The 43,588-nt window shown below is 69.1% G+C and carries 38 protein-coding genes and 1 pseudogene (1 of these 39 only partly in view); 16 read left to right on the top strand and 23 right to left on the bottom strand.

Features of this window, described 5'->3' with window-relative positions; translation table 11 throughout:
- From I9P22_RS01000 to I9P22_RS00990, 3 genes are all read right to left on the bottom strand, one after another.
- A partial coding sequence (locus I9P22_RS01000) for a glycerate kinase type-2 family protein (RefSeq protein WP_199257557.1) occupies nucleotides 1-988 on the bottom strand: 988 nt, incomplete at its 3' end.
- Nucleotides 985-1,959: an HpcH/HpaI aldolase/citrate lyase family protein gene (locus I9P22_RS00995; RefSeq protein WP_199257556.1), complete on the bottom strand. Its 975-nt coding sequence runs from the start codon at nucleotides 1,957-1,959 to the stop codon at nucleotides 985-987. The genes I9P22_RS00995 and I9P22_RS01000, both read right to left, overlap by 4 nt.
- 106 nt (nucleotides 1,960-2,065) lie before the next feature.
- Nucleotides 2,066-2,707 (bottom strand): response regulator transcription factor, encoded by a 642-nt coding sequence (locus tag I9P22_RS00990; protein WP_233253112.1) that lies wholly within the window; start codon nucleotides 2,705-2,707, stop codon nucleotides 2,066-2,068.
- A gap of 196 nt (nucleotides 2,708-2,903) precedes the next feature.
- Here I9P22_RS00990 and I9P22_RS00985 point away from each other — a divergent pair, with 196 nt between their 5' ends.
- Genes I9P22_RS00985 through glyA form a run of 6 tightly spaced genes read left to right on the top strand, consistent with a single transcriptional unit; the run spans nucleotide 2,904 to nucleotide 11,209 of the window.
- Nucleotides 2,904-4,142 (top strand): aminotransferase class V-fold PLP-dependent enzyme, encoded by a 1,239-nt coding sequence (locus I9P22_RS00985; protein ID WP_408635139.1) that lies wholly within the window; start codon nucleotides 2,904-2,906, stop codon nucleotides 4,140-4,142.
- A gap of 24 nt (nucleotides 4,143-4,166) precedes the next feature.
- Complete coding sequence (locus I9P22_RS00980; RefSeq protein WP_199257554.1) at nucleotides 4,167-5,363, top strand: malate--CoA ligase subunit beta; 1,197 nt, start codon at nucleotides 4,167-4,169, stop codon at nucleotides 5,361-5,363.
- The gene (gene sucD, locus I9P22_RS00975) at nucleotides 5,363-6,244 is read left to right on the top strand and encodes a succinate--CoA ligase subunit alpha (RefSeq protein ID WP_199257553.1); all 882 of its coding nucleotides are present in this window, start codon (nucleotides 5,363-5,365) and stop codon (nucleotides 6,242-6,244) included. Before I9P22_RS00980 ends, sucD begins: the two co-directional genes overlap by 1 nt.
- A gap of 9 nt (nucleotides 6,245-6,253) precedes the next feature.
- On the top strand, nucleotides 6,254-7,225 hold the full coding sequence (locus I9P22_RS00970) for a 2-hydroxyacid dehydrogenase (RefSeq protein ID WP_199257552.1): 972 nt from the start codon (nucleotides 6,254-6,256) through the stop codon (nucleotides 7,223-7,225).
- Between the two features lies 1 nt (nucleotide 7,226).
- Nucleotides 7,227-9,890: a phosphoenolpyruvate carboxylase gene (locus I9P22_RS00965; RefSeq protein ID WP_199257551.1), complete on the top strand. Its 2,664-nt coding sequence runs from the start codon at nucleotides 7,227-7,229 to the stop codon at nucleotides 9,888-9,890.
- Nucleotides 9,891-9,913: 23 nt separating this feature from the next.
- A complete protein-coding gene (gene glyA / locus I9P22_RS00960; RefSeq protein ID WP_199257550.1) occupies nucleotides 9,914-11,209 on the top strand; it encodes a serine hydroxymethyltransferase in 1,296 nt (431 codons plus the stop codon).
- Between the two features lie 803 nt (nucleotides 11,210-12,012).
- Here glyA and I9P22_RS00955 read toward each other — a convergent pair.
- Nucleotides 12,013-12,372 carry a hypothetical protein gene (locus I9P22_RS00955; protein WP_233253111.1) on the bottom strand — a complete coding sequence of 120 codons (360 nt, stop codon included), beginning with the start codon at nucleotides 12,370-12,372 and terminating at the stop codon, nucleotides 12,013-12,015.
- Nucleotides 12,373-12,481: 109 nt separating this feature from the next.
- Here I9P22_RS00955 and I9P22_RS00950 point away from each other — a divergent pair, with 109 nt between their 5' ends.
- Complete coding sequence (locus I9P22_RS00950; protein ID WP_199257573.1) at nucleotides 12,482-13,246, top strand: alpha/beta fold hydrolase; 765 nt, start codon at nucleotides 12,482-12,484, stop codon at nucleotides 13,244-13,246.
- 13 nt (nucleotides 13,247-13,259) lie between these two features.
- On the opposite strand, the gene I9P22_RS00945 is transcribed toward I9P22_RS00950, so the two are convergent.
- Nucleotides 13,260-13,568 carry a hypothetical protein gene (locus tag I9P22_RS00945; RefSeq protein ID WP_199257548.1) on the bottom strand — a complete coding sequence of 103 codons (309 nt, stop codon included), beginning with the start codon at nucleotides 13,566-13,568 and terminating at the stop codon, nucleotides 13,260-13,262.
- 104 nt (nucleotides 13,569-13,672) lie between these two features.
- Here I9P22_RS00945 and I9P22_RS00940 point away from each other — a divergent pair, with 104 nt between their 5' ends.
- A complete protein-coding gene (locus tag I9P22_RS00940; protein ID WP_199257547.1) occupies nucleotides 13,673-13,816 on the top strand; it encodes an entericidin A/B family lipoprotein in 144 nt (47 codons plus the stop codon).
- Nucleotides 13,817-13,820: 4 nt separating this feature from the next.
- On the opposite strand, the gene I9P22_RS00935 is transcribed toward I9P22_RS00940, so the two are convergent.
- Complete coding sequence (locus I9P22_RS00935) at nucleotides 13,821-14,141, bottom strand: TraR/DksA family transcriptional regulator (protein WP_199257546.1); 321 nt, start codon at nucleotides 14,139-14,141, stop codon at nucleotides 13,821-13,823.
- A 292-nt stretch (nucleotides 14,142-14,433) separates the two neighbouring features.
- Between I9P22_RS00935 and I9P22_RS00930 the strand changes: the two genes are divergently transcribed.
- The gene (locus I9P22_RS00930) at nucleotides 14,434-14,628 is read left to right on the top strand and encodes a hypothetical protein (protein ID WP_199257545.1); all 195 of its coding nucleotides are present in this window, start codon (nucleotides 14,434-14,436) and stop codon (nucleotides 14,626-14,628) included.
- A 231-nt stretch (nucleotides 14,629-14,859) separates the two neighbouring features.
- Here the strand turns inward: I9P22_RS00930 and lepA are convergent, their stop codons facing one another.
- Both lepA and I9P22_RS00920 read right to left on the bottom strand, forming a co-directional pair.
- On the bottom strand, nucleotides 14,860-16,659 hold the full coding sequence (gene lepA / locus I9P22_RS00925; RefSeq protein WP_199257544.1) for a translation elongation factor 4: 1,800 nt from the start codon (nucleotides 16,657-16,659) through the stop codon (nucleotides 14,860-14,862).
- Nucleotides 16,660-16,712: 53 nt separating this feature from the next.
- Nucleotides 16,713-17,618, bottom strand: a complete 906-nt coding sequence (locus I9P22_RS00920; protein WP_199257543.1) for a DMT family transporter — start codon at nucleotides 17,616-17,618, stop codon at nucleotides 16,713-16,715.
- A 116-nt stretch (nucleotides 17,619-17,734) separates the two neighbouring features.
- Between I9P22_RS00920 and I9P22_RS00915 the strand changes: the two genes are divergently transcribed.
- From I9P22_RS00915 to I9P22_RS00890, 6 genes are all read left to right on the top strand, one after another.
- Nucleotides 17,735-17,920: a heavy-metal-associated domain-containing protein gene (locus tag I9P22_RS00915; RefSeq protein WP_199257542.1), complete on the top strand. Its 186-nt coding sequence runs from the start codon at nucleotides 17,735-17,737 to the stop codon at nucleotides 17,918-17,920.
- Between the two features lie 181 nt (nucleotides 17,921-18,101).
- The gene (locus I9P22_RS00910) at nucleotides 18,102-18,407 is read left to right on the top strand and encodes a hypothetical protein (protein ID WP_408635137.1); all 306 of its coding nucleotides are present in this window, start codon (nucleotides 18,102-18,104) and stop codon (nucleotides 18,405-18,407) included.
- Between the two features lie 8 nt (nucleotides 18,408-18,415).
- Nucleotides 18,416-19,096: an NAD-dependent deacylase gene (locus tag I9P22_RS00905; protein WP_199257541.1), complete on the top strand. Its 681-nt coding sequence runs from the start codon at nucleotides 18,416-18,418 to the stop codon at nucleotides 19,094-19,096.
- A 198-nt stretch (nucleotides 19,097-19,294) separates the two neighbouring features.
- Nucleotides 19,295-19,531: a hypothetical protein gene (locus I9P22_RS00900; protein ID WP_199257540.1), complete on the top strand. Its 237-nt coding sequence runs from the start codon at nucleotides 19,295-19,297 to the stop codon at nucleotides 19,529-19,531.
- A 52-nt stretch (nucleotides 19,532-19,583) separates the two neighbouring features.
- On the top strand, nucleotides 19,584-20,726 hold the full coding sequence (locus tag I9P22_RS00895; protein WP_199257539.1) for an alpha-D-ribose 1-methylphosphonate 5-triphosphate diphosphatase: 1,143 nt from the start codon (nucleotides 19,584-19,586) through the stop codon (nucleotides 20,724-20,726).
- A 102-nt stretch (nucleotides 20,727-20,828) separates the two neighbouring features.
- On the top strand, nucleotides 20,829-21,167 hold the full coding sequence (locus tag I9P22_RS00890; RefSeq protein ID WP_199257538.1) for a carboxymuconolactone decarboxylase family protein: 339 nt from the start codon (nucleotides 20,829-20,831) through the stop codon (nucleotides 21,165-21,167).
- A 30-nt stretch (nucleotides 21,168-21,197) separates the two neighbouring features.
- On the opposite strand, the gene I9P22_RS00885 is transcribed toward I9P22_RS00890, so the two are convergent.
- From I9P22_RS00885 to nadA, 10 genes are all read right to left on the bottom strand, one after another.
- The gene (locus I9P22_RS00885; RefSeq protein WP_199257537.1) at nucleotides 21,198-22,829 is read right to left on the bottom strand and encodes an alpha-D-glucose phosphate-specific phosphoglucomutase; all 1,632 of its coding nucleotides are present in this window, start codon (nucleotides 22,827-22,829) and stop codon (nucleotides 21,198-21,200) included.
- A 10-nt stretch (nucleotides 22,830-22,839) separates the two neighbouring features.
- On the bottom strand, nucleotides 22,840-24,675 hold the full coding sequence (locus I9P22_RS00880) for a 4-alpha-glucanotransferase (RefSeq protein WP_199257536.1): 1,836 nt from the start codon (nucleotides 24,673-24,675) through the stop codon (nucleotides 22,840-22,842).
- Nucleotides 24,668-26,761, bottom strand: a complete 2,094-nt coding sequence (gene glgX, locus I9P22_RS00875; protein ID WP_199257535.1) for a glycogen debranching protein GlgX — start codon at nucleotides 26,759-26,761, stop codon at nucleotides 24,668-24,670. The genes I9P22_RS00880 and glgX overlap by 8 nt, the downstream gene beginning before the upstream one ends.
- Nucleotides 26,761-28,161, bottom strand: coding sequence for a glycogen synthase GlgA (gene glgA / locus I9P22_RS00870; RefSeq protein WP_199257534.1), 1,401 nt, complete (start codon nucleotides 28,159-28,161; stop codon nucleotides 26,761-26,763). The genes glgX and glgA overlap by 1 nt, the downstream gene beginning before the upstream one ends.
- On the bottom strand, nucleotides 28,158-29,420 hold the full coding sequence (gene glgC / locus I9P22_RS00865) for a glucose-1-phosphate adenylyltransferase (RefSeq protein ID WP_199257533.1): 1,263 nt from the start codon (nucleotides 29,418-29,420) through the stop codon (nucleotides 28,158-28,160). Before glgC ends, glgA begins: the two co-directional genes overlap by 4 nt.
- A gap of 43 nt (nucleotides 29,421-29,463) precedes the next feature.
- Nucleotides 29,464-31,659, bottom strand: coding sequence for a 1,4-alpha-glucan branching protein GlgB (glgB, locus tag I9P22_RS00860; RefSeq protein ID WP_199257532.1), 2,196 nt, complete (start codon nucleotides 31,657-31,659; stop codon nucleotides 29,464-29,466).
- A gap of 18 nt (nucleotides 31,660-31,677) precedes the next feature.
- Nucleotides 31,678-34,074, bottom strand: a complete 2,397-nt coding sequence (locus I9P22_RS00855; protein ID WP_199257531.1) for a glycogen/starch/alpha-glucan phosphorylase — start codon at nucleotides 34,072-34,074, stop codon at nucleotides 31,678-31,680.
- A 245-nt stretch (nucleotides 34,075-34,319) separates the two neighbouring features.
- Nucleotides 34,320-35,171 carry a carboxylating nicotinate-nucleotide diphosphorylase gene (gene nadC, locus I9P22_RS00850; RefSeq protein ID WP_199257530.1) on the bottom strand — a complete coding sequence of 284 codons (852 nt, stop codon included), beginning with the start codon at nucleotides 35,169-35,171 and terminating at the stop codon, nucleotides 34,320-34,322.
- A complete protein-coding gene (locus I9P22_RS00845; RefSeq protein WP_199257529.1) occupies nucleotides 35,168-36,733 on the bottom strand; it encodes an L-aspartate oxidase in 1,566 nt (521 codons plus the stop codon). The genes nadC and I9P22_RS00845 overlap by 4 nt, the downstream gene beginning before the upstream one ends.
- A 1-nt stretch (nucleotide 36,734) precedes the next feature.
- Entirely contained in the window at nucleotides 36,735-37,787 is a 1,053-nt protein-coding gene (nadA, locus tag I9P22_RS00840) for a quinolinate synthase NadA (protein WP_199257528.1), read from the bottom strand.
- A 276-nt stretch (nucleotides 37,788-38,063) separates the two neighbouring features.
- Between nadA and I9P22_RS00835 the strand changes: the two are divergent.
- A pseudogene (locus I9P22_RS00835) lies at nucleotides 38,064-38,827 on the top strand (IclR family transcriptional regulator).
- Between the two features lie 5 nt (nucleotides 38,828-38,832).
- Here I9P22_RS00835 and I9P22_RS00830 read toward each other — a convergent pair.
- The 5 genes from I9P22_RS00830 to I9P22_RS00810 form a co-directional block, all read right to left on the bottom strand.
- On the bottom strand, nucleotides 38,833-39,468 hold the full coding sequence (locus I9P22_RS00830; RefSeq protein WP_199257527.1) for an aminotransferase class IV family protein: 636 nt from the start codon (nucleotides 39,466-39,468) through the stop codon (nucleotides 38,833-38,835).
- Nucleotides 39,420-40,553, bottom strand: coding sequence for an aminodeoxychorismate synthase component I (locus I9P22_RS00825; RefSeq protein ID WP_332908982.1), 1,134 nt, complete (start codon nucleotides 40,551-40,553; stop codon nucleotides 39,420-39,422). Before I9P22_RS00825 ends, I9P22_RS00830 begins: the two co-directional genes overlap by 49 nt.
- Before the next feature lie 157 nt (nucleotides 40,554-40,710).
- Nucleotides 40,711-41,760, bottom strand: coding sequence for a Gfo/Idh/MocA family protein (locus I9P22_RS00820; protein WP_199257525.1), 1,050 nt, complete (start codon nucleotides 41,758-41,760; stop codon nucleotides 40,711-40,713).
- A complete protein-coding gene (locus I9P22_RS00815) occupies nucleotides 41,760-42,545 on the bottom strand; it encodes a ThuA domain-containing protein (protein ID WP_199257524.1) in 786 nt (261 codons plus the stop codon). Before I9P22_RS00815 ends, I9P22_RS00820 begins: the two co-directional genes overlap by 1 nt.
- A 42-nt stretch (nucleotides 42,546-42,587) precedes the next feature.
- Nucleotides 42,588-43,588, bottom strand: the 3' portion of a protein-coding gene (locus I9P22_RS00810) for an ABC transporter ATP-binding protein (protein ID WP_199257523.1). The gene runs 1 nt beyond the window's last position; 1,001 of the gene's 1,002 nt are visible here — the last part of the coding sequence; only part of the start codon is in view: it crosses the right edge, with 2 bases visible at nucleotides 43,587-43,588; it ends in the stop codon at nucleotides 42,588-42,590.

Raw genomic sequence — 43,588 nt, 5'->3', positions numbered from 1 at the left:
CCTGGTTGCGCCCGCCCTTGCCGGTGCCGCGCAGCGCCACCGTGGTCTCGCCGCCGAAGATCAGCGCCTCGGGCCGGTCGCGCCGGCTGCCGGCCGCCGCAGCCGCAATGCGGGCGGCGGCCTCGGCCACGTCGCCGGTCAGCCGGTCGCTGACGATGCGGGCCGACCAGCCCTCGGGCACCGCGGCGTGCATCGCGTCAAGCGAGATCTCGTTGCTGCCGATGAGGTGGTTTTCGGCCTCGGGCAAGGCGGTGGGGGCCGCATCGCTTTCCAGCAGTTCGCGCACCTTGGCGGGCAATTTCTCGAGCAGGCCCCGCCCGGCCAGCAGATCCAGCGCCTCGCGGCGGGTGCCGAGCGGCGCCACCGTCGGGCCGCTGGCGATGGCGCCCAGGTCGTTCCCGATGACGTCCGAGAGGATCAGCGCCGTCACTGGGGCAGGGGCGGCATGGCGCAGGAAGCCGCCGCCCTTCAGGTCGGAAAGCTGCTGGCGGATCAGGTTGACCTGGCCGATCTCCAGCCCGCTGGCCAGCAGCAGCCGGTTCACCTGCTGCTTGTCGGCCAGGGTCAGCGGCGGCCGCGGCGCCGGAACCAGCGCCGAGCCGCCGCCCGAGATCAGGGCGATCACCCGGTCCTGCGGCCCGGCCCGGTCCAGGAGCGCGACGATCTCCCGGCCGGCCTGCAGCCCGGCTTCGTCGGGCTCGGGGTGACTGGCGGTCAGCACGCGCGCGCCGGGGATCTCGCGGCCATTGCCGTAATGCGTCACCGCCAGCGCCGTCACCGGGCCCCGGACATGGGCCATGGCCTCGGCCAGCATGGCGGGCGCGGCCTTGCCGATGGCGATCAATATGGTCTGTCCCCCCGCCGCAGGCGCGGCTGGGGGATGGCTCTGGAAATGCCGGCGCACGGCCAGGGCAGGGTCGGCCGCGCGCACGGCCGCGTCATAGAGCTTCCGCGCCAGGGCCCGCATCTCGGCAATCCTTTCCGTCATGCCGCGATCTGGCGGGCTTTCTGGACCAGCACCTCGGCCTGGCGGATCGAGGCATAGTCGATCAGCCGCCCGTCCAGCGAGACGGCGCCCTTGCCTTCGGCCTCGGCCCTGGCCATGGCGTCGAGGATCTTCTGCGCGCGCTCGACCTCGGCGGCCGAGGGGCTCATCACCTCGTTGGCCAGCGCGATCTGGCTGGGATGGATGGCCCATTTCCCCTCGCAGCCCAGCACCGCGGCGCGATAGGCGGCAGCCTTGTAGCCCTCGGGGTCCGAGAAATCGCCGAAGGGGCCGTCGATCGGGCGCAAGCCATTGGCCCGCGCCGCGACCACCATGCGCGACAGCGCGTAATGCCACATGTCGCCCCAATGGACCTGGCGCGAGCCGTCGTCCAGCTTGTCGGTCAGCACCGAATAATGCTCGTTCACGCCGCCGATCACCGTGGTGCGCGCGCGCGTCGAGGCGGCATAGTCGGCCACGCCGAAATGCAGGCTTTCATTGCGCTTCGAGGCGGCGGCGATCTCGCTGATGTTCTGCATTCCCAGCGCGGTCTCGATGATGTGCTCGAAGCCGATGCGCTTCTTCAGGCCCTCGGCGTCCTCGATCTGCGTCACCAGCATGTCCACGGCATAGACGTCGGCGGCGGTGCCGACCTTGGGAATCATGATCAGGTCCAGCCGCTCGCCTGCCTGTTCGACCACGTCCACCACGTCGCGATACATGTAATGCGTGTCGAGTCCGTTGATTCGGATCGACATGGTCTTCTTGCCCCAGTCGATCTCGTTCAGGGCCTTGATGATGTTCTTGCGGGCCTGCGGCTTCTCGTCAGGCGCGACCGCGTCCTCGAGGTCGAGGAAGATCACGTCGACCTCGGAATCCGCCGCCTTTTGAAACATTTGCGGCTGGCTGCCGGGCACGGCAAGTTCGCTGCGGTTCAGCCGTGCGGGGGCTTGTTCGATGGGATGAAAGCTCATTGCGGGATGCTCCTGCGACATGTGGGGGGAATGCGACAAGAGAAGGCAGAGTGCCGTTTCCAGTCAAGAAATAAAATTTCACTTTGCCTAAGACGGAGGTCGCAGATCATGCTTTTCCGCCGCCTTGGCGGTTGGAATAGTAAAAGGCGATGGCCTGGGCGCGGCTGCGAACCGACAGCTTGTCGTAAAGGTTCGACAGGTGGAACTTGACCGTGTTCCCCGAGATGCCCAGCTCGCGCGACAGTTCGCGGTTGGTCAGCCCCCGCGACAGCGCCTCGAGCATGTCCATCTCGCGCGGGGACAGCGTCTGCAGGGGGTTTCCCTGCAGCGCGCGCACGTCCAGATAGGGAAACACCATCTTGCCGGCCGCCACGGCCAGGCAGGTCTCCAGCAGGGTCTCGGCCGGGTCGCTGCGGGCGACGAAACCGGCGGCACCGGCCGCCAGCGCGCCCAGATGCGACTCGCTGGCCTGGTCGCCATAGACGACGATGCGCGGTGCCCCCTCCTGCTCGCGCAGCTGTTCCAGCAGCTTGGCGCCGCCCATCGCCGGCAGCGCCCAGTCGATGATCCCGACCCGGGCGGGGATGCGCATGACCGTGGCCAGGAAGCCCTCGGCCGTGGCCGAGGTCGCCAGAAGCGAAAAGCGCGTGTCGCGCTGGAACACCTCGGACATGGCCGACAGAACCAGCGGATTGCTGTCGCCCAGCATGATCGTCACCGCTTTTTCGACGCTGCTGACGGTGCGCATCAGCGGTCCGGCCGACGCTGGGGGGCTGAAAAGCCCCGAGACATTCTTGGCATCCCGATCCTCCCATCCCTTCGGGTGGGGAACGGCCCGCCCAAAGGGATACCTGAAGGCAGCTTAATCTTACGTTGTGGCAATTGTCGAGAGCGGCTTTCTTTCAGTTAAAGAAACTTGACCTGAAGGAAACACCATGTCCGAAATGGCGATCTTCCCGCAGCTTGAAATTCCCGACACGCTGGCGGCCGGTCCGGGGCCGGGCAATACCGATCCGCGGGTGCTGCAGCGCTTTGCCAGCGCCGGGGTGGCGGACCACATGCAGACCGACGTGCTGCGCGGCATGATCGAGTGCAAGCAGATGCTGCGCCAGGTGATGGGGACCGCGAACATCCATACCTTCGGCGTCGCCGGCACCGGCTGGAGCGGGCTCGACTGCCTGTTCAGCGCCGTGCTGCCCGGCGACAAGGTGGTGGTCTTCGTCAACGGCACCTTCTCGGGCATCGACGGGCTGACCCTGCGCATGAAGGCCGCCACGGCCGAGGAACTGGCCGCCAGCCCGATGGATCCGCAGCCGGCCTCGGTCACGGTCGTGACGGTGCCGCACGGCCAGTCCGTGACCGCCGAGATCGTCGAGGCGGCGCTGGCACGGCACAAGCCGAAATGGGCCGCCATGGCGCATTGGGAAACCGGCTCGGGCCGCATCAATGACATGCGCGGCTTTTCCGATGCCTGCGAGCGGCACGGCGCGATGGGGCTGGTCGACGCGGTCTCCTCGCTGGGTGTCGCGGATTTCCGCATCGACGACTATCCCGGCGTGCATGGCTGGGCCTCCTGCCCGCAGAAGGGCATCTGCTGCCTGCCGCTGACCTATGCGCCGGTCAGCTTCAGCGACCGCTATATCGCGGAACTGCGCCGGACCGGCTGCCGGACCTTCGTGCATCACCCGATCCTCGAGGCGCGGCATTGGGGCATCATCGACGGCAAGGATGCCGAGAAGGGCACCTATCACCGCACCCACAGCGCCTATGCCGTCGCCGCCTTCCACGAGGCGCTGCGCATCCTGCTGCAGCAGACGGTGGCCGGCCGGGCCAAGGACTATGCCTTCCACGAGGCGGCGCTGCGCGATGCGGTGACGGCGATGGGCTGCAAGGTGACCTCGGACATGACCTCGCTGGTGGTGCTGAACCTGCCCGAGACCCTGAAGGGCCGCGAGATGGAGCTGGTGCAGGCCTGCCGCGCCCAGGGCTTCGGCATCTGGCCGACGCTGTCCGAGCCGGTGCAGATCCGCATCGGCATCCTGAACCTGCTGAACCGCAAGGCGATCACGGATATCGTCACCCGCTTCGCCGCGGCGATGACCGGGATGGGCGCGAATATCGACCTGGGCCGGATCACCGAGCGGCTCGAGGATCATTACCAGACGACGGTCGCGGCCGAATAACGGCGCCCGAGGGAGGAGGCGAACATGGACATCCACGAATATCAGGCCAAGGAGATACTCAACCGCTTCGGGGTCGGCATCCCGCAGGGCGCGCTGGCCTACAGTCCCGAGCAGGCGGCCTATCGCGCCCGCGAGATGGGCGGCGACCGCTGGGTCGTCAAGGCCCAGGTCCATGCCGGCGGCCGCGGCAAGGCTGGCGGCGTCAAGCTCTGCGACAGCGACCTCGAGATCCAGGCGGCGACCGAGGCGATGTTCGGCCAGAAGCTGGTCACGCACCAGACCGGGCCCGAGGGCAAGGGCATCTACCGCGTCTATGTCGAGGCGGCCGTGCCCATCGCCCGCGAGATCTATCTGGGCTTCGTGCTGGACCGCGCCAGCCAGCGGGTGATGATCGTCGCCAGCGGCGAGGGCGGCATGGAGATCGAGGAGATCTCGGCCGAGAAGCCCGACAGCATCGTGCGCGCCACGGTCGAGCCGGCCGTGGGCCTGCAGGAATTCCAGTGCCGCGAGATCGCCTTCGCGCTTGGCATCAAGCCGGGCATGGTCCAGCAGATGGTGCGCACCCTGCGCGGCTGCTATCGTGCCTTCCGCGAGCTTGATGCCACCATGGTCGAGGTCAACCCGCTGGTCGTGACCAGCGACGACCGCATCCTGGCCCTGGACGCCAAGATGACCTTCGACAACAACGCGCTGTTCCGCCACTCGCAGATCCTCGAGCTGCGCGACAAGTCGCAGGAGGACCCGCGCGAATCGCGCGCCGCCGACCATGGCCTGTCCTATGTCGGGCTGGACGGCAATATCGGCTGCATCGTCAACGGCGCGGGCCTCGCCATGGCGACCATGGACACGATCAAGCTGGCCGGGGGCGAGCCTGCGAACTTCCTCGACATCGGCGGCGGCGCCACGCCGGAACGGGTGGCGCGGGCCTTCAACCTGGTCATGTCGGACAAGAACGTGCAGGCCATCCTGGTCAACATCTTCGCCGGCATCAACCGCTGCGACTGGGTGGCCGAGGGCGTGGTCCGGGCGCTGCGCGAGAACCCGGTGCCGGTGCCCGTGGTGGTCCGGCTGGCCGGCACCAATGTCGAGGAAGGCCAGAAGATCCTGGCGCAAAGCGGCCTGCCGCTGATCCGCGCCACCACCCTGATGGAAGCCGCCGAGCGCGCCGTCGCCGCATGGCGCGCCGATACCCAGCGCAATCCCAACCTGAGGGCCGTCTGATGAGCATTTTTCTGGATCGCGAAACCCGCGTCATCGTTCAGGGCATCACCGGCAAGATGGCCCGCTTCCATGCCCGCGAGATGATCGACTACGGCACCAATGTCGTCGGCGGCGTCGTGCCCGGCAAGGGCGGCGAGACCTGCGAGGGCGTGCCGGTCTTCAACACCGTCAAGCAGGCGGTGTCCGAGACCGGGGCCGAGGCCACGCTGGTCTTCGTGCCGCCGCCCGCCGCGGCCGACAGCATCATGGAGGCCGCCGATGCCGGCATCCGCTATTGCGTCTGCATCACCGACGGCATCCCCGCCCAAGACATGATCCGCGTCAAGCGCTACATGTATCGCTATCCCAAGGAACGCCGGATGATCCTGACCGGCCCGAACTGCGCCGGCACCATCAGCCCCGGCAAGGCCATGCTGGGCATCATGCCGGGCCATATCTACCTGCCGGGCAACGTGGGCATCATCGGCCGCTCGGGCACGCTGGGCTATGAGGCGGCGGCGCAGCTGAAAGAGCGCGGGCTGGGCGTCTCGACCAGCGTCGGCATCGGCGGCGACCCGATCAACGGCTCGTCCTTCCGCGACGTGCTCGAGCATTTCGAGCAGGACGACGAAACCCATGTGATCTGCATGATCGGCGAGATCGGCGGCCCGCAGGAGGCAGAGGCGGCGGAATACATCCGCAGCCATGTCAGCAAGCCGGTGGTGGCCTATGTCGCCGGCCTGACCGCGCCCAAGGGCCGGACCATGGGCCATGCCGGCGCCATCATCTCGGCCTTCGGTGAAAGCGCCAGCGAGAAGGTCGAGATCCTGGCCGCGGCGGGTGTCACCATGGCCGAGAACCCGGCCGTCATCGGCGAGACCATCGCCCGCGTCATGCAATAGGGGGCGGCGATGGCGAAACCCCGAGTTCTTGTCACGCGGCGCTGGCCCGCAGCGGTCGAGGCGCGGCTGTCCGAAATCTTCGACGTGCAGCTGAACCTTGCGGACAAACCCCTGGCGCCCGAGGATTTTCGGGCGGCCATGCGGGAATATGACGCGATCCTGCCGACGGTGACCGACAGGATCGGCGCCCCGGCGCTGGAGCTGGACCGGCCCCAGACCCGCATCCTGGCCAATTACGGCGTCGGCTACAGCCATATCGACCTGAACCGCGTAAACGCGCATGGCATCGTGGTGACCAACACCCCGGACGTGCTGAGCGAATGCACCGCCGACCTGGCGATGACCCTGCTTCTGATGGTCGCGCGCCGCGCCGGCGAGGGAGAGCGCGAACTGCGCGCCGGGCAATGGACCGGCTGGCGGCCGACGCATCTGGTCGGCACCAAGGTGTCCGGCAAGACGCTGGGCATCGTCGGCTATGGTCGCATCGGCCAGGAAATGGCCCGGCGCGCCCATCACGGCTTCGGCATGACCATCCTGGTCTACAACCGCAGCCCGGTCGCGCTCGAGGTGCTGGCGCAATGCAATGCCGTGCAGGTGGACAGCCTGGACGCGCTGATGCCCATGTGCGACTTCATCTCGCTGCATTGCCCGGGCGGCGGGGCGAACCGCCATCTGATCGACGCGCGCCGGCTGGACCTGATGCGGCCCGACGCCTTCCTGATCAACACCGCCCGCGGCGAGGTGATCGACGAGACGGCGCTGTCCCATGCGCTGTGGTTCGACACCATCGGCGGCGCGGCGCTGGACGTGTTCGACGGAGAGCCGAACATCAACCCGCAGCTCAGGGATTGCGACCGGCTGGTGATGCTGCCGCATCTGGGCAGCGCCACCCGCGAGGCGCGCGAGGCCATGGGCTTCCGCGTCATCCAGAATCTCGAGGACTTCTTTGCGGGCCGCGAGCCCCGCGACCGGGTGAACTGACATGCGGGCGGGGGCGGCGGATATCGGCGCCGAGCCGTCGGCCGGGACCGGGCGCTGCCCGGCCGAGCGGCTGCGCGGCGAACTGCGCGGCCTCTGGCAGCGGGTCATCCGCCGCCACGCGCCGCAGGTGCTGCCGCTGCTGAGCGGCGCGGCGACGGAACCGCAGGAAGCCGAGATGAGCGCCTATCTGCAGGGGCTCGACATCTGGTTCCAGCTCCTGCGGATCATCGACGAACATGCCGCCATGCGGCTGCGCCGCACGGTCGAGTCCCGCTCGGGCCGCGCGGCGATCGAGGGCAGCCTGGCCCGAACCCTGCAATCCGCCCCCGACATGCCGCGCGAAAGCGTCGCGCGCAGCCTGCGCCAGCTGCGCGTCGGCCCCACCATCACCGCCCATCCCACCGAGGCCAAGCGCGTCACCGTGCTGGAAATCCACCGCCGCATCTATCGCGCGCTGGTTCGGCTGGAAAGTCAGTGCTGGACGCGGCAGGAGCGGGCGGCGCTGATGGCTGAGATCGAAAGCGAGATCGACCTGCTCTGGCTGACCGGAGAGCTGCGCCGGCAAAGGCCCTCGCCGCTGAACGAGATCGAATGGGGGCTGCAATTCTTTCGCGACAGCCTGTTTGACGCGGTGCCGAACCTGGTGCGGCAGTTCCACGACGCGATTGACGGCCGCTACGGCCCCGGCGAGGAAACCGGCGCGCCGTTGCGCTTCCATTCCTGGATCGGTGGCGACCGCGACGGCAATCCGCATGTCACGGCCGAGACCACCCGCGCCGCGCTGGAACTGGGGCGCGACGCGATCCTCGACCGCTATCTTCAGGGCCTGACCCTGGCCGCCCGGCATCTGAGCATCAGCAGCGAGATCGCCGGCCTGCGGCCCGAGACCCGCGCGCGGCTGGCGGCGGTGATCGACGCCGCGGACCTGCCCGCGGCCGACCGGCAGCGCAATCCGGGCGAGCTGTTCCGCCAGGCGGCAAGCGCCATGCAGCGCCGCATCAATGCGCTGGCCGGCGGGCCGGGGCCGGCCTATCCGCATCTGCGCGATTTCATCGCCGACCTGCGCCGGGTCGAGACGGCGCTGGCCGAGATCGGCGCCGAGACGCTGGCGCACCGGCTGGTGCGGCCGCTGCGCTGGCAGGCCGAGGTCTTCGGCTTCCGCACCGTGACGCTGGACGTGCGGCAGAATTCCTCGGTGACCACGCGGGTGCTGACCGGGATCTGGGCGCAGGCCGGGGCGGTGCCGGAATTCGGCAGCGCCGCCTGGTCGCAGCGGCTGCGCAGCGAGCTGGGGCAAGAGGAACTGCCCCGGCTCGACCACGACGGGCTGGGCGACGAGGCGCGGGAATTGCTGGCGCTGCTGGCGCTGCTGCATGGCGCCCGGTTCGGGGCCGATCCGCAGGCCATCGGCACCTTCATCCTGTCGATGACCCGGTCCTGCGACGACCTGCTGGCCGTGTTCCTGCTGGCCCGCCATGCCGGCTTCGGGGCCGAGCGGCTGGACCTGCGCGTCGTGCCGCTGTTCGAGACCATCGACGACCTGCGCGCCGCGCCGCGGATCCTGGACGAGCTGCTGCGCGTGCCGCTGGCCCGCCGCAGCCTGGTGACCGAGGCCAACCGGGTCGAGGTCATGCTGGGCTATTCCGACAGCAACAAGGACGGCGGCTTCCTGTGTTCCACCTGGGAGCTGGAAAAGGCGCAGCGCAGCATCATGGCGGTGCTGGCGCGGCACGGGCTGGTGCCGGTCTTCTTCCACGGCCGCGGCGGCTCGGTCAGCCGCGGCGGCGCGCCGACCGAACGCGCCATCGCCGCCCTGCCGCGCGGCACCATCAACGGCCAGCTGCGCACCACCGAACAGGGCGAGGTCGTGTCGTCGAAATTCGCCAATCGCAGCACCGCGGAATACGAGCTGGAGCTGCTGGTCTCCTCGGTCCTGGCGCAGTCGCTGCAGGCGACGCCCGAGCCGGTGCGGCCCGAATTCAACGACACGCTGGAAGCCCTGGCGGACATGTCCTGCACTGCCTATCGCGCGCTGCTGCACCGGCCCGGCTTCATCGACTATTTCCGCCAGGCCAGCCCGGTCGAGGAACTGGCGCTGCTGAAGATGGGCTCGCGCCCCACCCGGCGCTTCGGGGGCGGCGGGCTCGAGGATCTGCGGGCGATCCCCTGGGTCTTTGCCTGGTCGCAGAACCGCCACCTCATCACCGGCTGGTATGGCTTCGGCACCGCCGTCGAGACCTTCCGGCGCTTCCACCGCGAGGACGGCGATGCGCTTCTGCGGCGGATGTTCCGCGACTCGCGCATCTTCCGCCTGATCGTGGACGAGGTCGAGAAATCGCTGTTCCACGCGGATATGCGGATCGCCGAGACCTATGCGGCGCTGGTCCGGGATCCGGCGGTGCGCGGCGACATCTTCGGCCGCATCGGCCAGGAACATGAACGCAGCCGCGCGGCCGTGGTGTTCCTGACCGGCCAGGCCGGCATCGGCGAGCGCTTTCCCAACATGGCCGGCCGCTTCGGCCGCGTCCGCGCCGATCTGGAACGGGTGCACGGGTTGCAGGTCAGGCTGCTTGGCGACAATCGTCATCGGCCGGGGCCGGGGATTTCCATATCGCTGATGCAGACCATGAACAGCATCTCGACCGCGCTGGGTTGGACCGGATAGCGGCAATCAAGGAGAGAGAGGACATGAACGAACACCCATTCCGGGCGGGATTCTTCACCGATGAGCTTGCCACCCGCGACCCTGCGATTTTCGGGGCGATCCGCCAGGAGCTTGGGCGTCAGCGCGCCGAGATCGAGCTGATCGCCTCCGAGAACATCGTCTCGAAGGCGGTGCTTGAGGCGCAGGGCTCGGTCCTGACCAACAAATATGCCGAGGGCTACCCCGGCAAGCGCTATTACGGCGGCTGCCAATATGTCGACGTGGTCGAGACCCTGGCCATCGAGCGCGCCAAGGAGCTGTTCGATTGCGGCTTCGCCAATGTGCAGCCGAACTCGGGGTCGCAGATGAACCAGGCGGTGTTCCTGGCGCTGCTCAGCCCCGGCGACACCTTCATGGGGCTCGACCTGAACTCGGGCGGCCACCTGACGCATGGCTCGCCGGTCAACATGTCGGGCAAATGGTTCAACGTCGTCAGCTACGGCGTGCGCCAGCAGGACCAGCTGCTCGACATGGAGGAGATCCGCAAAAGGGCCCATGAGACGAAGCCCAAGCTGATCCTGGCCGGCGGCACCGCCTATTCCCGCATCTGGGACTGGGCCGAGTTCCGCAAGATCGCCGACGAGGTGGGCGCCTACCTGATGGTCGACATGGCCCATATCGCCGGGCTGGTGGCGGGCGGCCAGCATCCCTCGCCGCTGCCGCATGCCCATGTGGTGACCACGACGACGCACAAGTCGCTGCGCGGCCCGCGCGGCGGCATGGTGCTGACCAACGATGCCGAGATCGCCAAGAAGATCAACTCGGCGGTGTTCCCCGGCCTGCAGGGCGGGCCGCTGATGCATGTGATCGCCGCCAAGGCGGTGGCCTTCGGCGAGGCGCTGCGCCCCGAGTTCAGGGACTATGCCGCGCAGGTGGTCCGCAACGCCCGCGCCATGGCCGACGAGCTGATGCGCGGCGGCATCGACATCGTCTCGGGCGGCACCGACAACCACCTGTGCCTGGCCGACCTGCGTCCCAAGGGCGTGACCGGCAAGGCGACCGAGGCGGCGTTGGGGCGCGCGCATATCACCTGCAACAAGAACGGCGTACCCTTCGACCCGGAGAAGCCCTTCGTGACCTCGGGGATCCGGCTGGGCGCCCCGGCCGGCACCACGCGCGGCTTCGGCGAGGCGGAGTTCCGCCAGATCGCCCGCTGGATCGTCGAGGTGGTGGACGGGCTGGCCGCGAACGGCGAGGCCGGCAATGCCGAGGTCGAGGCCCGCGTCAAGGCCGAGGTCGAGGCGCTCTGCGCCAAGTTCCCGCTCTACAACGGCATGTGAGCCGGGGGCGGCGCGCAGGGCAAGGGCCGCAGGGCCGCAATCGCGGGCAATGATCGGCGGGCCGGGCCGGCTCTCGGCGGCGGGCAGAACCCCGTGGCCGGGGAAGGATCGCTGATCGGGCATCCCGGCCGCATCTGCATTGGCCAATGTCGCGATGCTTCGCCGGAAAGGCCCGGCTGCAACTGTCCGGCGCCGTCCTCTCACGGGCGGCGCCGGTCGTTCCGGAACCCTGGCGACCTGCCACCAAGAGGGGGCGCAGCGGCACCCGGCCGGTTGGGTGAGGCGGGAGGTTGGACCAATCGCGGCGTGGCACAAGAATGCGGGCGCAAGAACTGCCCCCCGCAACCCCCTGCCCGTTGCAGCACCAGGCATGGACGCCACGCATCGCGGGCGGCGCAGGTGCCACCCGCAGATCCCACCCAAGGCGACCGCAAGCGCGGTCTCGTCGAGCGGCTTCCGGTCAACGTGGTGCCGGAAGGCCGCAGCCTGACACGGAAACCTGTCCCGCCCACCTCCTGCTCGCCTCATTTCGACCGGTGCTTCCCGAGTCGGCCTCGCCGTCAGGACGCATCCTTGCGCCATCCAACTTGCCCTGCGCTGGCGATTCGCCATTCGCATGCACCCTCTTGCCGATGACAGGTTCGCCGTCCTGACTGCGCCGTCCTGCCCTTCGCCGTTCTGGCGCCGATTCAGGCTATCGGCATGGCGCTGGCCCGTCGCTCATGCATCCATGCCACGAACGGGGTCGACGTTCCGCCCTCCTTCCTGCTTCAGGCCGGCCCGAGATCCCCGGGGCAATCGCCTCAGATCAGCCCGCGGCGCAGCATGATCCAGACTGCCACCGCCCCCAGCACCAGCAGGCCCAGCGTGACGCTGGCGGCGACGCCGAGCGCGCCGCCCTGCAGCCGGCGGCCCTGGCCCAGCGGCCGCAGATAGGCGGTCAGCAGCTTGTGCGCATGTTCGAGCCGCGCCAGATCCACCTGCCGCGCCAGTTTCGGCTGACCCGCCTTGCGGTCGGCCTCGGCCAGGAAGCGCGCCTCGCGCCGCAGCCGCCGCGGCAAGGCGCCGCCGCGCTTGCGCAGCATGCTCTCCAACTCTGCCGGCTGGCCGCGCCTGACGCCACCGAATCGCGCTGCCATCAGACTGGCCACCTCGTCGGCCATCGGTCGGATCCTCTCGATGCCCATCGCCCCGTTCCGTCCCTCATGCGGTTTTCGCCGAGGCTAGCGCCTCTGGCGCCGCTTCGCCAGTGCCGCTAGGCTGCGCAGCATGATGCTGAACATGACCGTGACAGGAATGGATTCGGATCGGCCGCCGGTGCTGCTGGCGCATGGGCTGTTCGGGTCGGGACGCAATCTCGGCGGGCTTGCCCGCCGGCTGGCCGAGACGCGGCGGGTGATCTCGGTCGACATGCGCAACCATGGCGACAGTTTTCACGATGCCGATCACAGCTATCCGGCGCTGGCCGGCGACCTGGCCGAGGTGATCGAGAACCAGGGGGGCCAAGCGGATGTGCTGGGCCATTCCATGGGCGGCAAGGCGGCGATGATGCTGGCCCTGACCCGGCCCGAGCTGGTGCGGCGGCTGGTGGTCATGGACATCGCCCCCTTCGCCTATGGCCACAGCCAGGCAGGCCATATCGACGCCATGGAGGCGACCGACCTGACCGGGCTGCGCCTGCGCTCCGAGGCCGATGCCCGGCTGGCCGAGCATGTCGCCGATCCCGGCGTCCGGGCCTTCCTGCTGCAATCTCTGGACCTGAAGGCCGACCCACCGCGCTGGAGGTTCAACCTGGCGGCGCTGCGCGCGCAAATGCCGCTGCTGGTCGGCTGGCCCGAAGCGCCCCGGGGCACCTTCGCCGGCCCGGCGCTGTTCCTGGCCGGCGAGACCTCGGATTACTGCCAGGCCCCGCAGCGCGAGGCGATCCGGGCGCATTTCCCGCAGGCCGAGATCCGGGTGATTCCCGGTGCCGGCCACTGGCTGCATGCCGACCGGCCCGCCGAGGTGGCCGAGGCCGTCGCGGGCTTCCTGGGCTAGGACCGCAGCCGCCTCATCCCGGCGGACAGCGCAACGACAGCCGCGCCTCGCCGGTATCGCCGGGGATGCGGCTGCGCAGGCTGTTGGGGATCACCCGGCAGCCGGTGGTGCGTTCGGCCGCGATCACCATCAGTTCGGGCACCGCCGCGCGTTCGCGCCGGGTCAGATAGCCGAGGCGGATCACCTCGGCCTCGTCGGGTTTCTGGAACACGGCAAAGCGGATGCCGTCCAGGGTGATGTCATGGCGCGTCGCGCCGAGGAATTGCGGCGCCGGCGAGGCGCAGGCCGAAAGCAGGAAAACGAGAAGCAGAATCACACGCATGCCCAAGCCTAGCCCGCGACTGGTTAAGGAAGTGCTAAGATGCGGTGGAACCCCCCGCCCGCGCCGGCGTTGAACCGCAGGCCCTTCCGTGCAGGAGATTGAATATGCGTCACATTCTTCGAGCCGCCCCGCTGATCGCGCTGCTGGCGCTGGCAGCTTGCCAGACGGTGCAGGGCGCAGGGCGCGACATCCAGAGCGCCGGGCAGGTGATCGCGCGGGAAAGCCAGGAGGCGCAGGCGGGCCTGTAGTCCTTCAGCCGCGAGGTGCGCATTGCGCGCAGAAGGGCGTGTCGGGAATCAGGTCGAGGCGCGGCGCGGCGATCTCCTCGCCGCAGAGGGCGCAATGACCGTAATCGCCGGTCTCGATGCGGTGCAGCGCCGCCTCGATGCGTTTCAGTTCGGCCTGTTCGGCATTGCCAAGTGCCTGAAGAACCTCGTCATCCTCCTGCTCGATGGCGGCATCGGCCCAGTCCTGCGGCAGGGGATCGTCCAGCTCGTCGCGGATGCGCGCCAGATCGGCCAGAATGGCCTCGCGGCGGGTGGCAAGGCTGGCCTTGCGGGCGTGAAGATCCATGGAGTCCTCCGTCAAACCGGCTTGATCCTAACCGCGCCCGAAGCGCCCGCCCTTGACCTGCATCAAGGTGGCGGCAGTTTTTCCGGGCCGCGCCGGGCGTGCAGAGCCGGTGCACCGGGCGTACACCGTTCGTGCACCGTTCCCCCGAATCGGCCAGGATCCGCCGGAAGCGTCGCCCGGCCCGAGAGATTCCTTGCCGACGCCGCCACCCGGGCATCTTGCGCCGGTTTGAGCGGTTTTGCGGCTGGTCTAGGCTCGGCGGATAAAACGAGCAGAAAAGAAAGGAACGGGCATGCGCCGAATTCTGACGATCGGGGTGCTGATGGCGGGCATGGCGGTGGCAGGCTGCGAGACCCTGCAGGGCGCTGGACGCGACATGCAGACGGCGGGCGCGCTGCTGACCGACCAGGCGACGAACAGCCAGGCGCAGATGGGACAGGCGCCCACGACCTATGCACCGCCGACGGTGACGCCGCAGCCCTATTGAGGCGCGGCCGTTAACCCGGATTTTACCCGCCCGGTGCAGGATGGGGCCATGCAGCACCTTTCCTGCCCGCTGGGCCTTCAGGCCGTCCTCTTGCTCATCGCCGCGCTGCTGCTCCGCGGCGGCCGGTTGCTGGCGGGCGCCCGGGGGCACGGCGCCGCCGAAGCTCGCCGGACCGGCAGGACGCGGATCAGCCCGGCCCGAGCCCTCGGCGGGATTGCCCCGCCGCGCCCTTCAGCTGTCCATCTTCAACGCCTGGATGAACGCCGTCTGCGGGATCTCGACCTTGCCGAACTGGCGCATCTTCTTCTTGCCGGCCTTCTGCTTCTCCAGCAGCTTCTTCTTGCGCGTCGCGTCGCCGCCGTAGCATTTCGCGGTCACGTCCTTGCGCATCGCCGACAGCGTCTCGCGCGCGATGACGCGGCTGCCGATGGCGGCCTGGATCGGAATCTTGAACATGTGGCGCGGGATCAGTTCCTTGAGCTTCTCCACCATCGCCCGGCCGCGCGATTCAGCGCGGTCGCGATGCACCATGATCGACAGCGCATCAACCGGCTCGTCGTTCACCAGGATCGACATCTTGACCAGATGATCCTCGCGATATTCGCTGATCTGGTAATCGAAGCTGGCATAGCCCTTGGTCACGGATTTCAGCCGGTCGTAGAAGTCGAAGACCACCTCGGCCAGCGGCAGGTCGTAAACCACCATGGCGCGGTTGCCGGCATAGGTCAGGTCCATCTGGATGCCGCGGCGGTCCTGGCACAGCTTCAGCACGTCGCCCAGGTATTCGTCCGGCACCATGATCGTGGCCTTGATGCGCGGCTCCTCGATATGGTCGACATAGGTCAGGTCGGGCATGTCGGCGGGATTGTGCAGCTCGCGCATCTCGCCGTCGCGCATGTGCAGCCGGAACACCACGGAAGGCGCGGTAGTGATCAGGTCGAGGTCGTATTCGCGCTCCAGCCGGTCGCGGATCACCTCCAGGTGCAGCAGGCCCAGGAAGCCGCAGCGGAAGCCGAAGCCAAGCGCGGCCGAGGTCTCCATCTCGTAGCTGAAGCTCGCGTCGTTCAGCGCCAGCTTCTCGATGGCGTCGCGCAGGGCCTCGAAGTCGTTGGCATCGACCGGGAAGAGGCCGCAGAACACCACCGGCTGGGCGGGCTTGAAGCCCGGCAGCGGCGTGTCGGTGCCCTTGCGCTCATGCGTGATGGTGTCGCCGACGCGGGTGTCGCGGACCTGCTTGATGGAGGCGGTCAGGACGCCGATCTCGCCCGGGCCCAGCTCGGCGATGTCCTGCATCTGCGGGCGCAGCACGGCGAGCTTGTCGATCCCGTAGACGGCATTGGTCTGCATCATGCGGATGCGGTCGCCCTTGCGGATCACCCCGTCCATGACGCGGATCATCACCACGACGCCCAGATAGGGGTCGTACCACGAATCGACCAGCATCGCCTTGAGCGGCGCATCGCGGTCGCCCTTGGGGGCCGGCAGGCGGGTGACGATGGCCTCCAGCACGTCGGGGATGCCGAGCCCGGTCTTGGCCGAGATCTCGATGGCGTCCTGGGCGTCGATGCCGATCACGTCCTCGATCTGTTCCTTGACGCGGTCGGGCTCGGCGGCGGGCAGGTCGATCTTGTTCAGCACCGGCACGATCTCGTGCCCGGCGTCGATGGCCTGGTAAACATTGGCCAGCGTCTGCGCCTCGACCCCCTGCGTCGCGTCCACGACCAGCAGGCTGCCCTCGACCGCCCGCATCGACCGGCTGACCTCATAGGCGAAGTCGACATGGCCGGGGGTGTCGATCAGGTTCAGCACATAGCTGCGCCCGTCCTTCGCCGGGTATTCGATGCGCACGGTGTTGGCCTTGATGGTGATGCCCCGCTCGCGCTCGATATCCATGCTGTCGAGCAACTGGGCCTTCATGTCGCGTTCGGCGACCGTGCCCGTCAGCTGGATCAGCCGGTCGGCCAGGGTGGATTTGCCGTGGTCGATATGGGCCACGATCGAGAAATTGCGGATGAGGTCAAGGTCGGTCATGGCCGGGCTATACAAGGGCTTTGGCGTTGCGGAAAGGGGGTTCGAGAGCCGGTTCAGGAGATGGTGGTGAAACCGGCCCCGCGCAGCCGGCGGCGGCGCAGCGCCGCCTCGCGCCACATGGTGTAGCAGCCCGAGGCGACGATGATCGCGGCGCCGGTCAGCGTCGGCGCGTCCGGACGCTCGCCGAAGACCAGGAAGGCGAGGATCAGGGCGAAGACCAGCCGCGCATAGCGATAGGGCGCGAGCGCCGAGGCCTCGCCCAGCCGGGTGGCGGTCACCAGCAGCGCATAGCCGCCGACGCCGACGGTGATGCAGGCCAGGAACAGCAGCCATTGCCGCGGGCTCGGCATGACGAAATCCTGCCCGAGCACCAGCCCCATCAGCACCGAGGCGATCAGGATGGCGAAGAAGGCCGAGGCGGCCAGCTGGTCGGAATGGATATGCGCCGGCACGCGGCGGGTGGCGATGTCGCGCGCCGCCAGGCCCAGCACCGCCAGCAGCGCCATCAGCGAGACCGGCTGGAACCCCGCCAGCCCCGGCCGGATCACCAGCAGCACGCCGAGGAAGCCCGCGATGATCGCGCTCCAGCGCCGCCAGCCGACCGGCTCGCCCAGAAACAGCGCCGCGCCCAGCACGATGGCCAGGGGCAGCGCCTGCATGATCGCCGAGGTCGAGGAAAGTTCCGTCAGCGCCAGCGCCACGACGATGCCGATCGAGCCCACCGCCTCCATCAACCCGCGGAACAGCACGATGGGCCGGGTGAGGTCGCGGGTGAACAGCCGCCCGCCCTTGAGCTTCAGCATGGCGCCGAAGGCCAGGAAACCCAGAAGCCCGATCAGGCCCAGCACCTGCGCATAGGGCAGCTCGGCCGCAAGCAGCTTGATGAACATGTCCTCGAAGGCGAACAGCACCATCGAGACGACCATCAGGATCGCGCCACGGAAGTTTTCGGTGACCATCGGTCGCAGCCTCGTGAGGGGGAGTTGCGCCCGCGGCGCCGGACCGCGATCATAGGCCGGTTCCCGGACGGGCGGAAGGCCCGGAACCGGGGAAGCAGCGGGAAAAGGATGCACCGATGAAGTTCCGCGTCGAGGACATGAGCTGCGGCCATTGCACGGCGGCCATCGAGAAGGCGGTGGCCGAGGCGGGCGGCCGGGCAGCAGCCGACCTGGCGGCGCGCAGCGTCACGGTCGAGGGGCTGGACCCCGCCCGCGCGGCAGCGGTGATTCGCGAGGCCGGCTATACGCCGGAGCCGGCCTGAGCCGGCGCCGGGCGCAGCCCGGCCCGCATATCTTGGGTATCGGCGCGGCCCGACCCGCCATCCGTGGTCACGGCCGCGCGATTGAGCCGAGAGGCGGCTTCTGCTAAGCTTCGCCGGACAAGATGCGCGGCCGAAAGAGGGTGTCCGACCCCGTTGCCGCGCCACGAGCGAGGAGACAGAGATGATGAACCGCCTGATGATCGCCGCGGCCGCGGTGGTCCTGACCACGCCGCTTGCCGTGGCAGGGCCGATCGATTCCGCCTGCGTGCGCTCGGATCGCGGCGCGCGCAACGGTCAGGTCTGCGGCTGCATCCAGCAGGTCGCCGACCAGACGCTGTCACGCGCCGACCAGCGCCGCGCCGCGCGCTTCTTCCGCGACGCGGACGAGGCGCAGAAGGTGCGCATGTCGAAAAGCGACGCCGACAACGCCTTCTGGGCGCGCTACAAGAACTTCGCCGCCGCGGCCGAGGCCTATTGCGCGCGCTGAGCCGGCCGATGCGCATCGCGGTGCTGACCGGGGCGGGGATCTCGGCCGAAAGCGGGATCCGTACCTTCCGCGCCACCGATGGCCTGTGGGAGGAGCACCGCATCGAGGACGTGGCGACGCCCGAGGGCTTCCGCCGCGACCCGGTGCTGGTGCATCGCTTCTACAACATGCGCCGCGCCGATACCGCCCGCGCCCAGCCCAATGCCGCGCATCGGGCGCTGGCGCGGCTGGCGCGACATCACGAGCTGACGCTGATCACCCAGAATGTCGACGACCTGCACGAGCGCGGCGGCTCGCCCGAGGTGATCCACATGCATGGCAGCCTGCTGGGCGCGCTTTGCGCGCATTGCGGGCATCGCTGGCCGGCCGCGCTGGTGATGCGGGCGCTGGACCCCTGCCCCGGCTGCGGCCAGCCCCGGACCCGACCCGACATCGTGTGGTTCGGCGAGATCCCCTATCACATGGACCGGATCTGGGCCGCGGTCGAACAGGCCGAGATCTTCGCCGCCGTCGGCACCTCGGGCCAGGTCTGGCCGGCCGCCGGCCTTGCCCAGCACGCCCGCCGCGCCGGCGCCCTGACCGTCGAGCTGAACCTGGCCGCCTCGGCCGTCGCAGGCGATTTCGCCGAGCATCGCACCGGCCCCGCGACCGAGGTGGTGCCTGCCTGGGTGGACGCGCTTTGCGGCTGATGGCGCCGTTTTCCCCTGATGAACCGTTTCCTTCCCGGATCGGGTAAGAGTCATGCGCCGTCTGTCTCTGGTCCTCGCCGCGCTGGCTGCTCTGCTTGGCGCCCTGTATCTGGCCTTCGCGGTCTGGGTGCGCTGGATCGACAGCCGCACCGGCGAGTCCGCGACGTAGCGCCCGACGGGCGCTACGTCGCCAGCGTCATGAGTTACTCGCGCCGGCAATTCTGGTCCGGCGAGGCGGAGAGCTGGTTCGAGTTTACCCTGGACGGGCCGGGCATCCAGCGACACCTGCGCAGCACGCCGCTGCCCGGCCCCGATTTCGGCTCGCGTTCCGAAGGCGTGCGCGTGAACCATTGGGCTCCGGATTCCTCGGCCGTGCGCTTCGTCTTCCCCTCGGCTACGATCATGCGTGCGACCGCGGCCAAGGACGGGTCTTGACCCGGCCGGCCGGGCCTGATCCCTTGCGCGCGGCCATGACGAAGAAAGCCCGATGACCCGAACCATCCTTGCCAATGCCCGCCTGATCCTGCCCGAGACCGTGACTCCCGGCGCCGTGGTGATCGAGGACGGCGCCGTCGCCGAGATCCTGCCGGGCGCGGCCATCCCCGCCGGCGCCCTGGACATGGGCGGCGACTTCCTCGCCCCCGGCATGGTCGAGCTGCATACCGACAACCTGGAGCGGCACATGCGCCCGCGCCCCGGCGTGAACTGGCCGCATGCCGGCGCCATCCTGGCGCATGACGCGGAACTGGCGGGCTGCGGCATCACAACCATCTTCGACGCCATGCGCGTCGGCTCGATCCCCAACGAAGGACCGGACGAGGATTACGACAAATATGCCCGCGAGCTGGCGCATGAACTGGCCGCCATCCGCGCCCGCGGCGTGCTGCGGATCAGCCATTTCCTCCACCTGCGCGCCGAGGTCTGCTCGGAAACCCTGCTGGCGGAACTGGACGAGTTCGGCCCCGAGGACCGGGTCGGCATCATCAGCCTGATGGACCACACGCCGGGCCAGCGCCAGTTCCGCGACATCGCCAAGCTCGCGCAATACGTGCAGGGGAAATACAAGCTTTCGGACGCGGAATTCTCCGATCACGTCGCCCGGCTCAAGGCCCTGCGCGCCCGGTTCGGCGATGCGCATGAGGCGGCAGCGGTCGAGATCGCGCATCGGCTGGGCGCAGTGCTGGCCAGCCATGACGACACCACCGCCGAACATGTCGCGGTTTCGGCCGGCCATGGCGTGCGGCTGGCCGAATTCCCGACCACACCCGAAGCGGCGGCCGCCTGCCACGCCCATGGCATCATGGTGATGATGGGGGCGCCGAACCTGATCCGCGGCGGCAGCCATTCCGGCAATGTCTCGGCCGCCGACCTGGCGCGGGCCGGGCATCTGGACATCCTCAGCTCGGATTACGTGCCCTCGGCCCTGCTGACCGGGGCGCTGATCCTGGCGCGGATCTGGGACGACCTGCCGCGCGCCATGGCGACGGTGACGGCCAATCCGGCCCAGGCGGCAGGACTGGCGGATCGCGGGTCGATCGCGCCGGGGCTGCGCGCCGACCTGATCCGCTTCGCGATGATGGACGACACCCCGGTGATGCGCGAGACTTGGGTGCGCGGTCGCCGCGTCTAATCCCCTCTTACCTTCGTAATTTCGTATATGCCTTGATCTGGATCAAGCCGCACCGCTTGCGGCAGGGCTAGGGCTTGCCTGCCGGAAAAAGGAGGGCAAGCCATGGGCTACAGAGCCAGGATCGACGCGATGCGGGGCGAGCTGCGGGCGATGAACAAGGCCATCCCCGAAGCGATGCAGGGATTCGGCGCGCTGTCCAGGGCCGTGCATGACGGCGGCGCGCTGGACCTCAGGACCAAGGAGATGGTCGCGCTCGGCATGGCCGTCGTGCAGCGCTGCGAGCCCTGCATCCTGTTCCATGTCGAGGCGCTGATGAAGGCCGGCGCCAGCCGCGAGGAACTGGGCGAGGTGCTGGCCATGGCGATCCAGATGAGCGGCGGGCCGGGCATGATGTATGCCGGCCACGCGCTGGCCTGCTGGGACGAGCTGGCGGCAGGCTGATCCCGCTGCCGCGCCCGGCGTCGGGCCGGTTCAGGTGATGACGTCGGGCTGGCTGCGGCCGGTGCGCTCGCCGATGCCGGCGATCTCGTCGGCGGCGGCGATGATGCCCTCCAGCGCCTGCTGCGGGTCGTCCTGCATCCGGGCCGGATCGGTTTCCAGCCGCTCCAGGTAGACGCGCAGCGTCGCGCCCTCGGTGCCGGTGCCGGACAGGCGCAGCACGATGCGGCCGCCGCCCTCGGTCAGGATGCGCAGGCCCTGGCCTTCGCTGCGCGAGCCGTCCACCGGGTCGTCATAGGCGAATTCGTCCGCCGCCTCGATGCGCAGCCCGGCGGCGGTCCGGCCGGGCAGATCGGCCAGCCGCGCGCGCAGCGCCGCCATCAGCTCGCCGGCGGCGGCGGCATCCACCGCCTCGTAATCGTGGCGGGAATAGTAGTTGCGGCCGTATTTCGTCCAGTGGTCCTGCATGATCTCGGCCACCGGCTGCCGGCGCTCGGCCAGCAGGTTCAGCCAGAACAGCACCGCCCAGAGCCCGTCCTTTTCGCGCACATGGTCCGAGCCGGTGCCCGCGCTTTCCTCACCGCAGAGCGTCGCGCGGCCGGCATCGAGCAGGTTGCCGAAAAACTTCCAGCCGGTCGGCGTCTCGTAGCAGGCGATGCCCAGGCTTTCCGCCACCCGGTCCAGCGCCCGCGAGGTCGGCATCGACCGCGCCACGCCCTTCAGCCCGCCGGCATAGGCCGGGACCAGCGTCGCATTCGCCGCCAGCACCGCCAGGCTGTCCGAGGGCGTCACGTAGCAGTTGCGGCCGACGATCATGTTGCGGTCGCCATCGCCATCCGAGGCGGCGCCGAAATCCGGCGCGTCGGGGCCGAACATCGCCTCCATCAGGTCCTTGGCCCAGATCGGGTTCGGGTCGGGATGGCCGCCGCCGAAATCGGGACTGGGAACGGCATTCACCACCGAGCCCGCGGGCGCGCCCAGCTCGCCTTCCAGGATCGCCCTGGCATAGGGGCCGGTCACCGCGTGCATGGCGTCGAAGCGGATGCGGAAGCCGTCGGCGAACAGCGCACGGATCTTGCCAAAATCGAAGATCGAGCGCATCAGCTCGGCATAGTCGGCGACGGGATCGACGACCTCGATCTCCATGCCGCCCAGGGTCGTGGTGCCCGGCCGGGACAGGTCCACGTCCTGCGCGTCGAGGATGCGGTATTCGGTCAGGGTCTTGGTGGCCCCGAAGATCGCCTCGGTCACCGGCTCGGGGGCCGGGCCGCCATTGCCGATATTGTATTTGACGCCGAAATCCTCGGTCGGGCCGCCGGGATTGTGGCTGGCGGACATGATGATGCCGCCATCCGCCCCGCGCAGCCGGATCAGGTGCGAGGCCGCGGGGGTGGAAAGCAGCGCGCCCTGCCCGACGATCACCTTCTTCGCGCCACTGGCCGCGGCCATGCGCAGGATCACCTGCGCGGCGCGGTCGCCGAAATAGCGCCCGTCGCCGCCCAGCACATAGGTCTTGCCCGCGGCGCCGCCGGTGCCGTTCCAGATCGCCTGCACGAAGTTTTCCAGGTAATGCGGCTGCATGAAGACCGGGGTCTTCTTGCGCAGGCCCGAGGTGCCGGGCTTTTGCCCCGCGATGGGCTGGGTCGGGACGGTGTGAACGGTCATGGACCTCTCCTTAGCGTTCGTGGTCGCGCATGATGCTGGCAGTCCGCGCGACCGAGGGCAATGCCGGGAAATCCCCGGCCGCCACCGGCAGGCGCAGCTGCCAGTTCGGATATTCGCCGACCGTGCCGGGCAGGTTCGGCTGGTCGGCCATGTCAAGCAGCAGCTCCGCCTGCACCGCCACCAGACGCGACGGCGTGCGGGCCAGAAAGCCGTGTAGCGCGTCGATACCGGGATCGGGCAGCAGCCGGTCGAAGGCGGCGACCTCCTCGGCGCGTTCTTGCTGCCCGGCGGCGGTTTCCTGCCCGGCGATGCGGGCGCGGGCGGCGATGTCGGCGCCCTGCCGCCAGCCGCGCCAGGTCGGCAGATCGTGAGTCGAGAAGCTGGCGATGGCGTCGCGGTCATAGGATTCGGCCGGGCGGAAGGCGGGCGGATGCCAGCCGTCGCGCTCGAACATCGCCACGCGGCAGCCAAGGATGCCCGAGACCGCCAGCGCCTCGCGCAGCCCCTCGGGGATATTGCCCAGATCCTCGCCGACGATGACCGCATTGCCGGCGCGCGCCGCCTCGATCCGGGCCACGGCCAGCATGGCGTCGCGCGGCATGGCGACATAGGCGCCGGGGGCAGCGTCGGGCACCCAATAGGCGCGCTCGAAGCCCAGGATGTGGTCGATGCGCAGCACGCCCGCGAATTGCAGCTGGCGGCGCAGGGTCTCGGCCAGCGGCGCATAGGCTTGGGCGCGCAGGCCCATGGGGTTGAAGGGTGCCAGCGACCAGTTCTGCCCCTGCGGCGCAAAGGCGTCGGGCGGCGCACCGAGCGAGGCGCCGAAGGCGAAGCTCGCGCGATCCTCCCAGGTCTCGGCGCCGAAGGGATGGGTGCCGACGGCGAGGTCGAGATAGAGCCCATGCGTCATGCCGCCGTCGCGCGCCGCCCGCCCGGCCGCCGCCAAGGCCCGCTCGGCCCGCCATTGCAGCCAGGCGTGAAAGCGCATCTCGCCGGCCAGTTCCGCCCGCGCAGCGATGGCGGCGGGCGTGTCGGGCGAGGCAAGCGTCGCCGGCCAGTCGCCCCAGAAGGCCCCCAATCGCGCCGACAGCGCCTGATGCAGGGCGAAGCGTTGCAGGCCCTCGCCCTCCGCCGCCTGCCAGGCGTCGAAACCGGGATCGCCGGGAAAGGCGTCGTATTCCGCCCGCAGCGCCGCCATGCGGGCCGGGATGTCGCGGGCATAGTCGATGCGCGGACCGGGGGTGCCGGGACCACCGGGCAGGTGGATGACGTTCAGCCGCCGGCGATGCGAAGGGGTATAGGGGCTGAACAGCTGCGGCTCGGTCGGAAAGCCGGCATGGACGGGGTTGATGCCCAGAAAATCCGCGCCCGTCTCGCCCATACCCCGCGCCAGCGCCGCAAGGTCGGCATAGCTGCCGATACCCGTTTCCGAGATGCCGTAAAGCGGCGCGACCAGCCCCCAGCAGCGCGCCGGCCCCGGCAGGCGCGGCGGCGCGGCGAGCAGCGTATAGTCCCGGCCCCCGGCCCGCAGGCGGTGGATGCCCAGCGGCAGCCCGGGCAGCGGGCCGTTCCCCTCGGCCTCGGTGCCATCCTCGAACGTCAGTTGCCAGTCGCCCAGGGCCAGGTCCGGGCGCGCGCCGGCGGCGCAGATCACGTCCTGCGGCAAGCGGTCGGCATGGTCGTCCAGCGCCGCCTGCGCCTCGGCCGCGGTCGGCGCTGCAAGGCCCATGGCGGCAAGCAGCGCCACCGCCGTCTCGACCGAGGTCTCGCGCCATTGCCCGGCAAGGTCGTGAAAGCCCGGCAGCACGCCCATGCGCCCGGCCAGGGTCAGGCGCGGGTCAGTCATCCGCGCGCTCCAGATCGAAGGCGAGCACGGACTGGCCGTCCACCGCCAGCCGCTCGGCCTCGACCACATGCGGGGCCAGGTCGGGGCGGCTGGTGTCCAGGTGCAGCCGCCAGCGCCAGCCCTCGGGGCGCTCGGGCAGCACCACCTCCAGCGGCTCGCCGTTGTTGAAGACCAGGAAGATCGCCTCCTCGCGCTGCGCGTATTCGGGGGTGCCGGCGGCCATGCGCAGCTCGGCGCAAAGCACGCGAAGCTCGGGGTTGCCCCAGTCGGCCGGGGTCATCTGCGCGCCGTCCGGGCGCAGCCAGAACAGGTCGGGCAGCCCGTCGGTCAGGCGCGGGCGCGAATGCAGGAAGCGTTTCTGCCGCAGGATCGGATGGGCGCGGCGAAAGGCGATGAGCCGGCGGGTGAAGTCCAGGAAGGCCGGGTCGACGCCCTGCCATTGCACCCAGCCGATCTCGTTGTCCTGGCAATAGGCGTTGTTGTTGCCGGCCTGCGAATTGCCCAGCTCGTCCCCTGCCAGCAGCATCGGCGTGCCCTGCGACAGAAGCAGCGTCGCCAGCAGGTTGCGGCGCCGCCGCGCGCGGGCGTCCAGGATCGCGGGATCGTCGCTGGGCCCCTCAGTGCCCATGTTGTCCGAGAAATTCTCGGAATGGCCGTCGCGGTTCTCCTCGCCATTGGCGGCGTTGTGCTTTTCGGAATAGCTGACCACGTCCATCAGCGTGAAGCCGTCATGCGCGGTCAGGAAGTTCACCGAGGCCGTGGCGGGCCGGCCGGAATGGTCGAACTGCCGGGCCGAGCCCGCCATGCGGTCGGCCAGCTCGGGCACCTGCCGGGCATCGCCGCGCCAGAAGCGGCGGATGCCGTCGCGATACTTGTCGTTCCATTCCAGGAAGGGCGGCGGGAAGCCGCCCAGCTGATAGCCGCCCGGGCCGATGTCCCAGGGCTCGGCGATCAGCTTCACGCGGGTCAGCACCGGGTCCTGCCGGATCGCGTCGAAGAACGAGGCGCTGCGGTCGAAGCCGCCCCGCACCCGCCGGCCCAACGTGGCGCAGAGGTCGAAGCGGAAGCCGTCCACATGCATGACCTCGACCCAGTAGCGCAAGGAGTCCATGACCATGCGCAGCACCATCGGGTGGTTCACGTTCAGCGTGTTGCCGGTGCCGGTGTCGTTGATGTAATAGCGCGGATCCTCTTGCAGCCGGTAATAGCTGCGATTGTCGAGGCCGCGGAAGCTCAGCGTCGGGCCAAGCTCGTTGCCCTCGCATGTGTGGTTGTAGACCACATCCATGATGACCTCGATGCCGGCGGCGTGCATCCGGGCGACCATGTGCTGGAACTCGGCGATCTGGCCCTTGGCCAGATAGCGCGGGTCGGGGGCGAAGAAGCCGAGCGTCTGGTAGCCCCAATAGTTCACCAGCCCCTTTTCCAGCAGGAAACGGTCGTTCAGGAAGGCCTGCGCCGGCAGCAGCTCCAGCGCGGTGATGCCCAGGTTCTGCAGATGCTCCAGAACCGGGTCCGAGGCGAGGCCGAGGAATGTGCCGCGATGCGGGACATCGGGATGCGCTTCGGTCAAGCCCTTGACATGGGCTTCGTAGATCACCGTCTCGGCGATGTCGCGGTGCGGCGGCTGGTCGGGGCCCCAGGCGAAGGACGGATCCTCGACCACGCAGCGCGGCATGAAGCGGGCGCTGTCGCGCTTGTCGAAGCTCAGGTCGGCCTCGGGCGCGCCGACCGTGTAGCCCATCAGCGCGTCGTGCCAGACCGGATGCCGGGTCAGCCGCTTGGCATAGGGGTCGAGAAGCAGCTTGTGATAATTGAAGCGGTGTCCCTCGGAGGGCGCATAGGGACCGTCGGCGCGCAGCCCGTAAAGCTGGCCGGGGCGCAGGCCGGGGATATAGCCGTGCCAGACGTCGCCGTCGCGTTCCGGCAGGTCCAGCCGGTGCGTCTCGGTCCGGCCGTCGGGCGAAAACAGGCACAGCGTCACCCGGCGCGCATGTTCCGAGAACACGGCGAAGTTCACGCCCTCGCCGTCGAAGGTGGCGCCCAGCGGTTCCGCCCGGCCCTCGAGGATGCGCAGCTGGGTCATCAGGCGGCCATCGCCCCGAACAGATCGGCATAGGCGCGGGCCGAGGCGTCCCAGCCCACCGGATGCGCCATGGCGTTGCCCATCATGCGTTGCCAGACCGCAGGCTGGCGCCAGAGCGCGCAGAGCCGGGACAGCGCCCGGGACAGCGCCCGGGCATCGACCGGGTGGAACTGCACCCCGGTCGCCACGCCCGCAGCCAGCCCCGCCGCCGAGGCGTTGATGACGGTGTCGGCCAGCCCGCCGGTCAGCGCCACCAGCGGCAGGGTGCCGAAGCGCAGCCCGTAAAGCTGCGTCAGCCCGCAGGGCTCGAAGCGCGAGGGCACCAGGATGGCGTCGCCGCCGGCGATCATGCGGCGCGACAGCGGCTCGTCATAGCCCAGCCGCAGCGCGACGCCGGGATGGCGGATGGCGGCCTGCGAAAACGCCGCTTCCAGCTCTGGGTCGCCCGAGCCCAGCACCGCAAGCTGGCCGCCGTTTTCCAGCAGCGCCGGCAGCGCCTCGATCAGCAGGTCCAGCCCCTTCTGCCCGGTCAGGCGCGAGACGACCACGCAAAGCGGCCCCTCGGCCTCGGGCAGGCCGAATTCCTTGCGCAGCGCGGCGCGATGCGGCGCCTTGCCTTCGGGCGCGGCATAGGGCGGCTTCCAGGCCTCCAGGTCGATGCCGTTCAGGATGCCGGTGAAATCGCCGGCGCGGTCGGCCAGCACCCCCTCCATCCCCATGCCGAATTCGGGGGTCATCAGCTCTTCGGCATAGGTCGGGCTGACGGTCGAGACCTTGTCGGCAAAGACGATCCCCGCCTTCAGCGCCGAGATCTTGCCCCAATATTCGAAGCCGCGCGGGTTGAAGAGATGCGCCGGCAGTTGCAGCGCCGACAGCATATGCGCCGGCGCGAGGCCCTGGAAGGCGATGTTGTGGATGGTCAGCAGCGTCCGCACGTCCCGCACCCCGGCCTGGCGCAGATAGACCGGGGTCAGCCCGGCCTGCCAGTCGTGCAGGTGCAGCACCTGCGGGCGCCAGTCCTCGACCCCCTCGGCGGCGATCAGCGCGGCGGCCTTGGACAGCGCGGCGAAGCGCTGCGGATTGTCGGGCCAGTCGCGGCCGTCCGGCCCCAGGTAGATGCCGCCCGGCCGGTCGAAAAGATGCGGCGCGTCGAGGATGTAAAGCACCGCATCCCCCAGCGCGCCGCGCCGGATGCGGGCCGGGCCGCCGAACAGTTCCGGGATCTCGCGCAGCACCGGCGCCTTGGCCTGCGCGGCCAGCACCGCCGGATAGCCGGGCAGCAGCACCCTCATCCCGACGCCGTGCCCGGCCAGCGCCGCCGGCAGCGCCCCCGCCACGTCGGCAAGGCCCCCGGTCTTGACCAGCGGCACGCATTCCGAGGCGACGGACAGAACCCTCATAAAGACGCTTCCCTTCGATCCAGCATGTCCTGCGTGATCAGCGTGACGCCGCCTTCCGAGACGCGGAACCATTTCGCGTCCTCGTCGGGGTCCTCGCCGACCACGAGCCCTTCGGGGATTCTGACGGCGCGGTCAATGACCACATTGGTCAAACGCGCGTGCCTCGCGACATTGGCATAGGGCAGCACCACCGCGCGCTCCAGGCTGGAATAGGAATTGGTATGGACCTGGGTGAACAGCAGCGACTCGCGGATCTCGCTGCCCGAGATGATGCAGCCGCCCGAGATCAGCGAGCTGACGGCGCTGCCGCGGCGGTCGGGCTCGTCATGGATGAACTTGGCGGGCGGCACCAGTTCGGAATAGGTCCAGATCGGCCAGTCGCGGTCCCAGAGGTTCAGCTCGGGGTTGAAGTCGGTCAGGTCGATATTCGCCCGCCAGAAGGCATCGACCGTGCCCACGTCGCGCCAATAGACCGGATCGCCGTCCGAGCGCACGCAGCTGTCGGCAAAGCGATGCGCCTGTGCCTTGCCATTCTTCACGATGGCCGGGATCAGGTCGTTGCCGAAATCATGGCTGGAATTGTCGTCCTGCATGTCACGGATCAGCAGGTCGCGCAGGAAGTCCCAGCGGAACACGTAGATGCCCATCGAGGCCAGCGTCACATCCGGATCGTCCGGCGTGCCGGGCGGGTCCTTGGGCTTTTCCAGAAAGCTGGTGATGACGTCGTTCTCGTCCACCGCCATGACGCCAAAGGCCGAGGCCTCGGCCCGCGGCACGGTCAGGCAGCCGATGGTCACGTCCGCGCCCGCCTCGACATGGTGGCGGATCATCAGCTCGTAATCCATCTTGTAGATATGGTCGCCGGCCAGGATCAGCACGTAATCGACGCCGTAGCTGTCGATGATGTCGATGTTCTGCGCCACCGCATCCGCCGTGCCGCGATACCACATCGATTCGTCATAGCGCTGCGAGGCGGGCAGGATGTCGAGGAATTCGTTGCGCTCGGCGCGGAAGAAGTTCCAGCCGCGCTGGACGTGGCGGATCAGGCTGTGGGCCTTGTATTGCGTGGCCAGCGCCATCTTGCGGATGCCCGAGTTCAGCGCGTTCGACAGCGCGAAGTCGATGATCCGCGACTTGCCGCCGAAATAGACCGCGGGCTTGACCCGCTTGTCGGTCAGCTCGCGCAGGCGCGAGCCGCGGCCGCCGGCCAGAATGAAGGCCATGGATCGTCTGGAAAGCCTTTCCTCACGCGGTGCCATCTCTATCCCCTCCCTCTTTACCCGGCGCCTGCGCGCGGGATGGTTACACCGTATCGTCCTTCACGAAGATCAGCGTCGAAAGCGGCGGCAGCACCAGGTCGGCATGGGCGGGCTGGCCATGGCTCTCGCCCGGCAGGGCGGTGACGCGGCCCAGATTGCCGCGCCCGGCCCCGCCATAGACCTCGGCATCGGTGTTCAGCATCTCGCGCCACAGGCCCACATGCGGAAAGCCCATGCGCCAGCCGCTGCGCTCGACCGGGGTGAAGTTGCAGACCACCACCACCTCGGGATCGCCCGGGCCACCGCGCCGGATCCAGGCATAGATGGAATGGGCGGCGTCATTCGCCTCGATCCACTGGAAGCCCGCGCCGTCGCAATCACGCGCGTAAAGCGCGGGCGTGCTGCGATAAAGGGCGTTCAGGTCGCGCACCAGCAATTGCATGCCGTAATGCAGCGGGTTGCCGATGCAGGCCCAGTCGATCTCGGCATCGTGGTTCCATTCCGACCCCTGGGCGAATTCCTGGCCCATGAACAAGAGCTTCTTGCCCGGATGGCCCCACATGAAGCCGTAATAGGCGCGCAGGTTGGCGAATTTCTCCCATTCGCTGCCCGGCATCTTGGCCAGCATCGAGCCTTTGCCGTGCACCACCTCGTCATGGCTGATCGGCAGGATGAAATTCTCGGAAAAGGCGTAATGCAGGCCGAAGGTCATCTGGTGGTGATGGTGCTTGCGATGGACCGGCTCGCGCTTGATGTAATCCAGCGTGTCGTTCATCCAGCCCATGTTCCACTTGAAGCCGAAGCCCAAGCCCCCTTCATGCACCGGCCGCGAAACCCTGGGGTAGCTGGTCGATTCCTCGGCCACCGTCATGATGCCCGGTTCCTCGCCATAGGTCAGGCGGTTCATCTCCTGCAGCATGGCGATGGCTTCGTAATTCTCGCGCCCGCCGTCCTTGTTGGGGATCCATTGCCCCTCGGCGCGGGAATAATCGCGGTAGAGCATCGAGGCCACCGCATCCACCCGCAGCCCGTCGAGGTGATATTCGCGAAGCCAATAAAGCGCGTTCGCGGTCAGGTAGTTCATCACCTCGGCCCGGCCGTAATTGTAGATCAGCGTGTTCCAGTCCTGGTGGAAGCCCTCGCGCGGGTCGGCATGTTCGTAAAGCGCGGTGCCGTCGAACTGCACCAGCCCGTGCGGATCGGTCGGAAAATGCCCCGGCACCCAGTCGAGGATCACCCCCAACCCCGCCTTGTGCGCGGCGTTCACCAGGTCGCGGAACTCGTGCGGCGGGCCGAAGCGGATGGTCGGCGCGAACAGCCCGACCGGCTGGTAGCCCCATGAGCCGTCAAAGGGATATTCGCTGATCGGCAAGAGCTCGATATGGGTAAAGCCCATGTCGCGGACGTAGTCCACCAGCTCCACCGCCGCCTCGCGATACGAGATCGGCCGGCCGCCGTCCTTCCTGCGCCAGCTGCCCAGATGCACCTCGTAGATCGAGATCGGCCGGTCGATGCGCTGCGCCTCGGCCCGGCTGCCCATCCAGCCCTGATCCGACCAGCCATAGCCCGAGATGTCGCGCACCACCGACGCCGTGGCCGGCGGGTGCTGGGCGCCGAAGCCGACCGGGTCGGCCTTTTGCGCCAGACCGCCATAGGCGCCGAGGATCTCGTATTTATAGGCGGTGCCCTCGCCCAGGCCGGGCATGAAGATCTCCCACACGCCGGTGGCGCCGCGGCGGCGCATGACATGGCGGCGGCCGTCCCAAGCGTTGAAATCCCCGATCAGCGAAACGCGGCGGGCATTGGGTGCCCAGACGGCAAAATGGGTGCCGCGGGTGCCCTCATGGGTCATGGCATGCGCCCCCAGCGCCTGCCACAGATGGCGATGCCTGCCCTCGCCCAGCAGGTATTCGTCAAGCTCGCCCAGCACCGGGCCGAAGCGATAGGCGTCCTCGACCAGCCATTCCTCGCCATCGCGGTGGCCGCGCAGCAGATAGGGTTCCGTGCCGGGCACCTTGCCGTGGAACAGGCCCGGGCAGCCCTCAACCGGGTGCAGCGGATGCGCCTTGCCACCCATCACCGCCGCCATTTCCTGTGCACCGGGATCGAAGGCGGTGACATGGCGCGCGCCGCCACGCTCATGCGGGCCGAGGACCGCGAAGGGATCGTCGAAGCGCCCCTCGGCGATGCGGGCCAGCACCGCGGGGTCGGCGATGTCGTCGGGGTCGATCTGCGCCATGGTTCCCCCCTTGCGGCCTCACGCCTGCCCGAGCAGGCTTTGCGCGTTCCAGATGTCCCGCATGTAGCCGCGGATCGTGCGGTCCGACGAGAACCAGCCCGAGCGCGCCACGTTCAGCGCCGCCATGCGCGTCCATTCGCTGCGGTCGGCATAGGCGAAATCGACCTCACGCTGCGCCCGCCAGTAATCGGCGAAATCCGAGGCGACGAGGAAGTAATCCGCCCGCGTCAGGTTCTCGACAAGGCCGGCGTGGCGGTCGGGCTCGCCGGGGCTGAAGGCGCCGCTGCGGATCGCCTCAATGGCGCGGGTCAGGCGCGGGTCGCCGGCGACCGCCTTCGCGGCATGGTCGGGAACGGCGCGGCGCGCCTCGGCCTCCTCGGCGGTCAGGCCGAATAGGAAGAAGTTCTCGGGCCCGACCCGTTCGCGGATCTCGACATTGGCGCCGTCCAGCGTGCCGATGGTCGGCGCGCCGTTCAGGGCGAATTTCATGTTGCCGGTGCCCGAGGCCTCCTTGCCAGCGGTGGAAATCTGTTCGGACAGGTCGGCGGCCGGGATCAGCCGCTCGGCCAGGGTGACGTTGTAGTTCGGCAGGTAGATCACCTGCAGCTTCTCATTCGTGGCCGCGTCGGCATTGACGACGGCGGCCACGTCGTTGATCAGCCGGATGATGTCCTTGGCGAAGAAATAGCCCGGCGCCGCCTTGCCGCCGAAGATCTTAACCCGCGCCGTCCAGTCGGCCGAGGGGTTCTCGCGCATCTCCTGCCACAGCGCGATGGCTTCCAGGATGTTCAGGTGCTGGCGCTTGTATTCGTGGATGCGCTTGATCTGCACGTCGAACAGCGCCTGCGGGTTCAGCATCACGCCATGCTCGCGGGCGATCCAGTCGCACAGGTCGGCCTTGTTGGCGGCCTTCACGGCGGCGAATTCCTCCAGCCAGCCGGCATCGGCGGCATGGGGTTCCAGCCCCTGCAACTGTTCCAGATCACCGATCCAGCCGTCGCCAATGCTGCGGGTGATCAACCCTGCCAGGCGCGGATTGCAGCCCAGCAGCCAGCGCCGCGGGGTGACGCCGTTGGTCTCGTTGACGATGCGGTCGGGCCAGATGCGATGCTGGTCGGCAAAGACCGTGGTCTTCATCAGCCCGGTATGCAGCGCCGAGACGCCGTTGACGCGGTTCGACAGAATGAAGGACAGCTCGCCCATGCGCACCTTGCCATCGCCGCGCGCGGTGTTGCGGCGGTCGGGATGTGCGCGTGCATCCTCGGCGTCGATGCGGTCGATGATCTGCAAATGCCGCGGCAGCAGGTCCGAAAACAGCCCCTCGCCCCAGCTTTCCAGCGCCTCGGGCAGCAGGGTGTGGTTGGTGTAGTTCACGCAGCCGCGGGTGATCGCCAGCGCCTCGTCGAAGGGCAGGCCGCGTTCGTCATGCAGGATGCGCAGCAGTTCCGGCGCAGCGACGGCCGGATGGGTGTCGTTCATCTGGATCGCCACCTTCTGCGGCAGCAGGCGCAGATCGGCGTGCTCGGCCTCGAAGCGGCGCAGGATGTCGCGGATCGAGGCAGCCGAGAAGAAATATTCCTGCGTCAGCCGCAGCCGCTTGCCGGCTTCGGTCGAATCCTCGGGATAGAGCACGCGCGAGATGGTGCGCGCCAGCGCCTCGGCCTCGGCGGCGGCGGCAAAATCGCCGGCGTTGAAGCGGTCCAGGTCGAAGGGATCCACCGCCCGCCCGGCCCAGAGCCGCAGCGTATTGGCCCAGGCTCCGCGCCAGCCGATGACCGGCGTGTCATAGGCCTCGGCCTGCACGAAGTTCTCGGGTTCCCAGACCGCGCGGCCGTCGCGGGTCGCGACCCGGCCGCCGAAGCCCAGGGTGAAGCGCGCCTCGGGGCGCTCAAACTGCCAGACGAAGGGTTGGTCCAGCCAGTCCTCGGGCGCTTCCACCTGCCGACCCTCGACGAAGCTTTGGCGGAACAGCCCGTGTTCGTAGCGGATGCCGTAGCCATAGGCCGGGCAGCCCAGCGTGGCGAGCGACTCCATGAAACAGGCCGCCAGCCGGCCCAGGCCGCCATTGCCGAGCGCCGCGTCGGGTTCGTCCAGCAGCACGTCGGAATAGGCGAGGCCGAAGCTTTCGATCGCCGCCTGCGCCTCGTCGGCCAGTTGCAGGTTGACGATATTGTCCTGAAGCAGCCGGCCGATCAGGAATTCCATCGACAGGTAATAGACCCGCTTGGCATCGGCGCGATAGGTGGCGCGGGTCGAGGCCATCCAGCAGTCCACGATACGGTCGCGCACCGCATGGCTCAGCGCCAGCCGCCAGTCGGACAGCTGCGCGTGATCCGGGTCCTTGCCCAGCGTATAGGTCAGGTGCCACAGGATCGCGTCGCGGAAATCGCTTTTGGGCATCTCGTCCTTGGCCATGCTTTCCCCTGTCCAGTCATCGTGCCCGCAAGGAAATCCGGGCCGTTTCCCAACTCTGCTTAAAGCACGACAGACCGCAAGCGGTGCAAGGGAAAATGTTAGCGATAACTGATTTTCGGCGGATCGTGGCGGAAACGCCCGCTGACGGCCGGGCGCAGAAACACCGAGCCGCGGCCGGTCATTTTCGAGATGTCCAGTTCAGCCCCCTGAACCGTTTCCGGATTTTCGGTTTTCCTCTGCCTGGATCAGAAATCCAGCCCCAGATCCAGCGTGCGGGCGGAATGGGTCAGCGCCCCGACCGAGATATAATCCACCCCGGTCGCCGCCACCTCGGCCACGCGTCCGAGTCGCATGTTGCCCGAAGCTTCCAGCACCACGCGGCCCGCGGTCATTGCCACCGCCTCGCGCAGGTCCGCCGTCTCCATGTTGTCCAGCAGCACGACATCGGCACCGCCCTCCTCCAGCACCTGGGCCAACTGGTCGAGCCGGTCCACCTCGATCTCGACCCGCATCATGTGCGAGGCGCGGGCTTTCACGGCCTGCAGGACCGGCCGGATGCCGCCCGCCGCGGCGATGTGGTTGTCCTTGATCAGGATCGCGTCCGACAGGCCGAAGCGGTGGTTGAAGCCGCCGCCATGCAGCACCGCCTGTTTCTCGACCAGCCGCAGGCCGGGGGTGGTCTTGCGGGTGCAGGTGATGCGCGCCTTCGTCCCCGCCGCCTCGGCCACGAATGCCGCCGTCTGGGTGGCGATGCCGGACAGCCGGCCGGCGAAGTTCAGCGCCACCCGCTCGGCCGAGAGGATCGAGGCCGCCTCGCCCTCGATCTCGGCCAGGGTGTCGCCGGGCTGGAAGCGGCTGCCGTCGGGACGGTGCGGCCGCCAGTCCAGCGCAGGGTCGATCAGGCGGAAGGCGATGCCGGCCAGCTGCATCCCCGAGGCCACGCCCGCCTCGCGCGCCACGATCCGCGCCCGGTAGCGGGTGCCGGCCGGGATCACCGTGCGGGTGGTGATGTCGCCATAGGTGCCCAGATCCTCGGTCAGCGCGGCGCGCAGTAGCGGCTCCAGCACTAGGTCGGGCAGCGGGGGCATCTCGATCATGTCGTCTCCGGTTCAAGCGAGGCGCGCAGGGCCAGCGCCTCGGGCAGCGTCAGGCGCGAGCGGCGGCCTTCGGGCGCGGTCTGCGGGAAGTCGGTGCGGCAATGCGCGCCGCGGCTTTCCTGCCGCATCAGCGCCGCAGCGGCGATCAGCGTGGCGGTAGCGGTCATGTTCAGCAGCGCCGTGCAGTCGGGCTGCGCCGCCTCGATGGCGGCGATCTCGCGCAGGCAGCGGGTCAGGCCTGCGGCATCGCGCAAGACGCCCGCGCCCTCGGTCATGGCGCGGCGCAGGCGGGCGACCAGCGCCGGGTCGGGCACCGGGCCGGGCGGCAGATCGGGCAACGTCACCGGAGCCGCGTCCTGCGCGGGACCCAGCCGCGCCTCGATGGAGAGCGCGCAGCGGCGGGCATAGACCAGTGCCTCCAGAAGCCCGTTCGAGGCCAGCCGGTTCGCGCCGTGCAGCCCGGTCGAACTCGCCTCGCCGCAGACCCAGAGCCGGTCGAGGCTGGCGCGGCCGTCGCTGTCCACCGCCACGCCGCCCATGTGGTAATGCGCTGCCGCCGCCACCGGGATCGGCTCGCGCGTCGGGTCGATCCCGGCCCGGGCGCAGGCCCCCGCCACGGCCGGAAACTCGGTCAGGATGCGGTCACCCAGGCAGGCGCGGGTGTCCAGCATCGGCCGCAACCCGGCCTGGCTCTGCGCATAGATGGCGCGCGCCACCACGTCGCGCGGCGCCAATTCAGCATCGGGATGCACCGCCAGCATGAAGCGTTCGCCCAGGCGGTTGACCAGATGCGCGCCCTCGCCGCGCAGCGCCTCGGTGGCCAGCGGCGCCGGATCCTCGCCGCAATCGATGGCGGTGGGATGGAACTGCACGAATTCCGCATCGGCGATCTCGGCCCCGGCCCGCGCCGCCATGCCGATCACCTGGCCGCGGATGCGCGGCGGGTTGGTGGTCAGCGCATAAAGCCCACCCGAGCCGCCGCCCGCCAGCAGCACCGCCGGGGCCCGGATCAGCAGCGGCGCCGAGCCCTGCGGGCCGGAAAGCGCCAGTTCGACCCCGGAGACGGCGCCGTCCTCGACGCAGAGCCCGGTGGCCATGACTCCCTCCAGCACCTGCACCGAGGGGGTCTCGCGCAGGCAGGCGACCAGCGCCCGCATGATCTCGGCCCCGGCCTGGTCGCCGCGCACCCGCACGACGCGGGCGAAGCTGTGCGCCGCCTCGCGCGACAGCACATAGCCGCCATCCGGCTTGCGGTCGAAAGGGGTGCCGAGCCGGGTCAGGTCCAGGATATGCGCCCGCGCCTCCTCGGTGACCAGTTCGGCGACGGCGGGATCGACAGTGCCGGCGCCGGCGCGGAGCGTGTCGCGGGCATGGGCCGCGGCGCTGTCGGTGGGGTCCATGGCCGCCGCCACCCCGCCCTGCGCCCAGGCCGAGCTTGCGCCCTGCCCCAGCACCTCGGGCGAGATCATCAGCAGCGGGCGCGGCGCCAGTTTCAGCGCCGCGTAAAGCGCGCCCAGGCCGGCGCCCACGATGACGACGCGGCCGGTCGAGACCTCGCGCACCTCAGGCCGCCAGGCGTTGCGACAGGTCGATCATGCGCTGCACGGCCAGCCGGGCGCGATCCGCGACCTGGGGATCGACCTCGACCACGCCGGTCATGGTGTGCAGCGACCAGAGCACCTTCTCCAGCGTGATCTTCTGCATATAGGGGCACATGTTGCAGGGCCCGAGGAACTCGACCTCCGGATTGGCGTCCGAGATGTTCGAGGCCATCGAGCATTCCGTGACCAGCATCACCTGCTTCGGCCGCTCGGCCTCGACCCAGTCCTGGATATTGGCGGTCGAGCCGGCATAGTCGGCCTCGGCCACCACCTCGGGCGGGCATTCGGGATGGGCGATGATCTTCAGTCCCGGGTTCCAGTCGCGGAAGTCGCGCAGGTCCTGGGCGGTGAATTGCTCGTGCACGATGCAGGCGCCGTCCCACCAGACGATGCGCTTCTGCGGCACCTTGTTCGCCACGTTCTGCGCCAGCCACTTGTCGGGCGTCATGATGATCGTGTCCGCATCCAGCGCCGCGACGATCTGCGCCGCATTGGCGCTGGTGCAGCAGATGTCCGAGGCCGCCTTCACCTCGGCGGTGGTGTTGACATAGCTGACCACCGGCGCGCCCGGGTAGCGCGCCCGCATCTGGGCGATGCCCTCGGCGGTGATGCTTTCGGCAAGCGAGCAGCCGGCCTCCATGTCGGGCATCAGCACCGTCTTCTGCGGGTTCAGGATCTTCGAGGTCTCGGCCATGAAATGCACGCCGCATTGCACGATCACCTGTTCCTCGACCTTCGTGGCCGCGATGGCCAGCGCCAGGCTGTCGCCCACCACGTCCGAGATGCCGTGATAGATCTGCGGCGTCATGTAGTTATGCGCCAGCACCACGGCATTGCGTTCCTTTTTCAGCCGGTTGATCGCCGCGACATAGGGCGCATGGATCGCCCAGTCCGGCCAGGGCATGACGCGGCCCATCCGCGCATGGATGTCGGCCATGCGCTCGGCCAGCTCGAGCGAAGGCTCGAGATCGTAATGCGAGGCCAGCTCGCCACGAATGGTCGTCAGATCGAGCATGATGATCCCCCCGGCTCTGCCCGCGTCGCGCCTGCCCCCGATATAGCGCGGCCGGGCGATGATACCAGTGCCGCCGGGGTCGTGAGTCGCGTTACCTAAAGGAAGGATGACGCTGGGGCAACGATAATGCTGCAGTGCGACGACGCCTTCGGCCCGGATCGGGACTGCCCGTGCAAGGACGCGGAAAACCGGGCATATTCGCCGCCCCGGCTCTGGACCTGCCGGGACGGTGGGGTAATAAGACTGAAATGTCGAGGCCGACCATGAAAGCCGACCATGAAAGATCCGCATCCCGGTTCGGGCACCTCGCCCAGCCTGCGCAACCTGCAGATCCTGGAAGTGCTGGCGCGCGCCGGCCGGCCGCTGACCGCGACCGAGATCAATGCCGACCTGGGCCTGCCCAAGCCGACCATCCACCGCCTCGTCGCCCATCTCGAGCAGGAGGGCTACCTGTCGCGGCAGCTCGACGGGCGCAGCTACCTGCCCGGCCACAAGCTGCGGCGGATGATGCTGGGGGTGATGCATGCGGCGCAGTTCGACCTGGCACGCCATGACGTGCTGGTGCGGCTGTTCGAATCGGTGGGCGAGACCTGCTCGATCTCGATCCCCGACGGCGATTCGCTGGTCTATGTGGACCGGGTCGAGACGCATTGGCCGCTGCGGCTGGTGATCGCGCTGGGCACGCGGGTGCCGCTGCATGCCACCGCAGCGGGCAAGGCCTGCCTGGCCTTCATGAATCCCGGCAGCCTGGAGCATTACCTGCGCCATGCCAAACTGCACCCTATACCGAGCGGACGCTGTCCAGCGCCGCCGCCCTGCAGCAGGAGATCCTGCGCATCCGCGAGCAGGGCTATGCCACCGACAACCAGGAGCTGATCCCCGGCATGGTCGCCGCCTCGGTCCCGGCACTGGACGGGCGCGGCCGGGTGCTGGCGCTGCTGACCTTCCATGCCCCGATCCAGCGCATGTCGATGCAGGCGATGATGTCGCACCTGCCGGCCCTGCGTCGCGCCGCCGCGGAACTGGCCGAACTGGTCTGAACCGCTCAGCCCATCCAAACGGCCGGGATCAGCCCGCGCAGCGCATTGCCGACCCACAACCGGACATGCGGCAGATCCTCGGCGGTCAGCACATCCTCGCGGCAGGCGCCGGCGGCCAGCATCCCGGCCCGCAGCACGCCGGGCAGCAGCCCGCAGGACAGCGGCGGCGTGCAAAGCCCCCGGCCGCGGTCGAAGAAGACCGTGGTGATGGTGCCGTCGCAGACCTCGCCGCGCTCATTCAGGAAGACCGCCTCCTCGATCCCCTCGGGCAGCGCGGCGCGGGCGGCGTCGTAATGCCCCCGCCGCGTGGTCTTGAGCCGCAGCCAGGGATCGTCCGAGCGAAGCCGGGTGCCGGCCAGCGCCAGCCGCCATTCCGGCCGCGATTGCGGCAGGGGCGCGCACGTCACCTCGATCCGCCCCAGGCGGTCCAGCGTCAGCCGCAGCCGCGCCGGCCGGTCCAGGGGTACGACCAGCGCCGCGCGGGCGGCTTGCGCGTCACAGGGCCAGCCGAGCGCCCGCGCGCCAGCCGCCAGCCGCGCCAGATGCCCCTCGATCCGCGGGCAGCCAGCGCCGTCCCACAGCACCGTCTCGATCAGCCGCAGCCCGGGGTCGTCAGATCCTGCGCGTAGCGGGCCTTCCATAGCGCCTCCTCCCATTCGCCCTCGGCGGTCGAATCCTGCACCACGCCGCCGCCGACATTCAGCGTCACCTCGCCATCCGGCCAGACCGACAGCGTGCGGATGGCGACCGAGAAGCAGGCCGCGCCATCCGGGGCCATCCAGCCGATGGCCCCGCAATAGACCCCGCGCGGGAACGGCTCGACCTCGCGGATGATCTGCATGGCGCGGATCTTGGGCGCGCCGGTGATCGAGCCGCAGGGAAACAGCGCCCGCAGCATCGCGCCCAGCTCGGCCGGGCGCTCCAGCTGGCCCACCACGCGCGAGCTCATCTGGTGGACGGTGGCGAAGCTGTCCACGGCGAAAAGCTCGGGCACCCGCACCGAGCCCAGGCGCGAGATGCGGGCGATGTCGTTGCGCAGCAGGTCCACGATCATCAGGTTCTCGGCCCGGTTCTTTTCCGATGCCGCCAGCGCCGCCGCCAGCGCCGCGTCGCGCGCCGGATCGGGATCGCGCGGCGCGGTGCCCTTCATCGGCCGCGCCTCGATCCGGCCCTGCGCGTCGAGGCGGAAGAACAGCTCGGGCGAGCGCGACACCACGACCGGGCCCTGCCCCAGGTCAGCATAGGCGCCGAAGCCGACCGGTTGGCGCGCGGCCAGCGCGGCGTAAAGCTCCAGCGCCGAGCCGGAGACGAGGCGCGAGCCGATGGGAAAGGTCAGGTTGATCTGGTAGCAGTCGCCGGCCGCGATATAGTCGCGGCTCCGCGCGAAGGCGGTGGCATAATCCTGCTGCGAGATCATCGGCGCCAGCGGCGCCAGCCGGGCCGTGTCGCCCGCCGGCAGCGGCGGGGCCGGCTCGGGCGCATCATGGACGGCGAAGGCCAGCAGCGGCGTGCGCCGTTCCGCCGGCATGTCACGGGCCAGCACCGGCTCCAGCGCATAGCCGAGTTCATAGGACAGGTAGCCGGCGATCCAGGCCCCCTGCCGGCGCCGGGCCTCGAGATGGTCGAGCGCGGAGGCCACATCCTCGGGGCGGGTCACCACCAGCAATTCCCGCGGGTCCCGGAACAGGACCGGCCCGCCGTCAGGACCGAATTCGCAAAGGATCACGCGCGCCTCCATTCTCGCGGCGCGGGGTAGCATGGCGGGGGCGCCGGGAACAATGGCCGCGATGGAAGCGGCGCGACAATGCCGCGGTGGCGATGGGCCGGGAAGCGGTTGTCCGGCGGCGGCAGGAGGGAGGAGGCCGCCGCCGGATCGCTTGCGCCTAGACGGCGAGGCTGAGCCCGGACTCGACCGAGGATTCCTCGGCCCGGTCCAGCAGGCGTTGCAGCGCCGCGCCGCGGGCGAAATCGGGATCGGCCGCGCCCTCGCCGCGGATCGCGGCGATGAAGCGCTGGTAGATGGTCGGCACCGGCGGGCATTCGACCTCGTGCCAGGCGGCGGTTTCCAGATCCGGCGACAGGCAGGCGCGCAGCCGGCTGACGCGGTTCTCGAAGCCGACCTCCAGCCCGCCCCGGTCGCCATAGAGTCGCAGCCGCAGGTCGTTCAGGTGCCCGGTGGCGAAGCGCGTCGCCGCCACCGTCCCCAGCGCGCCGTTCTCCAGCACGATCTGCATGGTGGCGCTGTCGTTGGCATCCAGCACATAATCGCCGATCCGCCCCTCGGGCGCCTTGTCGAAGACCTTGAGCAGGCAGGAAACCTGCGCCGCGTCCTGCCCGGCGATGAAGGTGGCGAAGTCGAGGATGTGGATGCCCACGTCGCCCAGCACCCCCTTGGAGCCATGCGCGGTCGAGACCCGCCACAGCCATTTCGGATCGGTGCGCCAGTCGCCCCAGCTGGGCTGGGTCAGCCAGCTTTGCAGGTAGCTCGCCTCGAAATGCCGCACCTCGCCGATATCGCCCGCGCGCACCATGGCCGCGGCCTTTTGCAGCGCCGGCACGTCGCGATAGCTGAGATTGACCATGTTCACCACGCCGGCCCGCGCCGCCGCCTCGGCCATGGCGCCGGCATCCGCGGCATTGGTGGCCAGCGGCTTTTCGCACAGCACATGCTTGCCCGCCGCCAGCAGCGGCATGGTGGTCGGGCAATGCGCGGCATCCGGCGTCACGTTGGTCGCGGCATCGAACCCGCCCCAGGCCAGCGCCTCGTCCAGGCTGGCAAAGCCGCGCGCGATGCCGTGCTCGGCGTTGAAGGCGGCCAGCGGCCCAGGCCGCGGATCGACGCCGCCGACCAGCTCGACGCCGGGAAGGGCGGCAAAGGCGCGGGCATGGTTCGCCGCCATGCCGCCGGTGCCGATGACGAGAAGCCGAACCATCAGCGATAGCCCTCCTCGCCGGCGGCATGCAGCTTGGGGCCGCGTTCCTCGATCGGCTCCAGCGCCTGCTCGACCGGGACATTGGGCGCGACGGTCGGCTCGGCCAGCCGCGCGGCCGGGTTATACGCCCATTTCACCGCGTTCAGGATCACCCGCTGCACGTTGGCGTCGTGATAGGTCGGATAGGTCTCGTGGCCGGGGCGGAAATAGAACAGGTTCCCGGCACCGCGCTTGTAGGTCAGGCCCGAGCGGAACACCTCACCGCCCGCGAACCAGCTGACGAAGACGGTCTCCAGCGGCTCGGGCACGCCGAAGGGCTCGCCATACATCTCCTCGTGCTCCAGCTCGAAATGATCGGGCAGGCCGGCGGCGATGGGATGGTTGCGCGAGGTCAGCCACAGCCGCTCGCGCTCGCCCGCCTCGCGCCAGGTCAGGTTGCAGGGCGTGCCCATCAGCCGCTTGAAGGGTTTCGAGAAGTGCGCCGAATGCAGGAAGATCATGCCCATGCCGGACCAGACCGCCTCGGCCACGCGCTCGACCACCGCGTCCTGCACCTCGCCATGCGCGCAATGGCCCCACCAGATCAGCACGTCGGTCTGGGCCAGCTTCTCGGCCGTCAGCCCGTGCTCGGGGTCCTGCAGGGTCACGCTGCCGGCCGCGATGCCCGGATCGCGGTTCAGCGCCGCGGCGATGGTGTTGTGCATGCCGTCCGGGTAGATCCCGGCGACGGTCTGGTTCTTCTGCTCGTGGACGTTCTCGCCCCAGACAGTGACTCGGATGGTCATTCATCGCTCCTTGTTGCTCCCCTGCGGGAGCGGGTGGTGATTTCAGCGGATCGGCGCGTCGTTGGCGTCGAAACGGTGCAGGTGGCCGTCGCGCGGCGCGAGGCTCAGCCGCATGCCCAGCGGCCGGGCCAGCTTGCCGGGCTGGCGCACGACCAGGGGCTCGGCCGCGCCGATCTCGACGAAAAGGTAATGGTCGGCGCCCAGATCCTCGGCATGGACGACCTCGCCCGACCAGGGGCCAGCCTCGACGATGTCGATATGCTCGGGGCGGATGCCCAGGGTGGCGCAGTCATGCGCATGCGCGAAACCGTCGGTCAGGAAGTTCATCTTGGGACTGCCGATGAAGCCGGCGACGAAGGTGGAGTTCGGCCGCTCGTAAAGCTCGGCCGGCGTGCCCACCTGCTCCAGCCGCCCGTCGCGCAGCACGGCGATGCGGTCGGCCAGCGTCATCGCCTCGACCTGGTCATGGGTGACGTAGATCATCGTCACGTCCTCCATACCGTGATGCAGCCGGGCGATCTCCAGCCGCGTCTGCACCCGCAGCGCCGCGTCGAGGTTCGACAGCGGCTCGTCGAACAGGAAGACGCGCGGGTCGCGCACGATGGCCCGGCCGATGGCGACGCGCTGGCGCTGGCCGCCCGACAGCTGCTTGGGCAGGCGATCCAGCAGGTGCTCGATCTGCAGAAGCCGCGCCGCCTCGCGCACGCGGCGGTCGATCTCGGCCTTTCCGGCCTTGGCCAGCTTCATGCCGAAGGCCATGTTGTCATAGACCTTCATATGCGGGTAAAGCGCATAGCTCTGGAACACCATGGCGATGCCGCGATCCGAAGGCACCAGGTCGTTCACCCGCTGCCCGTCGAACAGCATGTCGCCGCTGGTGATCTCCTCCAGCCCCGAGACCAGCCGCAGCAGCGTGGACTTGCCGCAGCCGGACGGGCCGACGAAGACCATGAACTCGCCCTTGCGGATCTCCAGGTCGATGCCCTTGATGACCTGCAGGCCGCCATAGGACTTGGTGACGTTCTTCAACTCGATCTTGGCCA

The organism is Paracoccus binzhouensis (genome assembly GCF_016446475.1).
Taxonomy (GTDB): Bacteria; Pseudomonadota; Alphaproteobacteria; order Rhodobacterales; family Rhodobacteraceae; genus Paracoccus; species Paracoccus binzhouensis.
The sequence above is the reverse complement of the archived record's forward strand: the minus strand, read 5'-3'. Positions and strand labels throughout refer to the sequence as shown.

Coding starts and splice junctions, on each gene's coding strand:
- I9P22_RS00995 (WP_199257556.1), bottom strand. CDS start 1,959: ATGAGCTTTCATCCCATCGAACAAGCCCCCGCACGGCTGAACCGCAGC.
- I9P22_RS00990 (WP_233253112.1), bottom strand. CDS start 2,707: ATGCGCACCGTCAGCAGCGTCGAAAAAGCGGTGACGATCATGCTGGGC.
- I9P22_RS00985 (WP_408635139.1), top strand. CDS start 2,904: ATGGCGATCTTCCCGCAGCTTGAAATTCCCGACACGCTGGCGGCCGGT.
- I9P22_RS00980 (WP_199257554.1), top strand. CDS start 4,167: ATGGACATCCACGAATATCAGGCCAAGGAGATACTCAACCGCTTCGGG.
- sucD (WP_199257553.1), top strand. CDS start 5,363: ATGAGCATTTTTCTGGATCGCGAAACCCGCGTCATCGTTCAGGGCATC.
- I9P22_RS00970 (WP_199257552.1), top strand. CDS start 6,254: ATGGCGAAACCCCGAGTTCTTGTCACGCGGCGCTGGCCCGCAGCGGTC.
- I9P22_RS00965 (WP_199257551.1), top strand. CDS start 7,227: ATGCGGGCGGGGGCGGCGGATATCGGCGCCGAGCCGTCGGCCGGGACC.
- glyA (WP_199257550.1), top strand. CDS start 9,914: ATGAACGAACACCCATTCCGGGCGGGATTCTTCACCGATGAGCTTGCC.
- I9P22_RS00955 (WP_233253111.1), bottom strand. CDS start 12,372: ATGGCCGACGAGGTGGCCAGTCTGATGGCAGCGCGATTCGGTGGCGTC.
- I9P22_RS00950 (WP_199257573.1), top strand. CDS start 12,482: ATGCTGAACATGACCGTGACAGGAATGGATTCGGATCGGCCGCCGGTG.
- I9P22_RS00945 (WP_199257548.1), bottom strand. CDS start 13,568: ATGCGTGTGATTCTGCTTCTCGTTTTCCTGCTTTCGGCCTGCGCCTCG.
- I9P22_RS00940 (WP_199257547.1), top strand. CDS start 13,673: ATGCGTCACATTCTTCGAGCCGCCCCGCTGATCGCGCTGCTGGCGCTG.
- I9P22_RS00935 (WP_199257546.1), bottom strand. CDS start 14,141: ATGGATCTTCACGCCCGCAAGGCCAGCCTTGCCACCCGCCGCGAGGCC.
- I9P22_RS00930 (WP_199257545.1), top strand. CDS start 14,434: ATGCGCCGAATTCTGACGATCGGGGTGCTGATGGCGGGCATGGCGGTG.
- lepA (WP_199257544.1), bottom strand. CDS start 16,659: ATGACCGACCTTGACCTCATCCGCAATTTCTCGATCGTGGCCCATATC.
- I9P22_RS00920 (WP_199257543.1), bottom strand. CDS start 17,618: ATGGTCACCGAAAACTTCCGTGGCGCGATCCTGATGGTCGTCTCGATG.
- I9P22_RS00915 (WP_199257542.1), top strand. CDS start 17,735: ATGAAGTTCCGCGTCGAGGACATGAGCTGCGGCCATTGCACGGCGGCC.
- I9P22_RS00910 (WP_408635137.1), top strand. CDS start 18,102: ATGATGAACCGCCTGATGATCGCCGCGGCCGCGGTGGTCCTGACCACG.
- I9P22_RS00905 (WP_199257541.1), top strand. CDS start 18,416: ATGCGCATCGCGGTGCTGACCGGGGCGGGGATCTCGGCCGAAAGCGGG.
- I9P22_RS00900 (WP_199257540.1), top strand. CDS start 19,295: ATGAGTTACTCGCGCCGGCAATTCTGGTCCGGCGAGGCGGAGAGCTGG.
- I9P22_RS00895 (WP_199257539.1), top strand. CDS start 19,584: ATGACCCGAACCATCCTTGCCAATGCCCGCCTGATCCTGCCCGAGACC.
- I9P22_RS00890 (WP_199257538.1), top strand. CDS start 20,829: ATGGGCTACAGAGCCAGGATCGACGCGATGCGGGGCGAGCTGCGGGCG.
- I9P22_RS00885 (WP_199257537.1), bottom strand. CDS start 22,829: ATGACCGTTCACACCGTCCCGACCCAGCCCATCGCGGGGCAAAAGCCC.
- I9P22_RS00880 (WP_199257536.1), bottom strand. CDS start 24,675: ATGACTGACCCGCGCCTGACCCTGGCCGGGCGCATGGGCGTGCTGCCG.
- glgX (WP_199257535.1), bottom strand. CDS start 26,761: ATGACCCAGCTGCGCATCCTCGAGGGCCGGGCGGAACCGCTGGGCGCC.
- glgA (WP_199257534.1), bottom strand. CDS start 28,161: ATGAGGGTTCTGTCCGTCGCCTCGGAATGCGTGCCGCTGGTCAAGACC.
- glgC (WP_199257533.1), bottom strand. CDS start 29,420: ATGGCACCGCGTGAGGAAAGGCTTTCCAGACGATCCATGGCCTTCATT.
- glgB (WP_199257532.1), bottom strand. CDS start 31,659: ATGGCGCAGATCGACCCCGACGACATCGCCGACCCCGCGGTGCTGGCC.
- I9P22_RS00855 (WP_199257531.1), bottom strand. CDS start 34,074: ATGGCCAAGGACGAGATGCCCAAAAGCGATTTCCGCGACGCGATCCTG.
- nadC (WP_199257530.1), bottom strand. CDS start 35,171: ATGATCGAGATGCCCCCGCTGCCCGACCTAGTGCTGGAGCCGCTACTG.
- nadA (WP_199257528.1), bottom strand. CDS start 37,787: ATGCTCGATCTGACGACCATTCGTGGCGAGCTGGCCTCGCATTACGAT.
- I9P22_RS00830 (WP_199257527.1), bottom strand. CDS start 39,468: ATGGAAGGCCCGCTACGCGCAGGATCTGACGACCCCGGGCTGCGGCTG.
- I9P22_RS00820 (WP_199257525.1), bottom strand. CDS start 41,760: ATGGTTCGGCTTCTCGTCATCGGCACCGGCGGCATGGCGGCGAACCAT.
- I9P22_RS00815 (WP_199257524.1), bottom strand. CDS start 42,545: ATGACCATCCGAGTCACTGTCTGGGGCGAGAACGTCCACGAGCAGAAG.